Origin of the sequence: Pseudomonas sp. GXZC, from assembly GCF_026967615.1 — a bacterium.
GTDB classification, from domain to species: Bacteria; Pseudomonadota; Gammaproteobacteria; order Pseudomonadales; family Pseudomonadaceae; genus Aquipseudomonas; species Aquipseudomonas azotoformans_A.
This window is the reverse complement of sequence record NZ_CP114115.1, coordinates 6871382-6929052: the sequence shown is the minus strand read 5'-3', so window position 1 is coordinate 6929052 and position 57671 is coordinate 6871382. Positions and strand designations below refer to the sequence as shown.

The window sequence follows — 57671 nt, the reverse complement described above, 5'->3', positions numbered from 1 at the left end:
CAGGTGTGTCGCGGTGCCCATTGTCTCGTATGCTTGTTGATAGTGCGCATCCCGTTCAGCTTTGGCTTTTTTAAGCTCCTCCAGCCTTTTCCCCCCGGCATGCCCACTTTCGCCGACCGGCGTCCACACTCCGTCCTTGTTGACGATGCGGTGCGCAGGACGTGTCTTGTTGTGCGGGTGAACGATATAGAACTCTGTGTCGCCTGCGAGGCCGTGGCGCGTTTCGACCCCATACCATTGGCCGCGGGAACGGACATAACTCTGCTGATTCTTGCCATCGTAGACGCCGTTGGCCCGGCGGCTGAATTCCGCGCTCTGTTCATACGGAACGTGCGCGATGTAGCCGTCGAGGTCCGGGATACGTTGCAGCCCCTCTTCGCCAAACGGGATGTACCGGGGCCCGAACGCTTGGTTGGTCAGCGGATCAATCAGGCGGTACTCCGGCAACAGGTCGGTGCCGACGCTGCGCATAGGCACGTGGTCGATGCCTGCCACGGTAAACAGACTGTCCTGCGTCTCAAGGGGTTTCCAGGTTTGCGGGTCGACCGGCTGTAGCGTTCGGCCAGAGGGCATGAACAATGGTTTGACGAGGGTCCTCCTGAACAACGCCAGGCCTGCGTCCACCTGGCGTGCGGCTGCAACGCTGAGCCGCAGCGCACTCAAGCCGCCGATCTTGAGCAAGGACGGTACGGCTTCCAGCGGGTTGAGTTCTTTGAGGGAGGCGAGCAAAAACGTTTTGGTGAGGGTCGCGAACCTCGGCAGCGCCGCCTGAAAACTGATCCTCCCGGCTTGTGCAACCAGGCGCGCCGAACCGCCAACGTATTTACCGATGGGGGCGGCGAAGGAGAGCACGTCGGTGAAGAGCGACAACGCGCCGCTTTCCACGCGTTGTGGGTCGCCTGAGGCGATGTCCTCTATCCCGCCCCAGAAAGGCACCAGCATCTTGGCGTAGAAGCTGAAGTCGTTAATGGTTTCGTGTGCTACCTCAAGCGCTGAGGTGTTGCGTTCGGCGGCCGCTTTGAGCTGGGATTCGTCTGTGTGAAACAGCGCATCGGCAACGATGGCTGCCAGTTGTCGACTGCGCGACGAGGTCAATGTTTGTGCGGCCCGCAGGTACTCCGAAGAGGCTGGCGCAGTGGCGGGCAACACTTGACCGATGGGCTCGGCAATCAACAGGCTGGACACGGTTTCGCGCGGGCGCTGGCCCTGTTGATACGCGGCCCAGTCGAACGGCAGGGGCGTTGCGCGGCGAAAGGCGGCCTTGCCTGGGCGGCTTGAGCCGCCGGTGGATTCCACGACAACCTTGCCGTTGACCGTTAGCGTTTGAATATCTGGACGCGCACGGATCACTGCCGCGCGCGGGAACACCTCATAGAAAGTGGTGCGGTGCTTTTCGCGGGCCTGGATGACAAAGCCGTGACGTCCCCTGGCTGCTCCGATGTTTTGCGCAGTTTCCCGCTCAACCGTCACGTGCGTCAGTTCCTGGCGCAGGGCGTACAGCGTGACCTCGCCGTTTTCGATCGCGCTGCGGTCAGGCAGTGGCAGGTTGGGCAGCAACGCTCGGATAAAGGTTTGGTAAGCCGATTTGGCGCCGCTCAGGTAATCACTGAATCCCCGCTCGAACGCTTCGTCTGAGGTGAAGCGCCAGCGGCCAGGGGGCGCTTGGGAAATGGTTGCCGTGGCCTGGGTTATCTCCTGCTCGTGCTGCTCCAACGCCTCTACGGCCAATTGGGCTTGTTCAGGTGTGTATTCATTGCTTGCGCTAGGCAGTACGCCGTTGGCTTTGGCCCACTCCAGCGTGGGCTCCAGCCGGGCCAGCGCGATCACCAGTGTTTGCTCGGGCGTGGCGCTCTCGCTTGTTGTGGCCAGTAACCCGAGCAGTTGTGGGAAGGTCATGTGTTGAGCTGAGCCGGGTGTAATGGCGTGTGCAAGCGCTACGGCTGCCTTGAAATTCACCCAGGCGATGGAACTGGCGTAATGCAGGTCGTCAGGAATGTCCCTTACCCAAACCTCCGAGGCGGAAGCCTGTTGCAGCAGGCGCTTGGCCAATTGGATACCGCCAGGAGTGAGCTGGCAGTTGTGGCTCAGGGACTGCTCAAGTTGTCGATGAATGTAGCTGTAGTTGTAGCCCCAGTGCAGGGGGGTGGCTATTTCTTCTCCGGCGACGGTCGTGCGAGCTTTGCCTTTTGGGCGTTCAAAACTCAGCCAAAGCGTGCGCCAGACCAGGTTGCGCAGCACTTTCTCCGGTGGGTTCTCACTCTCGGCGGTGTACCAGTCCAATGCTCTGACCAATTGGTTGGCGAACTCAAGGCATTGGCGCGTCTTGAACCACTGCTCGAGCACGACTGTGGGGGTCTTCAGCGCCTGGGCTTCGCGTTGGGGTGTCAGAAAGTGCAGCGTCAACTGCTTGAATATCGAACCGTTGCCAGTGATGAGTTGCTGGTTGATCCGTCGTTGCAGGTTGGCATCGTCTTGTTCATCCATGAGCTGATCAAAAGGCAGTTCGCCTGCACCCAGGTCCAGCGACAGAGAGGCGGCGTGTTCCTGAAGTCGCTCAATCATCTGTTGCAGCGAATTATCCGCTGCGATGGGAGCTGCATAGAACTTGAGTGCAAGATCAAGCCGAACGGTGCCGTCTGCGCGAATGCCGTCACCGACGTCCCGTCGCGCCGCTATCAAGACGTTGACATCGTTGCGCCAATAGATCGGCACCGTGCTCAGGGGCAGCAGCACGCCCTGAACGGTAAAGCGGGTCAGCGGCGAGTCCGCCAGCGCTGGCTGGTTATTGACGAGCTTTTCCAATACCCGCAGGGGCGACAAATCGATCTCGGCTGGGCTGGACCGTTGGCGCATCCAGTCTGCGAAGTCGCTGTCATCCTTGAGTTTGTTCAAGACCTCCACAGCCCGCGCGCATGCCTTGAACAGCGGTGATTGGCGATGAGGCGTAAAGAACGCATCTGCCAGTGGTTGCTGCGTAGCCCCCGCCTGGAGGCTGTTCAACTGGGCCAGCAGGCCAGGGAAGTCAATCAGTCGGTCGGCCTGTGTTTGCATCAACTGCTGCTGGGCCGTAACCGCCGCCCCCCTTTGTTGTGCGCGGGTGATCAAGAGCGGCCGGGCATGCTGCGTGATGGATCGGCTGAAATCCAGCAGTGCAAACAGGCTGGCCGCCTGGTCGATTTTTTTCACCACGCCCTCCGGGGCGTCGCGATGAACGGCCCAGTGGTACTCGATATCCTGACGTTGCTTGCTGAGCAACAGGCCAACTTGATGCTGGAAAAAATGCTCAACGCCAGTGACCGGCACCAGATTGACCCGCGCATCTTTGTTGGCCCGTGGCGCCAGGCTTGTAAACGCCGGATGGTGGCGATGAGCAAGGCTGACCAGCAGCTGTTCACGCCCAGGCTCTGTTTTAAACAACCGGGTGATATGTGTCTTCAGCGCCGTGGGGCTGGTGAACCCGATCAGGCCTTGCCTCGGCAGGTAGAGCACCGTGGGGTTGGAGGTTCGGCGTTCATCCAGTGGCCAGGTGCACAGGGCGAACGCACCGACCAGCGCCAGTTCATCGGGTCCTGTGGTGTCTTGAAGGTTGAGGTGAAAGAGGTTCAGGGTGCCGGACAGGGCGGCTGTGCCCAGTTGCCGGACCAACGCGACGCTGGCGGGGTCAAGGGACGCCGTTTCGAATCTCAATGACGCCTCGCACTGGATCAGAAGCGCGAGGGCTTGAGCGAGACAGGTACTACGGGGTTGTTGGATTGCGCTGTGATTGGAACGCCAAAACTGGTTGAGGTCATTGAGGTAGTACTCAATCCCCAGCAACTGATTCATCAGGGTTCTGATTGCTATCTGGCCCGCGTCACCCAGTCGCACAAATGCGCCGTTTTTATAGAGATAGAAGTCACTGCGCTGGTGGTAATACGTCGGAATCCGACATTGATGGAGCGCGTCCTGCACCAGGGTCTGCAGCGTCCTGTCGTTCGCGCTGGGCGAATCAATCAGGGAGTCCTCAGGATTTTTCAGGTAGAGGTGTTCGGTGGGGTGCTTATCAAGGGATTTGGCGAGCGCCTCCAGGACGAGCTGATTGGCGCAAAAGGTCAGTGAAGGTTGGGCGCGGAGGATCTCTGTTACTGCGTCGTTCCACTTGACCATGAGTTGGGCGACGTGAGCGGGAGGCTGTTGCGTTACTTCCAGAAGAGAAGGAGTCATCGAAGGGGCCTTTGTTAGATGCGTTTTTTGCACCATAACGAGGCTGCTTAGACTTGAGGCTCTACATAAATGATGCAGCGATCCGTCGCACCAAAGGGCAGTGCGCCGGACCTGCATCCATCAACGGGGTGCCTGCGAGGAGGATTACAACGGGGCTGCAGTGATACTGACCGCCAGCGTGTGGCTTTGCCCCGGTGCCAGCACCACCACATCATCCAGCACATTCGCCGTCTCGATGCACAGCATGCCTGGCCAGCCATCATCGGCCATGTCGTCGAACGCCTTGGCGCGTTCGGTCCAGGGGTTCCAGATCACCGTCGACTTCGAGCCCTCGGCAGTGAGCTGAATACGGCGCTGCCAGTCTTTGTCGACGATGTTCAACTGCGACGGTGTGTCGAGGTAGATGCGATCAGTTTCGGCGGTGAAGTGCAGCAGGCCTGATTGCGTCTTCTCGGTCCAATTGTCTGCGGTATCGATATAGGCATGCCCGTCCAGCCCTTCGACCTGCACGTTGCGCACATCGCTGACGGCGAAGTAGGTGTGCAGCGCCTGGCTGAGGGTTACGGTGTCGGTGCCACGGTTATGGCTGGTGAGGTGGATGTGCAACTGGTCGTCCAGCAACAGGCTCAGTTTGAGGTCGACCTGATGGGGCCAGCCAGGAAAGCCGCCTGCCGGGACGGGTAGCACCAGATCCAGCCGCAACGCTTCACCTTCAAGCTTGCTCGCGGCCAACGTCCACAGCGCTGTACGCACGAAACCATGGGCGCCGGCGGGCTGCTCGCTCTGGCGCATCGCCTTGACGCTCTGAGGGTTGCGGTCGAATACACCAAACCACGGCCAGCACACCGGCACGCCGGTACGAATGCCCTTGCCCTTCTTGAACACCGCTTCAGGATTCGGCCAGATCAGCGGCTGCTCGCCGGCGCGCTGATAACTGAAGATATGCGCGCCCTGCTGGGCCACCATCAGTTCGGCACCGTTGTGGCGGATGCGCCAGCAGTCCAGCTCGTCGATTTTCACGGTTTCAACGTGGGGCGTTGGCATAACAAAGCACTCTTGGTGGCAGGCAATGGGGCAATTGACCGTCAAATCCCGGCGAGGTTTAACGTGCGCGCGAAGGAACCGAGCGCGTGCGACCGCTGCCGTCGATGGCGACGAATACAAAAACCGCCTCGGTCACCTTGCGCCATTCGCTGGACAGCGGGTCGTCGCTCCACACTTCGACCATCATCTGGATCGAGCTGCGGCCGATCTCCAGGGCCTGGGTATAAAAGGAGAGCTGCGCGCCCACCGCGACCGGTACCAGGAACGCCATGCGATCAATGGCCACGGTTGCCACACGCCCGCCTGCAACCTTGCTGGCCATGGCGGTGCCGGCCAGGTCCATCTGTGCGACCAGCCAGCCGCCAAAGATGTCGCCAAAACCGTTGGTTTCACGCGGGAGCGCGGTGATTTGCAGGGCGAGATCGCCTTGCGGGATAGGATCTTCTTGTTCGAGTTCGATCATGCCGAGGGCCTCTGACCCGTAACGCTTAGTGGATAGCCGTCTTCGAAAAAACGTTTCAGCACCAACATACACCGCGTGATGCGTTTCTCGTAAGGCGTACTAAAGGGAAACTCTGCCAAATCGGCTGGATGGCACCCAACGGCGTTTTGGCACAGCAGCCCCTCAAGACTGCGGTTCTGGCGCTTGCAGGGGCCGAGTATATCGAGACCCTGGCGCCACGACGACCTCTGGGCGTTCATTTGGTCGGCATTTAGCGGCTGTATCGCGGCTTTTTCCGGCAACTGTGCTTCTGTGCGCAGTTAAAGGGGAATATTTAGCGTCTTTGAACTGTTATTCGCTCAACGCTGTGCTTTTTCTAGCGATTTGCTATCTTGCCAAGCCTGCCGCAAGTCCCGGGCTTGCCGTCCCGACTACTATAAGAGAAGCCTTGCCATGTCCTCCGTGCCCGCAAGCAGTGCGCAACCTTCGCGCCCGCTGACCCGCAACGACTACAAAACCCTGTCGCTGTCTGCCTTGGGCGGGGCGCTGGAGTTTTATGATTTCATCATTTTCGTGTTTTTCGCCACCGTGGTCGGAAAACTCTTCTTCCCCGTGGACATGCCCGAATGGCTGCGCATGATGCAGACCTTCGGCATCTTCGCCGCCGGCTACCTGGCACGTCCCCTGGGCGGCATCATCATGGCGCACTTCGGCGACCTGCTGGGCCGCAAGAAAATGTTCACCCTGAGCATCTTCATGATGGCCGTGCCGACCCTGATCATGGGCCTGCTGCCGACCTACGCGCAGATCGGCCTGTGGGCACCGGTGCTGTTGCTGCTGATGCGCATCATCCAGGGCGCTGCGATTGGTGGTGAAGTGCCCGGCGCCTGGGTGTTCGTCTCCGAACACGTACCCCCGCGCCATATCGGCTACGCCTGCGGCACCCTGACCAGCGGCCTGACTGCCGGTATCTTGCTGGGTTCGCTGGTGGCCACCGCGATCAATACGCTTTATAGCCCGGAGCAGGTCTCGGATTTCGCCTGGCGCATCCCGTTCCTGCTCGGCGGCGTGTTCGGCCTGCTGTCGGTGTACCTGCGCCGCTGGCTGCATGAAACACCGATCTTTGCCGAAATGCAGCAGCGCAAGACCCTGGCCGCCGAGCTGCCATTGCGCGCGGTCCTGCGTGATCACCGTGGCGCCATCGTGTTGTCGATGCTGCTGACCTGGCTGCTGTCGGCTGGCGTCGTGGTGGTCATCCTGATGACCCCGACCGTGCTGCAGACCGTCTACCACTTCAGCCCGACCGTCGCGTTGCAGGCCAACAGCCTGGCCATTGTCACCCTGAGCCTGGGTTGCATCGCCTCCGGTGCATTAGCCGACCGCTTCGGCGCCGGCCGCGTGCTGGTCACCGGTTGTGCACTGCTGCTGGCAACGTCCTGGACGCTGTATCACAGCCTTATGGCCCACCCGGATTGGTTGTTCCCGCTGTACGCACTGACCGGCCTGTTCGTGGGCACCATCGGCGTCGTTCCCTACGTGATGGTCAAGGCTTTTCCGCCTGTGGTGCGCTTCAGTGGCCTGTCGTTCTCCTACAACGTGGCCTACGCCGTGTTCGGCGGGCTGACGCCGCTGGCGGTGTCGCTGCTGATGAAGGAAAGCCCGATGGGTCCGGCTTACTACGTTGCCGCCCTGTGCTTGATGGGGATAGTGGTGGGTGGGTATCTGTGGAAGCGTTCGCGCTGATTCCTTGACATGATCGCTCCCGCGCCCTGCGTGGGAGCGATGGCAACTCCTCGCTGCGCCCCTTCTTCTTGCCAATAGTGGCCTTTCATCTAACTGTCACATTCCGGACATAGAGTGTTCACACGGCCTCCCGATACTTGGCCCCGATCCAACTATCCCTATCTGCTAGGAGCAAGGCATGAAACTGAAACGTTTGATGGCGGCAATGACTTTTGTCGCTGCTGGCGTTGCGACCGCCAACGCGGTGGCCGCTGGTGTTGATCCGGCAATCCCGGCGTACGTGAAGACCACTGGTGTGTCGGGCAACTTGTCCAGCGTCGGTTCCGATACCCTGGCTAACCTGATGACCCTGTGGGCCGAGGGTTACAAAAAGGAATACCCGAACGTCAACATCCAGATTCAAGCTGCCGGTTCTGCTACTGCGCCACCTGCGCTGACTGAAGGCACCTCCAACCTGGGCCCGATGAGCCGCAAGATGAAGGACACCGAGCTGGCGGCCTTCGAGCAGAAGTACGGCTACAAGCCAACCGCCATCCCGGTTGCCGTGGATGCCCTGGCCGTGTTCGTGCACAAGGACAACCCGATCCAGCACCTGACCATGGAACAAGTCGACGCGATCTTCTCCTCGACTCGCCTGTGCGGTGGCAAAGCCGACGTGAAAACCTGGGGTGACCTGGGTGTGACCGGCGACCTGGCCAACAAGCCGGTTCAGCTGTTCGGTCGTAACTCGGTATCCGGCACCTACGGCTACTTCAAAGAAGAAGCCCTGTGCAAAGGCGACTACAAGCCAAACGTGAACGAACAACCGGGCTCGGCGTCGGTCGTGCAGTCGATCAGCTCCTCGCTGAATGGCATCGGTTACTCGGGCATCGGCTACAAGACCGCCAGCGTGAAAACCGTGGCCCTGGCCAAGAAAGGCAGCACTGACTTCATCGAAGACAGTGAAGAAAACGCCCTGAACGGCAAATACCCGCTGTCGCGTTTCCTCTACGTGTACGTCAACAAAGCCCCGAACAAGCCTCTGGCCCCGCTGGAAGCTGAGTTCGTGAAGCTGGTTCTGTCCAAACAGGGCCAGGAAGTTGTGGTGAAAGACGGCTACATCCCACTGCCAGCCAAAGTCGCTGCCAAGGCCCTGGCTGACCTGGGTCTGAAAGAAGGCAACTGATTGCCTCTGCGGGGCCGGAGTACCGGCCCCGCATCCGAATTTTCTAGTCCGCTGCCAGCCTTGCTTCGCGGCGGATTTGTTGCGTCACTGCACTGTCATCTTTCTGTCATACAGGATCGCTAGGGTGTGCGCATGAATGATCTGGCCAATTCCACCATGACGACGACTTCTCCCCCCAAGCGCATTGACTTCAATACGCCTGAGCTGCAACGCAAGCGCCGCATTCGCGCGCTCAAGGATCGCCTGACCCGTTGGTATGTGCTGGTCGGCGGCCTCGCCGTCCTCGGCGCCATCACCCTGATTTTCTTCTTTCTTGCCTATGTCGTCGCGCCACTGTTCCAAGGTGCCTCATTGACCAAGGAAGACGCCCTGACTCCGGCCTGGATCCAGGACGCGGGCAAGCCGCTGATGATCTCCCTCGAAGAACAGAACCAAGTCGCCATGCGGGTCTCCGACAAGGGCCAGGCACTGTTCTTTAATGTGGAAACCGGCGCTGAACTCAAGCGTGTCGACCTGCCACTGCCTGCCGGCACCAGCGTTGCTTCTATCGGTGAAGACCAGCCCGGTAGCCCGCTGGTGATCCTTGGTCTGTCCAATGGCCAGTCCATGGTGTTCCGCCACACCTATAAGGTGTCCTACCCGGACGGCAAGAAAACCATTACGCCTGCGATCGAATACCCCTACGGTGAAACGCCGATCGTGCTGGATGACGCCGGTCGCCCGCTGGAGCATGTCGCCCTTAACGCCACCGATTCCACCTTGGTGGTTGCAGGTTCCGCCGGTTCGCATTTGAACGTGCTGTCCCTGAGCCGCGAAGAAAACATGATGACCGGCGAAGTCACCAGCGAGCAGAAGCGCATCGAACTGCCGCAGATGACCGAGCCGGTGAAGGCGATCTTCATCGACCCACGCCAGCAATGGTTGTACGTGATCAACGGCCGCGCCCTGGCCGATGTGTTCAGCCTGCGCGACAAGAGCCTCAACGGGCGCTACAAATTGCTCGAAGACGGCACGGCCGAAATCACCGCCAGCACGCAACTGGTGGGCGGTATTTCGCTGATCGTCGGTAACTCCAAAGGCGGCCTGGCCCAGTGGTTCATGGCCCGCGACCCGGATGGCGAGCAGCGCTTCAAGCAGATCCGCACCTTCCAGATGGGAACCACGCCTATCGTAGAAATTTCTGCCGAAGAACGTCGCAAAGGCTTCACCGCCCTCGATGCTTCCGGCAAGTTCGGCGTGTTCCACAGCACCGCGCACCGCACCCTGTTGGTCGACCCTGTAGTCGATGGCCAAGGCGTGTACGGCATGTCGCCACGGGCCAACCGCGTGATCGTGGAAGCCGGCGGCAAGCTGCAACCGCTGATGCTCGACAATCCGCACCCGGAAGTGTCGTGGAGCGCACTGTGGAGCAAGGTTTGGTACGAGAACTACGACGAGCCTAAATACGTCTGGCAATCGACCGCCGCCAACACCGATTTCGAACCCAAGATGAGCCTGGCCCCGCTGACCTTCGGCACCCTGAAGGCTGCGTTCTACGCCATGCTGCTGGCTGCACCTCTGGCCGTTGCCGCCGCGATCTACACTGCGTACTTCATGGCCCCGAGCCTGCGTCGCAAGGTCAAGCCGGTGATCGAACTGATGGAAGCCATGCCGACGGTGATCCTCGGCTTCTTCGCCGGCCTGTTCCTGGCGCCGTATGTGGAAGGGCATCTACCGGGCATCTTCAGCCTGTTGATGCTGTTGCCGATTGGCATCCTGGTCGCTGGTTTCATCTTCAGCCGTTTGCCTGAATCCCTGCGTCTGCGCGTTCCCGATGGCTGGGAAAGCGCGATCCTGATCCCGGTGATCCTGTTCGTGGGCTGGCTCTCGCTGTACATGAGCCCGTACCTGGAAACCTGGTTCTTCGGCGGTGACATGCGCATGTGGATCTCCCACGACCTGGGCATCACCTACGACCAGCGCAACGCTCTGGTAGTGGGTTTGGCCATGGGCTTCGCGGTGATCCCGAACATCTACTCCATCGCCGAAGACGCCGTGTTCAGCGTGCCGCGCGGCCTGACCCTGGGCTCGCTGGCCTTGGGCGCCACACCGTGGCAGACCATGACACGTGTGGTCATCCTGACCGCCAGCCCGGGTATCTTCTCGGCGCTGATGATCGGCATGGGCCGTGCTGTCGGCGAGACCATGATCGTGTTGATGGCCACCGGTAACACCCCGGTGATGGAGATGAACCTGTTCGAGGGCTTGCGCACCTTGGCGGCCAACGTGGCGGTGGAAATGCCCGAGTCGGAAGTGGGCGGCAGTCACTGCCGCGTGCTGTTCCTCTCGGCACTGGTACTGCTGCTGTTCACCTTCATCATGAACACCCTCGCGGAGCTGATCCGTCAGCGTCTGCGCAAGAAATACTCGTCGCTTTAAGAAAGGTAGAAGTCTGTGAAACAGAACTCCCTGAATGGATGGTTCAAGAGCGGCGCCCCCGGCGTCTGGATCAGCGGTGGCGCGGTGTCCATCGCGGTCATCATGACCATTGGTTTGCTGGCGGTGATCGCCGTGCGTGGCCTGGGCCACTTCTGGCCGGCCGACCTGATCCAGGCCAACTACAACGTGCCGGGCCAGGAAAACCACATCGTCATCGGCGAAGTGGTGCAGAAGGAAGAAGTCCCCCGCGAGCGCCTGAAAAGCGCGGGCCTGCCGGTGCCGGACCAAGGCCCGGAGTTCATGACCCGCGAGCTGATCAAGGTCGGCAACCGTGACCTGAACGGCAACGACTTCACCTGGATCGTCGGCGAGTGGCTCAAGGACCAGACCACGCCGGCGAACCTGATGACCATTGAGCGCCGTGAGTGGGGCAACTTCTACGGCACCTTGGTCAACGTCAAGCAAGACGGCAAGGTCATCGCCGAAGGCGAGGCCGCATGGCCGGAGCTGCAAGCCCGTGTGGATCGCGTCAACAAGCTGGCCGCCCAGCTCAAGACCCTGGAGAAATCCGACATCGGCGCGATCAACGCCGGTCTCGAACGTATCCGCCTGCACGGCCGCAAACTGGAGCTGGAAGGTAAGCTCGACGCTGCCGCCCAGGCCGACATGGATGCTGACCGCGCAGAACTGAATGCCCGCTACCAGGACATCGAAGCCCGCCTGGCCGACCTGCACGCCCAGTTCAACCGCGACGCGCTGACCGCCCGCGACGGCAACGGCAAGGAAGTGGAAATCGGCATCGGCAAAGTGGTGCACGCCTATCAGCCGAACGCCATGGGCACGATCACCAAGATCGGCTTCTACTTCAGCAAGGTCTGGGAATTCCTCAGCGATGATCCACGGGAAGCCAACACCGAAGGCGGGATTTTCCCGGCCATCTTCGGCACCGTGATGATGACCCTGATCATGGCGATGATCGTGACCCCGTTCGGCGTGCTGGCGGCGGTGTACCTGCGTGAATACGCCAAGCAGAACACCCTGACCCGCGTCATCCGTATCGCCGTGAACAACCTGGCCGGGGTACCGGCCATCGTCTACGGCGTGTTCGGCCTGGGCTTCTTCGTGTATGTATTGGGTGGTTCGGTTGACCGCCTGTTCTTCGCCGAAGCCCTGCCGGCGCCGACCTTCGGCACGCCGGGCCTGTTGTGGGCCTCGCTGACCCTGGCGCTGCTGGCGGTGCCGGTGGTGATCGTGGCCACCGAAGAGGGCCTGGCGCGGATTCCTCGCACCGTACGCGAAGGCTCCCTGGCACTGGGCGCGACCAAGGCGGAAACGCTGTGGAAGATCGTGCTGCCGATGGCCAGCCCGGCGATGATGACCGGCATGATCCTCGCCGTGGCCCGCGCCGCGGGCGAAGTGGCGCCGCTGATGCTGGTCGGTGTGGTGAAACTGGCGCCGTCGCTGCCGCTGGATGGCAACTACCCGTACCTGCACCTGGACCAGAAGATCATGCACCTGGGCTTCCATATCTATGACGTCGGCTTCCAGAGCCCTAACGTCGAAGCCGCACGGCCTCTGGTGTACGCCACGGCGTTGCTGCTGGTGCTGGTGATCGCCACGCTCAACTTGTCGGCGGTGTGGATCCGCAACCACCTGCGCGAAAAATACAAAGCGTTGGATAGCTGATCTGAATATTGCTTGCCGCAGGCCCGATGCCTGCGGTTCAACACAACGAATTGGTAGCACAGGGAGCATCCCATGCAACAAGACACCCACACCCACGGCATCAACATGTCTGCCCTGGGTCGCGACAAGCAGAGCCTGAGCCTGGCCCAGGAAACCGTGGCCATCGAAGTGCCGGGCCTGAGCCTGTACTACGGTGAAAAGCAGGCGCTGTTCGACGTCAGCATGAACATCCCCAAGCAGCGCGTGACCGCCTTCATCGGCCCGTCGGGCTGCGGCAAGTCCACGCTGCTGCGCACGTTCAACCGCATGAACGACCTGGTGGACGGCTGCCGCGTAGACGGTGCCATCAACCTCTACGGCACCAACATCTACCGCAAGGGCGAAGACGTGGCCGAGCTGCGTCGCCGCGTGGGCATGGTGTTCCAGAAGCCCAACCCGTTCCCCAAGACCATCTACGAAAACGTGGTCTACGGCCTGCGCATCCAGGGCATCAACAAGAAGCGCATCCTCGACGAAGCCGTCGAGTGGGCCTTGAAAGGCGCGGCACTGTGGGACGAAGTCAAAGACCGTCTGCACGACTCGGCCCTCGGCCTGTCCGGCGGTCAGCAACAGCGTCTGGTCATTGCCCGCACCATCGCGGTTGAGCCGGAAGTGCTGCTGCTCGACGAACCTTGCTCGGCACTTGACCCGATCTCCACGCTGAAAGTCGAAGAGCTGATCTACGAGCTGAAATCCAAGTTCACCATCGTCATCGTGACCCACAACATGCAACAGGCGGCGCGGGTTTCCGACTACACCGCGTTCATGTACATGGGCAAACTGGTGGAGTTCGGCGATACCGATACCCTGTTCACCAATCCGGCGAAGAAGCAGACCGAAGACTACATCACCGGTCGCTACGGCTAGGATGCCGGGATTTTCCTCGCACTGACGCTGCGGTTCTCCGCACCTTACCGGACGCTCCAAGGACGCCAACATGATTAGCAAAGAAGGCCTTACCCATCACATCTCCGCGCAGTTCAACGCCGAGCTTGAGGAAGTGCGCAGCCACCTCCTGGCGATGGGCGGGCTGGTGGAGAAGCAAGTCAACGACGCCGTCACCGCGCTGATCGAGGCCGACTCGGGCCTGGCCCAGCAAGTGCGTGAGATCGACGACCAGATCAACCAGATGGAACGCAACATCGACGAAGAATGCCTGCGCATTCTGGCCCGTCGCCAGCCGGCGGCGTCCGACCTGCGTTTGATCATCAGCATCTCCAAGTCGGTGATCGACCTGGAGCGCATCGGCGACGAAGCCACCAAGATCGCCCGCCGCGCCATCCAACTGTGCGAAGAAGGCGAAGCGCCGCGCGGTTACGTGGAAGTGCGCCACATCGGCGACCAGGTGCGCAACATGGTGCGCGATGCCCTCGACGCCTTTGCTCGCTTCGATGCTGAGCTGGCACTGTCGGTGGCCCAGTACGACAAGATCATCGACCGCGAATACAAGACCGCGCTGCGTGAACTCGCGACCTACATGATGGAAGACCCCCGCTCTATCTCGCGGGTCTTGAGCATTATCTGGGTGCTGCGTTCCCTGGAGCGTATCGGCGACCACGCGCGCAATATCTCGGAATTGGTGATTTACCTGGTGCGCGGCACCGACGTACGGCACATGGGCCTCAAGCGCATGAAGGCCGAAGTTGAAGGTTCGGCTGATCTTATCCCTAATGTTCCGGGCCAAACTGACGATAAGTAAGGTTGCCCGAGAAATTAACGCCCGGCCTTTGGTCGGGCGTTTTTGTTTGTGGCCACTGAATTTTTTGCACGTTGAGCGAGATAAATTCCCAACGTGACTACCGAGTTTTGGCAAAATGCCATCAGTCAGGCGTCTTGCGTGCCGAAGTTTTAATTAGGATGAAGGGTCGATGAGTAAAGTCAGTGTATTGGTGGTGGATGACGCCTCGTTTATCCGCGACCTGGTGAAGAAGTGCCTGCGCAACTACTTCCCCGGGATCAAGCTTGAAGACGCGGTGAACGGCAAAAAGGCCCAGGCCATCCTGATGCGCGAGAGCTTCGACCTGGTGCTGTGCGACTGGGAAATGCCGGAGATGTCCGGCCTTGAATTGTTGACCTGGTGCCGTGAGCAGCCTCACCTCAAGGCAATGCCGTTCGTGATGGTGACCAGCCGTGGCGACAAGGAAAACGTGGTCCAGGCCATCCAGGCCGGAGTTTCGGGTTACGTCAGCAAGCCCTTCACCAACGAGCAGTTGTTGAACAAGGTCAAGCAGGCCCTGCACAAAATCGGGCGCCTCGACGCCTTGGTCGCCAGTGCTCCGACCAAAATGAACTCGGCCTTCGGTAACGATTCCCTGAGCGCACTGACCGGCGGTAAGCCCGAAGCGGCACGTGCTGCGCCGGTTGCTGCTGCTGCGCCTGCGCCGAGCAAAGGCTTGCTCAACAGCCCGCCGGTACAAGCCCCTTCAGCAGCGCCGGCCGGCGGTCGTGGCCAGGGCCAGCTGCGCCTGTCCAGCGGCAACCAGCAATGCGTGATCAAGGCGCTGAGCATCAAGGAAGCGCTGCTGGTGGTACGTCGTGGCGAAGTCCTGCCTCAGGTGCTGGAAAGCGCCGTGCTCGACCTGGAGCAGGGCGACAACGCCGAAGTGGCCCGTCTCAACGGCTACCTGCACGCCATCGTCGCCTTTGAGCCCAAGCCTGACAGCGATTGGCTGCAACTGACCTTCCGGTTTATCGACCAGGACGCGCAGAAGCTCGACTACATCTCCCGCCTGATCGCACGTGGCACGGCGCAGAAGCACTTTGTGCCGGGTGCGTAATCTCCTGAATACCGGGAATCGACCGACTGTCTGATTCCCGGTCCCGGTCTTGATTTATATCTGTTCCGATATAGTCTCTCGGTAACGCTTCAGCGTTATCGAGCCTTCGCTATGCCTTGAAACAAACCTCTACGACCCTTTGCCCAATCGTCGATTACGCTTTTTCTTTCCAGGAAAGGAGAAGCCAATGCCAAGGCACAAGGATGTGGTGTTTCTAGGAAGTTCGCTCAAGGACCTCAAAGCGTTTCCTCTCGACGCCCGCAGGGCGGCAGGCTTTCAGTTGGATCTCTTGCAGCAGGGCGAGCAGCCCTTTGATTGCAAGCTGATGAGAACTATTGGGAGAGGCGTCAGTGAGATTCGGATTACTGAGGAGTCAGGAGCCTTTCGAGTGTTTTATGTGGTCAACCGGCCAGAGGCCATTTATGTGCTGCACGCGCTGCGCAAGACCACACAAAAGACCGAAGGACGTGATATTGAGCTGGCTCGCGCCAGATTGCAGGAGTTAGGTTGAGCCCATGACCAATCAAAAAGTTTACGGCGAACGTTTCAGCTGTGTTTGGGACGCTCTGGAAGATACACCCCAGCAAGCCGCCAATATGCGGCTGCGGTCAAAATTGCTCTTGGAGCTGTGCCAGACCATTCGCAGCTGGGAGCTTTCTCAAAAAGACGCGGCACACAGATTGGGCATCAGTCAGCCCCGACTTAACGACGTCCTCACCGGCAAGATCGACAAGCTCTCTCTGGATGCCTTGGTCAATCTGTCGGCCGCTGCCCAAATGAACGTGGATATTTGTTTCAACGGGCTGCCAGCCTGAAGTTGTCATCAAACCCCGCTAACCTGCCGCTCAGTCATCCCGGCAGGTTCACGCCATGCTCATGCGCTTATTGCTGTGCGGTGGGCTGGCAACGGTCGCTCTATCGACCCAGGCCATGACCCTCTACAAATCCACCGATGCCAACGGCGTGGTGTTTTTCAGTGACCGGCATACCCCGGGCGCCCAGGCGTTTGTGATCCAGGAGCGCAGGGTTGAACGCGTGAAGCCGCCGATGCTGGTCGTGCCCAAACCGAGTGATCAACAGCAGGCCTACCGCTACCCTTTGCCCTGGCGTGGCGGCCCGTTTCGCCTGAGCCAAGGCCCCAACGGCAGCTTCAGCCATACCGACGCCAAGAGCCGCTACGCCATGGACATCGCCATGCCCGAAGGCACGCCGATCATTGCGGCGCGCAGCGGAAGGGTGGTGAAGACCGAGAATGAGCAGGTCGGGCGTGGGAATGATGCGTCGGGGAATTTTGTGCGAGTGCGTCATGACGACGGCAGTGAGGCGGTGTACCTGCACCTCAAGCAAGGTTCGGTCAGCGTTCGGGCAGGTCAACGTGTGGCGGTGGGAAGCCCGCTGGCCCTGTCGGGCAATACCGGCAACAGCAGCGGGCCGCACTTGCATTTCGTGGTGCAGCGCGCCACCGAGGCGGGGCTGGTGTCGATCCCGTATGAGTTCAACCAGCCCGTGGGTGCATTGCCCAACTTTGCGTTGGGCAATTGAGGGTCAATCGAGCAGCAGCACCTTGGCCAGCACGATTTTCGGCCCTTTCATCTTCTTGATGATGATGCGCAAGCCTTCCACCTCCAGCACTTCTTCCTCTTCCGGCACGCGCTTGAGGGTGTCGTAGATCAGACCGGCCAGGGTTTCGGCTTCGATGTGATCCAGGTCCACGCCCAGCAGGCGCTCGACCTTGAACAGCGGCGTGTCGCCACGCACCAGCAGCTTGCCCGGCTGATAGGCCAGGATGCCGCGTTCGGCCTTGCGGTGTTCGTCCTGGATATCGCCCACCAGCACTTCCAGCACGTCTTCCATGGTCAGGTAGCCGATGATCTTGCCGTCGGCCTCTTCCACCAGGGCGAAGTGCGCGCCGCCTTTGCGGAACTGCTCCAGCAGCTGCGACAGCGGCATGTGCCGCGACACACGCTCCAGCGGGCGGGTCAGCTCGGCCAGGTTGAACGACTCAGGGATGTGATCCAGGGCCGCCAGTTCCAGCAGCAGGTCCTTGATGTGCAGCAGGCCCACGAATTCGTTGCGCACCGCGTCATACACCGGGTAGCGGCTGAATTTGTGGCGGCGGAACAGCGCGAGGATTTCCTTGAGCGGGGCGTTGAAGTCCAGGGTCACCAGGTCTTCCCGGGAGTTGGCCCAGTCCACCACTTCCAGTTCGCCCATTTCCACGGCGGAGGCCAGCACGCGCATGCCTTGGTCGCTCGGGTCCTGGCCACGGCTGGAGTGCAGGATCAGCTTGAGTTCTTCACGGCTGTAATGGTGTTCGTGGTGCGGGCCAGGCTCGCCTTGGCCGGCGATACGCAGGATGGCGTTGGCGCTGGCGTTGAGCAGGTAGATCGCCGGGTACATGGCCCAGTAGAACAGGTACAGCGGCACCGCCGTCCACAACGACAGCAGCTCGGGTTTGCGAATCGCCCAGGACTTGGGCGCCAGCTCACCGACCACGATGTGCAGGTAGGAAATCACGAAGAAGGCGGCAAAGAACGACACGCCCTTGATCACTTCCGGCGACTCGACGCCCACGGCGCCCAGCAACGGTTCGAGGATGTGCGCGAAGGCCGGCTCACCGACCCAACCCAGTCCCAGCGAGGCGAGGGTGATACCCAGCTGGCAGGCCGACAGGTAGGCGTCGAGCTGGCTGTGCACGGTGCGCAGGATCTGCCCGCGCCAGCCGTTCTTGTGGGCGATGGCCTCGACCCGAGTGGCGCGCAATTTGACCATGGCAAATTCCGCCGCAACGAAGAAACCGTTGAGCAGTACCAGGATCAGTGCAAAAAGAATCATGCCGAAGTCGGCGAAGAGTGTAGCGAGGGTGATACCAGGGGAAGGGTCCATGATGGGGTTTTGCAGGTTCCGTGTGTTCAATAAGGGGTGGCAGGTGGGCCTGAAAGGCAGGCGCAAGTCGGCCAATGTAGCGGCTGACGGGGCGCTTGCCTAGTGCCCACTGCCGGGCGGGCCGTCAGGTGTCCTGATCAATTGCCTTTGATCGGGTCATCTGTGCTGGCGGGAAATGGCAGGTAAACGTACTGCCATGGCCCAATACGCTGCTGATCTCCAGGCGCGCGCGGTGACGCAGCAGCACATGCTTGACGATCGCCAGGCCAAGCCCGGTGCCGCCGGTATTGGAGTTGCGGCTGGAGTCGACACGGTAGAAGCGCTCGGTCAGGCGCGGTAGGTGCTTGGCGTCGATGCCGATGCCGGAGTCTTGCACGCTCAGGTGCGCGCCCTGTTCGTCGGCCCACCAGCGGATGCGGATATTGCCTTTGTCCTGGGTGTACTTCACGGCGTTGAACACCAGGTTGGAAAACGCGCTGCGCAATTCGCCTTCGCTGCCTTTGAGCAGCACGGCCGGGTCGGCTTCCAGGGTGATCTGTTGCCCGCGTTGGCCGGACAGGGCCTGGGCGTCGTTCTTGATGGTCTGCAGCAGGCTTTGCACGGCGACGGGATGGTTGTCCGAGGGGTAATCGGTCGCCTCCAGCTTGGCCAGCAACAGCAGGTCGTTGAGCAGTGTCTGCATACGTGAGCCTTGCTGCTGCATCTGCTGCAGGGCACGGCTCCAGCGCGGATTGATCTCGTCGACGTTGTCCAGCAGCGTCTCCAGATAGCCGCAGATTACCGTCAGCGGTGTGCGCAACTCGTGTGAGACGTTGGCGACGAAGTCTTTGCGCATCTGTTCCAGCTGGTGGATGCGGGTGACGTCGCGCACCAGCATCAGGTGTTCATTGTTGCCGTAGCGCGTCAGGTACAGCTGGATACGCACGCGGTCATTGGTGGGCGAGGGGATTTCCAGGGCTTCTTCGTAGTTCTCCTGTTCGAAGTACTCCTTGAAGCGCGGATGGCGCACTAGGTTGGTCACCGGCTGGCCGCTGTCCTGGGGCGTCTTGAGGCCCAGCAGGGTCTCGGCGGCGCGGTTCCACCATTCCAGGTTACCGTCGCTGTCGAGCATGATCACCGCATCTTTCAACGCGGCAGTGGATTCCTGCACCCGGTCAATCACCGCTTGCAGGCGTCCGCGCACCCGTTGGTCGCGGCGTTGCAGGTGGTAGATGCTGTCGAACACTTCGCCCCACAGGCCGTAGCCATCGGGTGGTGCTTCGTCGGGTTTGTGCTGGCGCAGCCATTCATGCAGGCGCAGCAGTTGCTTGAGGGTCCAACCCAGGTACAAGGCAATGCCGGCTGCCAGGCTCCAGCCGTAGTAACCGCTGATCAAACCCACCAACAGGCAGCCGGTGATCAGCAAAAGCATGTGGCGGATCAGGGTGCCATGCCAGTTTTGGTTCACTTGAACATGCGTCCTTGTCAGCTGTTAAGTCAGGCTCAGCCCTTGGTGGAAAATCGATAACCGGTGCCGCGCACGGTTTGTACCAGATTCTCGTAGGCATCGCCCAAGGCTTTGCGCAGGCGACGGATATGCACGTCCACGGTGCGCTCTTCCACATACACGTTGCCGCCCCACACTTGGTCCAGCAATTGGCCGCGGGTGTAGGCGCGTTCCTGATGGGTCATGAAGAATTGCAGCAGGCGATATTCGGTCGGGCCCATCTCGGCTGGCTTGCCGTCGATGGTCACGCGGTGGCTGATCGGGTCCAGCAGCAGGCCGCCGACTTCGATGGGCGCTTCGCCATCGGTCGGGCCGGCACGGCGCAGCACGGCTTTCAGACGCGCTACCAACTCGCGTGGGGAAAACGGCTTGGTGATGTAGTCATCGGCGCCAACTTCCAGGCCCTGGATCTTGTTGTCCTCTTCGCCTTTGGCGGTGAGCATGATGATCGGGATGTCCCCGGTCAGCTCGTCACGCTTGAGACGGCGGGCCAACTCGATACCGGAGGTGCCGGGCAGCATCCAGTCCAGCAGGATCAGGTCCGGCTTGCGGTCGACGATAATGGCATGGGCCTGCTGGGAGTTCTCGGCCTCCAGGCAGTCGTAGCCGGCCATTTCCAACGCAACGGCGATCATCTCGCGGATGGGCGCTTCGTCGTCAACAATCAGAATGCTCCTGCCAACCATGCTCAAAAATCCTCTTGTCATTTAACTGTCTTGCGCCGCATTAGATAACGGAATTATTGCAGTCGTGTGACAGTAATTTAGTCGCTCAGGCAATTCCCGCCTCTCTGGACTACGCTTTGGGTCCGAATCCTGACAACCACAAAAGGAAGGTTCCGATGACTTACAGCACGATTTCCTGGAAAGCCCTGCTGGTAACGGCGGCGTTGACGCTGCCGACCCTGGCATTCGCGGCGGAACCCGCGATGACGAAAGACGGGATGTTGGTCGACCACAAGGGCATGACGCTATACACCTTTGCCAAGGACGCCGATGGCAAGTCCATGTGCAACGACAAGTGCGCCACCAACTGGCCTCCGCTGATGGCTGAGTCCACCGATAAACCCATGGGGAAATGGACCGTCATCACCCGTGACGATCAGAAAAGCCAATGGGCTTACAGCGGGAAGCCGCTCTATACCTTCATCATGGACAAGAAGGCGGGCGACATGACCGGTGAGGGCAAAATGGACGGGGCCTGGAAAGTCGCCAAACCTTGATGCATACCCCTAACGGTGAGGGGCCTGGCCCCTCATCGAAACGCGTAATCCGCCACAATCCCGACAAATATCGCCAACCCTGCCCAGTGGTTGTGCAAAAACGCCTTGAAGCACTTCATCCGATCCTTGTCCCGCGTGTACCAGAACTCCCAGGCAAAACAGCCCGCCGCCGCCAGCAACCCCAGATGAAACCAGCCGCCCAGCTCAAACCGTGCCCCGGCCAACAACAGGCAGCCCAGTGATAGCCCCTGCAAGGTCAGAATGATCACGCGATCAGCTTCACCAAACAGGATGGCCGTAGATTTCACACCGATTTTCAAATCGTCATCGCGATCGGTCATCGCGTAATAGGTGTCGTAGCCCACCGTCCACAGCAGGTTGGCGATATACAGCAGCCACGCGGTGGCGGGCAGGCTGCCGGTCTCGGCAGTGAACGCCATCGGCATGCCCCAGGAAAACGCCGCCCCCAGCACCACCTGCGGGTAGTAGGTGTAGCGCTTCATGAACGGGTAGCTCGCCGCCAGGGCCAGGCCGCCGAGGGACAGCAGGATGGTGGTGGCGTTGGTCAGCAGCACCAGCAGGAAACTGATGCCCATCAGCACCGCGAAAAACACCAGTGCCTCTTTCGAACTGATCTTGCCGCTCACCAGCGGGCGCTGCTCGGTGCGCTTCACATGGCCGTCGACCTTGCGGTCGGCCCAGTCATTGATCACGCAGCCACCGGCGCGGGTCAGCACCACACCCAGCACAAAAATCACGATATTGAGCAGGGACGGCGAGCCCTTGCCGGCGATCCACAGCGCCCACAGCGTTGGCCACAGCAGCAGGTAGATGCCGATGGGCTTGTCCATGCGGGTCAGTTGGATGAAATCCCAGGCCCTCGGGTTCAAGTGGTTCAGGGATTTGAGCAGACGTTGATACATCAGCAGTTCTCCGGATGGGCGTGCAGCGCGTGCCAGAAGCTGGGCAGAAAGACCTCCGCGACCAACACGCTCAGCGGTCCGCGATCAAAACGTGAACGGCGCGCCCATAGTCCGTCGACCTGATCCGCTGCAGGCAGCCATTCTATTGGGTAATGGCACACCTCGATGGCCTGGCGCGTGAAGGCCTGGTCGCAGAACAGCAATTCGCCCAGTGAGCGGCTGCCCAACTCATCCATATGCAAGCCGTCGCCCTGCAAGGCGCTGCGTGCCGCCACACTGCGCGCGAACACCCAAGGCTGGCCATGCCCGCGCAAATACACCTCGCGCACCCAGCCGATACTGGCCGGTGGCAATGTCAGGGCGGCGCATTCATCGTCTCGCAATGGCTGCCAGCCCTCGAACAGCGGCGTCACGCTGAAACCGTCGTTGGACAGCCACGTCAGCCGCCGTGTCAGTGAGTCTTCGTTGAACAGCCAATTGAGCGTCAAGGGCGCGGGCGCAGGGTGCAGAAGGCTCTGGATCAGCCATTGGCAAGCATCGGGAGGGTCGATTGAGTGCGGCACGGTGAGTCAGTATTGGCAGCAAAAGAGGCGGCGAGCTTACCATGACGCCTCTGGTTTTTGCCGGACCGAACCGGCTGTTTGCGTCGATCGTGCTTGCATCTGCCGGCCCCGATCAGTACAAAACGCCCTGAGCCGCACGGCAACGCGGGTCTATCGACCGTCGGCCAAGATGCCTGACCCTGAGGAAGCAAGTGATGAAGAAGTGGCAATGTGTAGTCTGTGGCCTGATCTATGACGAGAAAGACGGCTGGCCGGATGACGGAATTCTGCCTGGCACCCGTTGGGAAGACGTCCCGGAAGACTGGCTGTGCCCGGACTGCGGCGTGGGCAAAATGGATTTCGAAATGATCGAAATCGGCTGATTTTTGGTTTTCAGATAAGTACTACAAGGAGAAAGGAATGAACGCACCTGTCGTGATCATCGGCACAGGATTGGCCGGTTACAACGTGGCCCGAGAGTTTCGCAAGCTCGACAGCGAGACCCCGTTGTTGCTGATCACCGCCGATGACGGGCGTTCCTACTCCAAGCCCATGCTCTCCACCGGTTTTGGCAAGAACAAGGAAGCCGATGGCCTGAGCATGGCTGAACCTGGCGCCATGGCCGAGCAACTCAAGGCCGAAGTGCGCACCCACACTCGCGTCAGCGGCATCGACCCGGGCCACAAACGCTTGTGGATCGGTGAGGAAGCGGTGGCTTACCGCGACCTGATCCTGGCCTGGGGCGCCGAAACCGTGCGTGTACCGGTGGAAGGTGATGCGGCTGAGCTGATTTTCCCCATCAACGACCTCGAAGATTACGCACGCTTCCGTACCGCCGCTGCCGGCAAGCGCCGTGTGCTGTTGCTCGGCGCGGGCTTGATCGGCTGTGAGTTCGCCAACGACCTGATCCTCGGCGGTTATGAAATCGACCTGGTGGCACCTTGCGAGCAAGTCATGCCGACCCTGCTGCACCCGGCCGCGGCCGCAGCGGTACAGGCCGGACTGCAAAGCCTCGGCGCGCGCTTCCATCTTGGCCCAGTACTCAATCGCCTGCAGCGCACCGCGGACGGCCTGGAAGCCCATCTGTCGGACGGTGAAGTCATCGCCTGCGACCTGGTGGTCTCGGCCATCGGCCTGCGCCCGCGTGTGGACCTGGCCGCCGCCGCCGGCCTGCAGACCAATCGCGGAATCATGGTGGACCGTCATCTCAAGACCTCCCACGCCAACATCTATGCCCTGGGCGATTGCGCCGAGGTCGACGGCCTGAACCTGCTGTACGTGATGCCGCTGATGAGCTGCGCCCGCGCGCTGGCCCAGACCCTGGCGGGCAACGCCACGGCGGTCAGCTACGGCCCGATGCCGGTGACCGTCAAGACGCCGGTCTGCCCGCTGGTGGTCTCGCCACCGCCACGGGGCACCGAAGGCGTGTGGAGCGTTGAAGGCGAGGGCGCCGACATCAAGGCCTTGTGCCGCGACGCCAGCGGCCGTCTGCTGGGCTACGCCCTGACCGGCAGCGCCGTGATGGAAAAACTCGCCCTCAATAAAGAACTTCCGCCGTTGCTGGCGTAAATACCGGTCGTTCTGTCGGAATAACCGCGTTTTTCACCCTAGAAAGGTCGCCGCAAGACTGGCGGAGCGTGCGAGGGCATGCCATCCTCACTCCCGTCTGCCGCAGAGTAGAGCCTGCGGCGCTTTGGGCGCTGCTCCAGAAGAGAGCAGCACGGACATAACAACAAAAAACCGTCAAAGAGGCTTCACTTATGCGTAAACCAGAACTCGCAGCCGCCATCGCTGAAAAAGCGGATCTCACCAAAGAACAGGCCAACCGCGTCCTCAACGCCGTTCTCGAAGAAATCACCGGCGCCCTGCACCGCAAGGACAGCGTCACCCTGGTTGGCTTCGGCACCTTCCTGCAACGCCATCGCGGCGCCCGCACCGGCAAAAACCCACAGACCGGCGAACCGGTGAAAATCAAGGCCAGCAACACTGTTGCGTTCAAACCGGGCAAATCGCTGAAAGACACTGTTAACGCGTAAGGGCGTTACCGTCTCGAAGGGGGCGGGGTGGTAGGAAAAATGGGCACGCCGACGGGGTTGGGTGCCCATTTTTTGTGGGGGCCTTGCTGGTTAATCACACACCAGCGAGTGATCCGGGAGATGACTCAGTTTGAACTTCTTTAATTCTTGTGCAACGGAGTTCTGAAGATGCTCCGGGTCCATCAGCATTTTGACTTCACGCTCCCAGCCCGCTGCTCCGCCTACACGTTGAGTCACACCTTCAGGCCACCCTTGAAGAATGGATTTGTAATGCTCGATGCGCTCGTGGGCTATTGCATGCTTCTTGCACCAGGCCAATAGCACGATGTTGTCGGTCATGGCCTGTACTGGAAAGTTGTCTCCACCGGCTACAGTAGTTTGATAAATGGAGTCCAGTGTGGCGCATGACAGTGTATCGAGGAATGCAGTAGGGCATTGCGATCGAAAACGGTCAACAAGTTCTCCGAACTTAGTTGAGTGGCGCAACGGGCTTATCGAATCTTCAACACCCTTGCTGTTTAATAGAGATATCGGCGCAACCAGCGAGACCACCGGGAAGGACGCCATCAATGAGTGGGTGTGGAATACCGGGACATAGTGCTCCTCACCATAAACAGGCTTAAGGTAAATGCCGGTCAACAGGGGGCCGTTACGCTTTAATAAGTGAAGGGGTTTATATAACTCATAACTCCCCATCACTTCTTTCCAGTCTTGGGTAATTGCCTTTTTTTCAGTGGCCGTCATTTTTTTCATAAGGTGTCTCAGGGGTGTATCGCCGTCTGTGAAGGTGGTTTTATCGGGAGGTTATTATTATTGTTGGTCTGTTGTCGACTGCTAATCGGCCCGTTCGGGTCTTTCGTGAACTTGTAATCCAATACTTCCCCGGTGTTCTTGTTGTAAACATCTGGTCGGGCGCTGCCGGCGGTTCCTTTCGGGACCTCGACGCCTTTCAAGTAGGATTTCTCCACCGCCAAGTGAGTCTTTTGACCCGTCATGCGCTGATAGCGGTTTAGCAATTTGTCGGCATAAGTATGCTTTTTACTGCCTTGGACCGGGCCAGTACCTGCAGCACCATGTTTATTTTTAACGCCCCATTTTTCCGCCTTGCTGGCAATTTTCTTGACGAAATCCTTATCCGACAGACTGGCGGCTGTCGGTTTTTTGCTTGTGCATGACAATCCCAGTGGATCTATCCAGGTGATAGGGTTAGGGCCGTACGCGTATAAATTGAGCCCACCCATCAACCCGATAGGATCTGGTGTTGTGAAGCGGCCGATATCCGGGTCATAAAAACGGAAGGTATTGAAGTGAAGCCCGGTTTCTCTATCCAGATACTGGCCTTGGAATCTGAGGTTTTGCTCCTCGATGTAAGAGGGTTCACGGGTTTCCCGTAGGGTGTTTCCCCAGACTCGATAGCTGGCCTGCCACAGTGTTTGGCCGTCGGCTTCAGTGAGCTCTAAAGGGAGGCCATTGAAATCGTTATGGTAGTACCGGATTTTTTGCTGAGCGCCTACGCCGTCTACCTTGGCCAATGGCTCATAGCCGTCTTCTTCATACAGATAGAGGCTGGTCTGGTTGTTTCGGTGTTCTTGCAGGAGCCGTAAGCCATCCCAACTGAAGTGTGTCGTACCGAGTAAGTACCCGTCGCTGCTCGTCTCGCTTTTCTCAATCCGTCGACCCAGCGGGTCGTAGGTCATACGGACCACATTGCCGTTCGGGTTCCGTACTTCGATCAGACGATGCTCAGCGTCATAACGCATGTGCTGTACACCACGATGACCGCTTCGCTTTTCGACCATTCGGCCAAAGCCGTCATAGCGATAACGTTTGTCCTGATAAGTCAGCAGACGGTTATGCACAACCCGTCCACTACCGGATGGCGGCCCATCCAACAAGTTGGCGGCGGCGTCATAGGAAAAGGTTTCGTGCTGCCCCATTCCGCTGTCTTGGCTGGCAATAATCCGGGCGGTGGCATCGTAGTGCAGCAACTGGCGAGCGTGGTTGGCAGGGTGCCGGTCCAATTTAGCGATCAGATTGTCTGCCGTGTCGTATTCGAACTGCTTTTGTAACGATGTCGCTTCCAGCGCTCCCGGGCTGGTCTTGCGGCGTTGTCGTGCACGCAGGCGTCCTGAGCGATCGTAGTTGCTTTGGGTACTGATCTGGCCCTGGGTGCGCAGTACTTCGCGGTGCAGCCGGTCACGCTCGAAATCGCAGATGACTTGGCCATCAAGGTTGATTTGATGCAGGTGACCGCTGCCGTAATAAAGACGATTGATCCAGCGCCCGTCGGGCAGTTTGCTTTGGATCAGGTTCCCCAATTCATCGTAGCGATGTTGCAGTGAGCCCGCTGGGCTCTGTTCTTCCAGCATCTGCCCGAGCGCGTCATACGAGAACCCGAGTGTCTGCGACAGGCCGCGAGTGTCCATGAAGTGGACGCCAGTCAGTTGGTCCAACGTATCGTAGGTGTATTGGGTGTGACCATCGTCGGTTGTCTTGGCGCTCAACCGCCCCATTGCATCGCGTTTGAGGCGATGAACAATGGGTTTGGCAGCTATTTCCGGTACTAGCCCGATCCCGCTGCCGTAAGGTGAGGGAACGCTTTCAAACTGGATGACATTATCCAGGCAGTCGTGTTCATAGCGTTTGGAACTGCCATCCAGGTCCCGTTGCTCGGTCAGGCGATCGCCTGCATCCCATGAGAACCGATAGCTCTCGCCATTCTCGTTGGTCAGAGACAGAAGGCGGCCATAATCATCGTATCCAAACTGCACGTTACGATCGTGGGCATCAGTGCGTTGACGTACCTGGCCACGTCGGGTGTATTGGTAAAAGGTGCTGTGGCCGGCGGGATCCGTGTACCCGACCAGTTGTCCGCTGGCATCGCGCCGATAGTGTTCTTCGCGCCCGTCCGGCAGTTGGACTCCAATCAGCCTGCCCTGCGTGTCGTGCTTGAATTCAGTCCGCTCTCCCAGTGCGTCAGAGATGGCCTGCAAATGTCCGCGTGCGTCATAAATGAACCGGGTGGGCGAGCCTGAGCAATCGACGTGTTCTACCAGTTGCCCTGCCTGGTTCCAGCGGAGCTTTTTATGTTTGCCGCTGGCATCGATGATTTCAACAGGCTGACCGTGAGTGTCGTACTGATAGCGCGTGATGTTGCCCAGAGGGTCGGTCTCACGGATACAGTTGCCCCGCGGGTCATACAGGAATTTCCAACTGTTGCCGGCGGCGTCGGTCTCGACGAGGGGCAAGGCCCAATGATCAAGCCAAAGGGTTGTGTCGCGGCGACCCAGAGGGTCCATTTCGCTGATTAGATTGCCGGATTCGTCGTAACAGTATTCATAGCGTCCGCCTTGCGGGTCTGTTGCGCTGAGCAGTTGGCGTTCGTCGTTCCATTCAAAGAGCCAGGTTTGCCCCAGATTATCGGTGTACTGGGTCACCTGATATTGCGTGTTCCAAACGCGCGTGCTTACCCGCTGTAAGCCGTCAGTGATACGTGTCGTTCCTGCGTTCAGGTCATAGTCGAAGTGATAGCGATCGCCTTCATTGCTCCAATGACCCGTAACGCGCCACTCGACGCCTTCAATCAAGGCCCATTCATAGAAGCAGCGCAGCCCGGTAGGCAGTTGATGCTCCACCATGCGACGCCCGGCGTCGTATGCGAAGCGCCGTTGGACCTGATCCGTAGTGTCACGTACTTCTGCCAGGTCGCCGGCGTGGTCGTAGCCATAGCTGACCAGGACTTCCCGTCGATGATCGGGGTACAGCCGCTCAATCCGATGGACACGGCCTTGCTCGCGAATCAACTCGACTCGAACCAAATCAAACGTGTCGCGCAGCGCCATCAGTTGACCTGCTGCGTCATAGTCCAGATAGATGCGATTGTCGTTGCGGTCACCCAATTGACTCAGGCGCAGCGACGAAGCGTCGCCGGGGGAGGCGTCAAATAGCCGATACAGGCCGTTGTCGCTTTCAATCAATAACTGCCCGTTACGGTGGCGTCGAATGCTCAAACCTTCGCCTGGGCTGAACATTGCACTACCCAACGCCACTGAACCCAGATTGATACGACGGCCCTGCTCGTCGGTGTAGATCAGTTCTTCCCCGCCATCCGGGTGAGACAGTATCTGCACAGCGACTTCATAAGGCACGCTCCAGCCTGCACCGAACAGCCCATCGCGGCGAAGGTCGCGGCTGTTGTAAAAGCGCTGCCAGTCAATCGGCAACAATCCAGGTAAGGAAAAATCCAGGTCGAAATCGCTGCCCAGCACTTTGGCGCCTGTTGCCGCATGCACGGGGTTGGGTGACCCCATTGCAGCGTTTGCCATCGCTCCCATGGCTTGGCTCACCGCGTATGACCCCACGCCACTGAGCAACATGCACGGCAAATTACTCAGCGTTTTTCCCTTCGCGCCCTTGAGCATCATCAGGGCTTCAATCGCCAGCCCCACACCAGGCGTCTTACCGCTGCGAATCTCCTGCACCACTACCGTACCGCCACCAATCGTGACATTTGGCGAAATCAGGCCTGAAGAAACCACCGTCGCATCGCACATACTGCGGTCGCCGCTGCGTACGGCGGGTTGGCCGTTGATGGTGACTTTATCGGAGCCCTCGGCAAGGAGCTGCGGGGGCATTGGCGGGTGGCGGGCGCAGAGGACCAGGTCGGTGGGCAACGGCACGACACCGGGTGCTGGAGAGGCAACGGTAGGGCGCCACAGTTGTGAGAAAAATCCCTCGGCCATGTCGAGGAAGCCGGGCTCTGGCGCCGTTTCGACATCAGGTTCGGGCGCGTCGGGTTCAAACTCGGTCCCGGCGGGCGCGACATGGGAAGGAATTGCACCCGCGGCCCGCGCAGCCGGAATGCTATTGACGAAGGTGTCGGTCGAACCCACCGCAATCGTGGCTTCTACAACGGGGGGAAACAGCGCATTGGCGAAACTCTCACACATTTTGCTGAGGCCCTTGTCGGCCCCCGTCTTGCTCATGGCCATGCCGACGACAATGCCGACCACGGCGCCGAGGATGCAGCCACCAATGCCGGCCGTCGCGACCGTCACACCAATCGCGGCCGCCACCGCAGCAGTCGCCAGTGCCGTGATCGCCACGTTGGCCGCCACCTCCAGCACGCCGCCAAGGATGTCCGCCATCATCGAGGTGTGCGAGAGCGCATCGCCCATCCGGGCGGCCCATAACGCGTCAGACATGCAGGCCGCTCATCAAGAAATAGCGTCGAACGACAGCGAGTTTTTGATCAACGCCCAGTGCGCCGCCTCGGCGTCCCCTAGCTTGTCTGCCTTCACATAACTCAACGCGAGCATCTTGCGCGTACCCGGCAGCACCAGCGCCAACTGGTACTGGAACACCTTGTCATTGCCCTTGTTGAACTGGCTGCGCAGCTCGATGCCTGCCACTTCTTGAGCCGCGCCCAGGCGCACGTCCACGCCCGGCTGATAACGCAGGTCCTGCACCTGTTTTTCCAGGCGCTGGAGTTGGTCATTGAAGTTGCTGTGCAGGGTTTCACCCTCGGCGAGCAGGCTGCGGCTGACGATCAGGGAGGTGCCCAATTCAGGAAACTTGAGGATATTGATCGTTGCGTCCTGCAGCTCACTGGCGGGTAGTTGAAACTGGAATTCGTTGATCCGGTACGTCATGGCAAACAGGTCTCGTCAGGAGCTTTTGGGCGCGGGGAACGCGGCTTTGATATTGGCGTCGATGGCGGCTTTCTGGCCCTGGCCGTCCGGTGTTGCGCCGGGGCCGCCGCCGTTGTTCAGGTGCAGCACGCCGCCGGTGTTGAACTCGGCATCACCGCTGGCATAGAAGCTGATTTGCACGCCCGTGAGGTTGATCTGCCCGCTGGCGTTCAACTCCAGGATGCTTTCGCCGCAGACCAGGCGCAGGTTTTCACCGACTTCGATGACATAGCTCTGGCTGATGCTGTCGGTCTTCCTCTGGCCTACCGAAAGGATGTCTTCCTGCTTGACGATGCGCAGACGGTTGTTGCCGATGGTCACCGTCTCGTTATGGCCAATGCTCTTGTTGCGGTCATGTCCCACCGAATGGCTCTCATCCACCTCGACCACGATGTCCTGATTGCGCTCGGCATGGATGTACAACTGCTCCAACCCCTTCTTGTCCTCCATGCGGATTTCATTGAAGTTGGCCGGTGTGCCGCCCTTGCTCGAACGGCTTTTCATGCCGCTCTGGGTCGCGTTTTCCGGCAGGTCGTAAGGCACGGTCTGTTCGGCGTTGTAGACCCGCCCGGTGATGATCGGCCGGTCGGGGTCACCCTCAAGAAAGCTCACGATCACTTCCTGGCCGATCCGTGGAATCTGCATCGAGCCCCAGTTTTTGCCGGCCCAGGATTGCGACACGCGAATCCAGCACGAGCTGTTCTCGTTGGATTGGTCGTGACGGTCCCAGTAGAAGTGCACCTTCACGCGGCCGTACTGATCGGTCCAGATTTCCTCGCCTTTGGGGCCGACCACCAGTGCGGTCTGCGGGCCTTTGACGATGGGCCGGTGGGTGTTGGCCAGCGGGCGGAAGCTCTGCTGGGCGTCGATGCAGGTGAGGCTGCTTTCGAACTGTGCCGAGCCCGAACCGCCGCCGCTTTCAAGGCTTTCCTGAACGATGTAGTAGCGGCAGCCGACGATCAGGTATTCACGGTTCTGGTCCTGACGACTGAAGCCGGTCAGGCTGAACAAATGCCCCGAGCCCAGGCCGCGAGCATTGCCGCTGAACTCGATCTGTTCATGCAGGGTTTGCAGCGCTTCGATGCGGGTGCGCGCGTAGTGCTCGCCGTCTTCGCTTTGCACGTAGGTGCCGGGGTAGTCGTACAGCGGGTAGTCGCCGGCGGTGTGCGGGCGCGGCATGGCTGAGCGCACGTCGATGCTGGCGCTGGGGCGCTGGAAATCGTAGTCGTTGAGCTCCAGCGAACCCGGCTGCACTTCGTGCGCCAGGTGCCAGTTGTGCATATGGTCGCGTTCGCGCTGCTGCTCGTCCTTGGGGTAGTACGGGATCGACGCATAGCCCGGCACCGTGGTGTGGGCGCCGTAGGCGTCGGCCAACACCAGCACATGGCGGTCCTGCTCATGGCGGAAGAAGTAGTAGATGCCTTCCTGCTCCATCAAGCGGCTGACGAAATCAAAGCTGGTCTCGCGGTACTGCACGCAGTATTCCCACTCGCGGTAGGGCCGGCTCAGGGCGTCTTCGAAGTCGGAAAAACCCAGGTCGCGGAACACCTGCTTGATGATCTGCGGGATGCTCAGGTTCTGGAAAATCCGGCAGTCCGACGTGCGGCTGAGCAACCAAAACCACGGGCGCAGCGTCACCTGATAACTGGCGAACTGGCCCTGGTCGATATTCTGGCTGCACCGCGCGACGATGCCGTGGAAGTGCCGCTCGCTACCGTCCGCCAGTTGCAGGCCCACGCTCATGGGTTTGCCGAGCAACTGGTTGAGATCGATGTTGGCGTCCAGCGACGTCAGTTGCAGCTCGTAATTGAACAGCCTGCCCAGCTCCTCGCCGCCGCCCATTTCATTGAGCAGCAGCACATCCGGCCCGAGGGGGCTGGTGATTTTGGCCAGGCGTGAGGCTTGGTTGAATAGCATCGTTTAGGCCGCGTCGCTGAAGTCGTAGTGCAATTCATTATCCCGGCTGCTGATGCGCACACCCGCCAGCGGCTTGCCTTCGAGCATGCGCGTGAGGAACTCACGGCTCATGTCCGGCAGTAGGCTGTTGGTCAGAATGGTGTCGATCATGCGCCCGCCACTTTCGGTCTCGGTGCACCGCGAGACGATCAGGTCGACCACCGCGTCGTCGTAATCGAACGCCACCTTGTGGGTGGTCTCTACACGCTTCTTGATGCGGCCCAGTTGCAGACGGGTGATTGCCTTGAGCATCTCGTCGCTCAGCGGGTAGTAAGGGATGGTCACCAGACGGCCGAGCAGGGCTGGCGGGAAGATTTCCAGCAGCGGCTGGCGCAGGGCCTTGGCGATTTCTTCCGGCTCCGGCACGTTCGCCGGGTCTTTGCACACGTGGGAAATCAGCTCGGTACCGGCGTTGGTGGTCAGCAGGATCAGGGTGTTCTTGAAGTCGATCACCCGGCCTTCGCCGTCCTCCATCACGCCCTTGTCGAACACCTGGAAGAAGATCTCATGCACGTCCGGGTGGGCTTTTTCCACCTCGTCCAGCAGCACCACACTGTAGGGCTTGCGCCGCACGGCTTCGGTCAGCACGCCGCCTTCGCCGTAGCCGATATAACCCGGTGGCGCGCCCTTGAGGGTCGACACTGTGTGGGCTTCCTGGAATTCGCTCATGTTGATGGTAATGACGTTCTGCTCACCGCCGTACATGGCTTCGGCCAGGGCCAGGGCGGTTTCGGTCTTGCCCACCCCGGAGGTGCCGGCCAGCATGAACACGCCAATCGGCTTGCTCGGGTTGTCGAGGGCGGCGCGGGAGGTCTGGATGCGCTTGGCGATCATCTGCAGGGCATGGTCCTGGCCGATGATGCGTTTTTTCAGGTGCTGGTCGAGGTTGAGCACCGTCTCCAGTTCATTGCGCGCCATGCGGCCCACCGGGATGCCGGTCCAATCAGCGACCACCGAGGCCACGGCCTGGTAATCCACGGTCGGCAGGATCAGCGGGGTTTCGCCCTGCAGGGCGCTCAGGCGTTGTTGCAGGTCGACCAGTTGAGCGCGCAATTCATCGTTGCCACTGTCCACCACACCGGCTTTTTCGCGCAAGGTTGCACGGGTGGCGAGCAGCTCGTCCACCAGGGCTTTCTCTTCGGCCCAGCGGCTTTCCAAGGTCGCCAGACGCTCACGCTCAGCGCTCAACAGCGCCTCGGTGTTGGTCTGACGCGCACCAATCGCAATGCCGATGGCATGCTCACGGGCGATGATTTGCAACTCGGTTTCCAGCGCCTCGATGCGACGGCGGCTGTCGTCCACCTCCGCCGGCACCGCGTGCAGGCTGATGGCGACGCGGGCGCAGGCGGTGTCCAGCAGGCTCACGGATTTGTCCGGCAACTGGCGCGCCGGGATGTAGCGGTGGGACAGCTTCACCGAAGCTTCCAGGGCTTCGTCGAGGATCTGCACCTGGTGGTGTTTTTCCATAGTCGACGCCACGCCACGCATCATCAGCAGCGCCTTGTCTTCCGACGGCTCGGCCACCTGTACCACCTGGAAGCGACGGGTCAGGGCCGGGTCTTTCTCGATGTGTTTCTTGTATTCGGCCCAGGTGGTCGCGGCCACGGTGCGCAGGGTGCCGCGAGCCAATGCAGGCTTGAGCAGGTTGGCTGCATCGCCAGTCCCGGCGGCGCCACCTGCACCGACCAGCGTATGCGCTTCGTCGATAAACAGGATGATCGGCTTGGGCGACGCCTGCACGTCTTCGATGACCTGGCGCAGGCGCTGTTCGAACTCGCCTTTCATGCTCGCGCCAGCTTGCAGCAGGCCGACGTCGAGGCTGCGCAGTTCCACGTCTTTCAGGGCTGGCGGCACGTCACCGGCAACGATGCGCAGGGCGAAACCTTCGACCACGGCGGTCTTGCCCACCCCGGCTTCACCGGTGAGGATCGGGTTGTTCTGGCGGCGACGCATGAGGATGTCGACCAGTTGGCGGATCTCTTCGTCACGGCCAACAATCGGGTCGAGTTTGCCGCTGCGCGCCTGTTCGGTCAGGTCAACGGTGAAGCGCTTGAGCGCTTCCTGCTTGCCCATTGCGCTCGGCGCCATGGCACCGCTGGCTTCACCGGGCACGGCACCGGCATTAAAACCATCGCTGGCGCTCAAGGCGTTTTCCGGCGAATCACCCACGTATTCGTCAAAGCGTTCGCTCAGGGCTTCCGCCTTGATCTTGTCGAACTCGGCAGACAAGCCCAACAGCGCATGGCGCAGGCTTGGCGTCTTCAGGATGCCCAACACCAGGTAGCCAGTGCGCACCTGGCTTTCACCAAACATCAGGCTGCCGTAGACCCAACCGCGCTCAACGGCCTCTTCCACATGGGAGGACAGGTCGGTGATCGAGGTCGAGCCGCGCGGCAAACGGTCCAACGCTTCGGTCAGGTCACGAGCCAGGCGCGCCGGCTCCACGTTGAACTGACGGATGATGCGGTGCAGGTCCGAGTCCTGCAGTTGCAGCAACTGATGAAACCAGTGGGCCAGTTCCACATACGGGTTGCCCCGCAGTTTGCAGAACACGGTGGCGGCTTCGATGGCCTTGTAGGCCACGCTGTTGAGTTTGCCGAACAGTGCGGCGCGACTGATTTCACCCATGCTCTGGATTCCTTGAGGTGGTGGCGTGATCGGCGTAATGCCGGGCCAGGATTAGGTCGTTGGCGTCATGCTCGGGCTTGCCGAGCCAGGTGTTGAAGCCCAGGCGGAACTGACCATTGAGTTGCAGCGCCGGCACTTCGGGTTGTTGCAAAACCAGGTTGAGGTCCCAGTCCAGTTCATGGCCCAGGTACTCGGCCACCCATGCCACCAACTCGTTGAACGGCGGGTGGCCGGGCAGCATGCCCATGTAGTCATCCAGCGTGAGCGGGCCCAGGCGGATGCGGAATTTGTGCTGGCGGTCCCACACGAAACTGCCCAGGCAAAAGTCCACGCCCAGGCGGTTGGCGCTCACGCTGACGCGGCTGCGCTCAGGCAACTCCAGCCATTGGCCGACGTATTCTTCAATCTCCACCGGCAGGCCAAAGTACTCGCTGAGAATGGCTTTCAGGCCGTCTGGATAGCGGGTTTGCGCCGACAGGTGGCCGCTGTAATGCAGCTTCGCAGTGTCCGGGATGAGCCCCTGATTCAGCAGGCTCGGCATGCCCCGTCCACTCAACGCAGCGAGGCGCGCGGACCAGTAATCATCATCCGGTCGGTCGTGGCTGACCGTCGGTCGCGCCTCGGCCCAGGCCCGGTAAAACAGGCTGAGCAGGCGATGGTGGAACACATCCAGGAACTGTTTGCTGGTGCTGTCGGCGTTGTTGCGCTGACGCTCGCGCACGTATTCGGTGATGTGCAGCGGCAGCGGGCCGTTGGGGCCGCCAAGGCCAAAGAAGAATTGCTCCAGCCGTGCCGGCTTGCCGTCGCCACCGGGATCGACCGAGGCCAGGGTGGCCGGCGCAAAGGTGCAATCGGCCTGTTGCCCCAGGCGCAGCGGGTCATCCGCCAGGCGCAGGGAATGGCCCAGGCGCGGTAGCTCCGGCGATTCGCACTCGATACGCCGCAGCGCCTGGAAGAAATCGTATTCCCAGGGCTCCTGATGCATCGCATCCAGTGTGTTCACAGGGTCGGACGCCGTCCGGGCTTGGCTTTCCATCGCATGATCTCGCCGCGTTCGGTGGTACGGATCACCGTCTCGGTAAAACTGTTGATCGACACGTAGCGTGCCAGGAAGCGCTCCAGCACCGCACCGAGCAGGAACACGCCGGTGCCGCGAAACGCGTTTTCATCGAATTCCAAGGTGATTTCCAGGCCACGGCCAAACACGATCGGGCCGGGCATCGGCAAGCGTCGGGTCACGGCTTTGCTGCTCACCTCGCGCAGGCCTTCGATCTGCAATTGCAGGGCGGCGTCGTTGCTGTCGCCGTACAGGCGCAGCAGTTCGCGCAAGGCTGCCGCGCCCTGGCCCTGTTCGCTCAGGGACAGGTAGTTGAGCGAGAGCTGGCTGATCAAGCGCCAGGCCTTGGCGTCATGGGCATGGCTGGCGCGCGGGCGGCTCGGGCCTGCCACGCAACGCACGGATAACACCGGGGCGCTGTCGGCGAGCGTGAAGTCGGTCTTGCCGTTGCCGATGCTCATGAACAGGGGCAAATCGCGGTTGGTGCACAGCGCCGTCACGCCGAGTTGGCGCAGGTCATGGCCGTAGGGCGCTTGGCGGCTGTCCACCAGGCTGACAAAGGTCTCGCTGCCCACATAGGTGGAGCGTGGGCCGTTGCGGCGCTGGTCGCTGGACAGCACGCGGGGCTCGCGGCGCACCGTGTAATACGCCTGGTCGCGGCCGTAGCGCGACGGATCACGCACCGCATAGAACGGCAAAAACGGTTGCTCCGGCCCTGTGCCGTGGCCGGTGATGCCGCTCAACGAGTGAATCTCGAAATCCATCGGCCGTGTGCGGTCGGCGATCACATGGTGTTCGTTGACCCGGTCGGACAAGTGGATACGGTCGACGCGCTTGGGGAACAGGTTGATTGCCGGCGTGCAGAACGGCAGGAACTGCGCCGCGCCGACGCTGCCTTCCAGGCTTGGCTCATGACGGTCGAACAACACGATCAGCTCCAGCTCCTGGCCGTCGCAGCGTTTGACCGCACGGCTCAGTTCAGCGAACTCGACGAACAGGTAACGGTGGGGCAGGGCGAAGTATTCCTGCAACAGGCGATAGCCCTGGAACACGCGTGCGACCACCGGCATGGCGGCGTCGGCATCGTCAAAGCCACGGGAGCGCAGTGCATCCTGCGGCAGGCGCTCGACCCAATCGCCACCCGGCTTGCGTGCAAACACCGCGCAGGCGTTGCCCAGCAGTTGCTCGTAGAGGCGGAACGGTTGCTCGTCGGCACCGCTGAGGTAGAGCGGCAGGTTATCCAGGTCGAGGCTGTTGAAGGGCAATTCGGCGCCGGTGCGCAGGGTCAGGCGCAGACCGGCCTTGGCCTTCGGCTCACTGGCGGCCAGGCGCCCCAACACGGCGGCAGGGTTGCCGAAGTATTCGGCGTTGCTCACCTGCAACGGCCACAGCGTCACCGGGTGCGCGGTGCGGTACTCGCAGCAGGTCTGGGTTTCGCGGCCCAGCGCGGCCCGCAAAACGGTGTCGCGGGGCAGCGGGAAACCACTGGCCAACGAGCCTTCGTCCGGGTCGGTCTGCAATTGCACCACGGTCATCGATGGCGTGGGCGCCAGGTAATGCGGGTAGGCAATTTCCAGCAGGTTGTGGGTGAAGGTCGGGTACTCGGCGTCGAGCTTGAGCTGCACGCGGGCCGTGAGGTAGGCAAAGCCCTCGAGCAAACGTTCGACGTACGGGTCGGCGCAGTCCATACCGGACAGGGTCAGCCGACTGGCGATCTTCGGGTATTCCTTGGCGAACTCGGCGGCGCTTTCGCGCACGTGGTGCAGTTCTTGGTTGTACAGCTCCAGCAGGCGCGGGTTCATGGGCGTCTCCGCTGGTCAGCGTTCACTACACGCACGTGGCCGGACTCCAGGTCGAGGTCGGTTTGCAGCAGCAGGCGCAACGGCACCGGCTGTGCCCACAGGTCGCCTTCGATCTCGAAACTCAGCGCGTTATGGTTCATCTCGCCATGGCCGACGCGGGCTTTGACGCGCAGGGTGTGGCGCAGAATGCGCGGTTCAAAGGTGGCGATAGCCTGGTAGATCAAGGCCTCCAGGGCTTTGATATCCACACTGGAAACACTGTTGCCCGCCAGCGCCGGCAAGCCGTAGTTGACCACCGACGTACCGGCCGGGGTGTGCAACGTGGCATCGGCGTCGAGCAACGACGTGGTGTTGAGCAGCCACGCCAGGTCGCGCAGCACCGAGGCTTTCAATTGGGTCAGGGACAGCACGCGTTTGTCGGCGCTTTCCTTGGGATTGGTTGGATCGTCGTCGGTCAGCCGGTCCAGCAGGGACGGTTGCAGACGGTCGCGGGAAGCGATTTCAGTGACCACCAAAGCGGCTCCACGGACGGGGTGTGAGAGGGACAAGTGGGCTGTGGCCGTGGCGCGAAGCCACGGCCTCAAGGGCTATCAGCGCTTGGTGTTGGAACGGATGTTCCAGCCAAACTTGATCGCGCCGCCGTCTTTGGTGCCGTCGGCTTTCTGCGGCTGGTAGTCAACCATCACTTGGGCGAAGTTCAGGGTGACGTTCTCGGTCAGGCGGTCATCGGTGCCCGAACCGCCGGTGCTCAGGGAAGTCACCAGCACTTCTTCCAGGTTGATCACCATGTACTCGACCTGGCTTTCGCCGCCGGCCTTGCGCACGGTCAGCTTGACCTTGTCGATGTGCTTGCCGCTGGCGCAGTGCATCATCAGGTTCGGCGACGCTTTGTCGACGTATTTGGTCAGCGACAGGTCCTGGATATTCACCTTGCCCGCGCCGCCGCCACCGCCCACGTGCATGTTGCCGGACTGGGCCATGCCCCAGCTCCAGTTCAGCACGTCGATTTCGTCCTTGTGGGCCTTGTCCATGGACTCGCCCTTGATGTCGCCGATCTTGATGAAAATATCAACAGCCATGTTTTCTCCCTGTGTGGTCTCAGCCACGATATTTGGTGTTGAGTGCTCCCTGTCCGGGCGCACTCAGATCAGGATGCTTACGCGCTTTTCGCCGAAGGCAGCTTCGATACCAGGCGCAGCGACACCGTCAGCCCTTCAAGCTGGTAGTGCGGGCGCAGGTAGAACTTGGAGTTGTAGTAACCCGGGTTGCCTTCGACTTCTTCCACGATCACTTCGGCAGCCGCCAATGGGTGCTGGGCCTTGGTGGTTTCGGTGGAGTGCGCAGGGTCACCGTCCACGTAGTTGAGGATCCAGTCCTGCAACCAGCGCTGCATTTCGTCCTTCTCTTTGAAGGAACCGATCTTGTCGCGCACGATGCACTTCAAGTAATGGGCGAAACGGCAGGTGGCGAACAGGTACGGCAGGCGCGCGGCCAGGTTGGCGTTGGCGGTGGCGTCCGGGTCATCGTATTCGGCCGGTTTCTGCAGCGACTGGGCGCCAATGAACGCAGCGAAGTCAGTGTTTTTCTTGTGCAACAGCGGCATGAAACCGTTCTTCGCCAGCTCCGCTTCACGGCGGTCGCTGATGGCGATTTCGGTCGGGCATTTCATGTCCACGCCACCGTCATCGGTAGGGAACGTGTGCGCCGGCAGGTTTTCCACTTCACCGCCAGACTCGATGCCACGGATGCGCGAGCACCAGCCGTAGTGTTTGAACGAACGGTTGATGTTCACCGCCATCGCGTACGCGGCGTTGGCCCAGGTGTACTTGGAGCTGTCGGCACCGTCGGTGTTTTCTTCGAAGGCGAAGGCTTCCACCGGGTCGGTCTTGGCGCCGTACGGCAGGCGCGCCAGGAAGCGCGGCATGGTCAGGCCGATGTAGCGCGAGTCTTCCGATTCACGCAGGGAACGCCAGCCGGCGTATTCCGGGGTGGTGAAGATCTTGGTCAGGTCGCGCGGGTTCGACAGTTCTTGCCACGAGCCCATGCCCATCACAGTCGGCGAAGCCGCAGCGATGAACGGGGAGTGCATGGCGGCGCAGACTTTCGACAGCTCGCCCAGCAGTTCCACGTCCGGTGGCGACTGGTCGAAGTAGTAGTCGCCCACCAGGCAGCCGTAAGGTTCGCCGCCGAACTGGCCGTATTCTTCTTCGTACATCTTCTTGAAGATCGGGCTCTGGTCCCACGCGGTGCCCTTGAATTTCTTCAAGGTCTTGTGCAAGTCCGGCTTGGAGATGTTGAGCACGCGGATCTTCAGCTGCTCATCGCTCTCGGTGTTGTTGACCAAGTAGTGCAGGCCACGCCAGGCGCTTTCCAGCTGCTGGAAATCCTGGTGATGGATGATCTGGTTGACCTGGGCGGTCAGCTTGGCGTCGATGGCGGCGATGATCGATTCGATCGACTTGATCGCGTCATTGGACACCAGGTCGGTCTGCGCCAGAGCCTGTTCGGCCAAGGTGCGCACGGCGGTTTCCACGGCTTCGCGGGCACGCTCGGTCTTGGGTTTGAACTCTTGCAGCAGCAGGTTGGCGAACTCGCTGGCTTCTTCGGTGGCACCCAGGATCTGGCTGCCTTCGCGGGCGGTATTGTCGGTCATGATTACTGATCCCCTGCAGGCTTCGGCGCGCTGGCAAGTGCCTGGAGCAGTGCCGGGTCCTTGATCGCCTTCATGATGATTTCTTCAGCGCCGGTCTTGCCGTCCATGTAGGTCAGCAGGTTGGCCAGCTGGGTGCGGGCTTCGAGCAGTTGGTTCAGCGAGTCGACCTTGCGGGCCACGGCGGCCGGGCTGAAGTCGTCCATGCTTTCGAAGGTGATGTCCAGGCTCAGGTTGCCTTCGCCGGTCAGCTCGTTCGGTACGTGAAACGCCACGCGCGGCTGCATGGCCTTGAGGCGCGAGTCGAAATTGTCGACGTCCACTTCAAGGAACTTGCGGTCGGCCACCGGCGCCAGAGGCTCGGCGGGCTTGCCGGCGAGGTCGGCCATCACGCCCATCACGAAGGGCAGCTGGACCTTTTTCTCGGCGCCGTAAAGCTCGACGTCGTACTCGATCTGCACTCGAGGCGCGCGGTTGCGCGCGATGAATTTCTGAGAACTTTGCTTCGCCACGTTGCTGCTCCTGGTCGCTTGAGCGACGGTGTTGTTACTGCACTGTCGGGCGGCTTACTCGCCGTCCGGGCCGCGCAGGTTTTCAAATTGGGACATGCCGTCGGGAATCAGATTGCGCACGATGGCCGCGAAGTCGGCGTGCACCAGATGCTTGGCCCGGTTCAACAGCACCGGCAGCGGGCTCGAAGGCTCGTACCGGGTGTAGTACGCAAGGATCTTGTCGAGGCTGCGCAGCACGTCGTCGCGGCTGGCGATATCGCCCACCGGGCGCGGTGCTGCGGGCGCAGCGGCGAAGTCGGCCGAGGGGGCATTGTCGTCACTGACGGCCTCGGGTTCGCTGCTGCTGTCGGTGCCGGGCACCGCTTGATTGAGGATCTGCAACGCTTGTTTGAGCGGTTGCTTCAAGGCACTGAGGTCCACGCCCTGGGCGGAACCGACCTGATCGTTGACCTGCCGTTCGATGGCTTCACACGCCGCACGCGCAGCAATCAGCGCGTCGCGGGTGGCTTGCAGGTGCTCGGGGTCGCTGTCGAGGAACGCGGCGTTGAGCTGCTGGGCGCCGAGTTGCTCGTCGGGGAAGCTCAACAGGCCGCTGGCGTTGAGCGCCGCGCGCAGACTCACGGGGCCGAAGGTGCGCGAACGCGTGAGGATGCTTTCGCGCAGCAAGCGAATATTGGTGTCGCAGGTCAGGCCGGTGAGGGCGTTGATGCGCACAGTGGGGTCGTTGTCGTCGTCGGCATCCAGGCGCGGGTGCAGGTCGGCCCAGTAATCGCGCAGCAACGCGTCGATCAGCGTCAGTGCTTCGGCAAGGCCAGCGACGCCTTGGAGGGCGAGGGCGCTTTGCAGCAGGAAATGGGTGATGCGCAGGTCTTTGCTGCGCGCGAGCAAGTCGAGGCTTTGCTGCTGGATGCTGCGCCATTCCGGCGGTTCAGCGGGCAGGATGGAGTCGCCCATGCTGCGCTCGGGTTGGCCCTTGGCATCACGCTCCAATTGCAGAAATTGCGCGTCATATTCCATGTCTTCGCCACACGGCGAAGTCGCGGAAACGGCGGTGAGCAGCAACGGCACATCCACTGAATTTGATCTCCCTATCAGCCCGTTAGATGGCGGGCAATTCATGCATTAGTTACGCGAGGAACTTTGCATGTTTTCTTGGTCATATAAGCGAGATGCCACTAATGTGCCATCACTGGTATTCAAGAAGTTGTGCATTTTTGGTGTAGTACTTACGCCTTGTCAAGGTAAGCTATTCGCCCTCTGTGACAGATGTGCGGTGCTTAACAACCTGCGCGACTGGTGGGTCGAACGACGCACCGGGACAGGATTTTTGTCATAGAACCCAGTTAAGATCAGCGATCATGCTGGCATTGGCAGGTTTTAGACGGTCGATTGCTCGACCTGATGGCGATATCCCGGGAGGCGCTGTCCTGGGAATCGACCGCGCGCGAAGTATCAGCAAGGAGGCAAGATGTCGCTGTGTTTGACTATCACTAGTTATCACAAGATTACCCCTGGGCAGTGCTCCGAAAAGTCCATCAATCAGGGCTCGATGGCTATTGGCCGCAGTTCCGATAATGACTGGGTATTACCTGACCCAGAGCGCCTGGTCTCCTCGCAACATTGCGTTATTCAATACAAAGATGGCCGTTATTATCTAACGGATAACAGTACAAACGGAGTGGAGTTGGTTAACGCCGGTATTCGTTTGCGTAGAGGTAATAGCGAGCTGCTGCAAGATGGCGAGTTGATCCGCATCGGCGATTACGAGATCCAGGCGCGTATCGACTTCAACGTGCAGGCCGTCGACAGCCAGCCGTTTGCCGGCGACTCACCGAACAGCTTTGAAGCGCTGATGGGCGCCGTGGCGAGCAAGCCTGCGCCGGTGCCGGTGATCGCCCCGCAGTTCCAGGGCGCTTCGTCGATGGACACGCTGCCGGACCTGTTCGACTTCCTCAGCCCCACCGCCGTGCCGCCGCCGACTGTGCCGGACCACGTGCCGTCCGAGCAGCATGACTTCCGGCCACCGAGGCCGGTTGCGGTCGAGAAACCCGTGGTTTCAGGCTCGGTGATTCCCGAAGATTGGGACCTGTTTGGCGACACGCCCGCGCCCATCGCGCCACCGCCCGCACCGGTCATTGCGCCGCCACCTGCGGTCGAGCCTGTGACAGACACTCAGCAACCCGACCTGCTGCAAGCCTTCCTGCGCGGCGCCGGCCTCGATCAGTTGCGCCTGGACAAAGCCCAGGCCGAGGCCCAGATGGAAAATATTGGCCGCAGTTATCGCCTGATGGTCGAAGGCCTGATCGACGTGTTGCGTGCCCGCGCCAGCCTCAAAGGCGAGTTCCGCATGCAGCAGACCATGATCCAGCCCGCCGAAAACAATCCGTTGAAATTCGCCCCGAATGCCGACGAAGCGCTACTGCTGCTCCTGCGCCACGGCAACCAGGCGTTTATGGCGCCGGATGCCGCCGTGCGTGACAGTTTCAACGATCTACGCGCCCACCAACTGGCGGTGATGGCCGGTGTGGAAGCGGCGATCAAACACCTGCTCACGCGCTTTGAACCGGCGCAACTGGAAGAGCGCATGGGCAAGCCCGGCGGGCTCTCGAGTATTTTCAATGGCTCACGCCAAGCCCAGTACTGGCAGCAATTCACCGAGCTCTACAGCAATATTTCCCGCGAGGCCCAGGAAGATTTCCAGGACCTGTTCGGCCGTGAATTCAGCCGGGCCTACGAAGAACACAGCGCACGACAGCGTCGGTAAACCCGCGCCGCAACACATGGATTAACGGATAGCTAAGTACGTCATTGAGGACGCAGGATGATTCCCAGGTTTTTACTCGTAGCCGCCACCTTGCTGCTGCTGACGGCGTGTGCCAAAGACGCCGCCAAACCCGAAACCAGCGCTGAGGCCGAAGCAGAGACGGCCGCCGTCGAGCTGCACTTTCATGCGATCAACGGGCTCAACCCCGGTGCCAACGGCCAGGCCGCGCCGGTGCGTGTGCGCATCTTCGAGCTGAAAAACGCCGCCACCTTCGCCCGTTCCGATTACTTCGCCCTGGCCGACCGCGCCCAATCGACCCTTGGCCTGGACCTGCTGGACCAGGACGAAGTGATGGTGCAGCCCGGCGAGCAACTGAGCCTCCAGCGCGACCTCGACCCGTCCACACGCCAGATCGGCTTGCTGGTGGGCTATCGCGAGCTGGACCGCGCGCAATGGCGCACGGTGATCAACGTGCCCGCGCGCCAATACACCGAATACCAGATCAGCCTCGATGTGCGTGCCGTGCGCGCCGACGTCGTGGTCACCCCATCCAGCCCTGCCCAATAAGAAGCAATCGGAGCCCCCATGTCCTGGAACAATCGCGTGGTCTGGTCGGAAGGCATGTTCATCGGAACGCAGCACTTCCAGCAGCATGACCGTTACCTGGAAAACCTGATCGATGCCCGCAGCCGCCCGTTGTCTGCCGGGGCCTGGGGCTTTTCCGAGCTGCTGATCGACCAGGGCCTGTTGGCCCAGGGCAAGCTAGCGATTGTCTCGGCGCGTGGCCTGTTGCCCGACGGTACGCCGTTCAACATTCCCCAGGACGACCTGGCGCCGAGCCCGCTGAACATCGATGACAACCTGCGCGACGGTCTGGTGTACCTGGCGCTGCCGCTCAAGCGTGCCGGCGCCCGCGATACCGTGGAGGAAGGCGAAGCCCTGGAAGCGGCGCGTTATGTGAGCCAGGTTCGCGAGGTGCGTGACGACAACGCCCCCTTCGAAAACCGTGCCCCGGTGGCCGTCGGCGCCCGCGCCCTGCGCCTGCTGACCGCCCAGGACGGCATCAGCGATTACGCCGCTATTGGCCTGGTGCGCATCAAGGAAAAACGCGCCGACCGCGCGCTGGTCATCGACGACACCTACATCCCGCCCGTGCTGGACGTGGCGGCGAGCAAACCGCTGACGGCATTTCGCAGCGAGCTGCTTGGCCTGCTGCATCAGCGCGGCGAAGCCCTGGCGGGGCGTGTGGTCGCTTCGGGCGCCGGTGGCGCGTCGGAGATTGCCGATTTCATGCTGCTGCAACTGGTCAACCGCGCCCAACCGCTGATCCAGCATTTGAGCCAGTTGAGTCCACTGCACCCGGAGCGCTTCTTCAGTGAATTGGTCAGCCTGGCCGGTGAGTTCTCGACCTTCTCCACCTCAGGCCGCCGTCCCCAGGAATACCCGCAGTACCAGCACGACGACCTGGCCCTGAGCTTTGCCCCGGTGATGGCCGCCCTGCGTGAAGCGCTGTCGATGTTGATCGACAGCAAGGCCACGCCGATCCCGATTGTCGAGAAAGCCTACGGCGTCCACGTGGCGATGCTGGCCGACAAGACCCTGCTCGACAACGCCAGCTTCATCCTGGTGGTGCGTGCCGATGTTCCCGGCGAAACCCTGCGCGCGCGCTTCGGCCAGCAGAGCAAAGTCGGTTCGGTGGAGCACATCCGCGACCTGGTCAACCTGCAACTGCCGGGCATCACCCTGTTGCCTCTGCCCGTGGCGCCGCGCCAATTGCCGTACCACGCAGGTTCCACCTACTACGAGCTGGATCGCGGCAGCGAGGCCTGGCAACAGCTGGGTAACTCCGGTGGTTTTGCCTTCCACATCGCCGGGCAGTTCCCGGGCTTGAACCTGGCCTTCTGGGCGATCCGAGGATAATCCGCGATGCATCCCAATGATGATGACCGCACCCAGTTCATGCCGCGTCCGGGGGGCCGGGCGCCGGAACCTGCGCGTGCCGAACCTTCGCCGCTGGCCATGCCAGCCGCGCCGATGCTCACCGGCAAGAGCCAGGGCCTCAACCCGCTGGAAAGCGCCGCCGGCCCGTTGTTGGCCCTGCTGACGCGCCTGCGCAACACCATCGCCCACCCAGCGCCGGCCAGCCTGCGCGCGCAGTTGCTGGCCTATCTGCGCCAGTTTGAAGAGCGCGCCGAAGCGGCCGGCATCGCCCGCAACGAAGTGCTGCTGGCCCGTTACGCGCTGTGTACCGCGCTGGATGAAGCGGTGTTGAGCACGCCTTGGGGCAGCACCAGTGATTGGGGCAAGCAGAGCCTGTTGATCACCGTGCACAACGAAGCCTGGGGCGGCGAAAAGGTCTTTCAGTTGCTCGACCACTGCCTGCAAAGTCCACGGGAACGCCTGTACCTGCTGGAGCTGTTGTACCTGTGCATGTGCCTGGGTTTCGAAGGCCGCTATCGCGTGATGAATGACGGTCGCAGCCAGTTGGAAACCCTGCGCGAGCGCACGGCCGCCGCCATTCGCAGCGCCCGTGGCGAACACGAACGTGAACTGTCGCCACACTGGCGCGGCGTGACCGTGGCGCGGGATCGCCTGGCGCAATTCATGCCGCCGTGGATCGCCGTGGCCATCGGCCTGGCGTTGCTGCTGGCGCTGCTGTTTGGTTTGCGCATGAAGCTGGCGTCGGATGCCGAGCCGGTGTTCAAGAACATTCACGCGTTGGGCGAAATTCCGGTGCAGGCCATCGACCGCCCGGTGGCACAACCCAAAGTCATCGAGCGTCCACGCCTGGCGGGCTTCCTGGTGGAAGACATCAAGGCCGGGCGCGTTGCCGTGGAAGATGCGGTCGACCGTTCGGTGGTGACCATCCGTGGCGACGAGCTGTTCGCGTCCGCCAGCTCCAGCATCGTCGATGACTACCAACCGCTGATGCTGCGCATCGCCGACGCCATCCGCAAAGTCAAAGGCCAGGTGCGCGTGACCGGGCACAGTGACAACCGCCCGATTGCCACGCTGCGTTTCCCGTCCAACTGGGCGCTGTCCGAGGCGCGGGCCAAGTCGGTGCTGGACATCCTCGCGGCCAAGACCGGCCAGGCGGAGCGCTTCAGCGCAGAAGGGCGCAGCGACACCGAGCCGGTGGCGACCAACGCCACCGCAGAAGGCCGCGCCCGCAATCGTCGGGTTGAAATCACCGTATTGGCGGAGGGCGTCGAGTGAAGGCGTTTTTCAGTTTCATGATTCGCTGGGTGATCCCCGTGCTGGGCCTGATCGCCCTGAGCCTGATCATCTGGTTTGTCGGGCCGTTGCTCGACATGCTGGTGCCGGAAGGTCGCCGCTGGGCGCTGATTATCCTGGTGTTCGCGGTGTGGATCGCCTACCGCGTGTTCCGCATCATCCAGGCGCGGCGTCAGGCTGCCGAAGTGATGCGCAGCCTGGCCGCCGAAACCCCGGCAGACCCGAACAGCGTCGCCACCGCCGAAGAGCTCACCACCCTGCGCCAGCGCATGGACGAGGCCCTGGCGCTGCTGAAAAAGGCCAAGCTGGGTGGTGACGAACGTCGCAACCTCTACGAGCTGCCGTGGTACGTGATCATCGGCCCGCCGGGCTCGGGCAAGACCACGGCGCTGGTCAACTCCGGCCTGCATTTCCCGTTGGCCGCGCAGTTGGGCGCGGGTGCCGTGCGGGGTGTTGGCGGTACGCGCAACTGCGATTGGTGGTTTACCGATCAAGCCGTGTTGCTCGACACCGCCGGCCGCTACACCACTCAGGACAGCAACTCCACGGTGGATAAAGCCGCCTGGCTGGGCTTCCTCGATCTGCTGAAAAAGCAGCGCTCGCGCCGGCCTATCGACGGTGCCTTCATCGCCATCAGCCTGTCGGACCTGTTGCTCGGCACCGACGCCGAGCGCGCCGCCCATGCCGCCGCCATCCGCCTGCGTATCCAGGAGCTGTACACCCAGTTGGGCGTGCGTTTCCCGATCTACCTGATGCTGACCAAGCTCGACCTGGTGCCAGGCTTCATGGAGTTCTTCGACAACCTGAGCAAGGAAGAGCGCGCCCAGGTGTGGGGCATGACCTTTGCCCTGGACGACGGCAAAAACAGCGACAGCCCGTTGGCGCACCTGCAAAGCGAATTCGCCGGGCTGGAACAGCGCCTCAACGAACGTCTGGTCGAACGCCTGCAACAGGAGCGCGACCCGGCGCGGCGCGACCTGATCTACGGCTTCCCGCAGCAGTTCGGCGCATTGAAGGATTGCCTGCAAAGCTTCCTCGAAGGTGTGTTCAAGCCCAATGCCTTTGAAGAGCGCGTGCTGCTGCGCGGTGTGTATTTCACCAGCGGCACCCAGGAAGGCAGCCCGATCGACCGCCTGATCGGCGCGATGGCCCAGAGCATGAACCTGGATCGCCAGCACCTGGCGCGCCAGAGCGGCACGGGCCGCAGTTACTTCATCGAAAAACTCTTCACCGCCGTGGCGTTTGCCGAGCGCGGCTTGGTTGGGGTGAACCCCAAGGTCGAGCGCCGACGCAAGTGGATTGCACGCGGCGTGCTGGCCGCCACCGTGGCGACTGTCGTGGTGGTCAGCGGTTTGTGGTGGGTGAGTTACCGCGCCAACCAGGCGTATATCGCCCAGGTCGATCAGAAGGTCGCGCCGCTGGGCCAGACCGTGCAGAACCTGAGCCCGGCGCAGCGTGACATCCTCGCGGTATTGCCATTGCTCAATGCGGTGAAGAACCTGGCCGGCGACTCGCCGAGCTGGTCAGAAGGCCTGGGTCTGTACCAGGGCGACATGCTTGAAGCCGAGTCCGCCAGCGTCTACCGCAAGCTGTTGATCGCCGTGTTCGCGCCACGCCTGGTGACGCGCATCGAAGAGCAACTGCACGGCGGCGGCAATTCCGACTTCCTCTACGAAGGCCTCAAGGCCTACCTGATGCTCGCCGATGCCGAGCATTACGACCCGGACTTCATCAAGGCCTGGATCGCCCTCGACTGGGACCGCAACCTGCCCCGCGACCTGCCGGCCGATCAGCGCCAGGCATTGGCCGGGCACTTGCAGTCGTTGTTCGAACGTCATCCGCCCAATGCGCGCCTGGATCCACGACTGATCGACGACCTGCGTCGTCAGCTGCAACTGCTGCCGGTGGCCCAGCGCGTGTATGACCGGGTCAAGCGCCAGAAACTGCCTGAAGGCATCCCGGACTTCCGCCTCAACGAAGCCGCCGGCCGTGATGCGGCGCTGGTGTTCAGCCGCAAAAGTGGCAAGCCGCTGGGCGAGCCGTTGAGTGGGTTCTTCACCGCCAAGGGTTATCGCCAAGCGTTTTTGCTGAGCAGCCTGAACCAGACCGGCACCCTGGCCGAAGAGCAATGGGTGCTGGGCCATGAACAGGCCGACCAGCAGAATGTGGTGAGCCTGGCCGCCGACGTACGCCGCCTGTATTTCCAGGATTACCAGCGCCAGTGGGACGCCTTGCTGGCGGATATCGACTTTGTGCCGATCACCAGCGTGGCCCAGGCGGCCGACGTATTGCGGGTGATATCCGGCCCTGCTTCCCCGCTGAAAAAACTGCTGGTGGCGGTGGCCAAGGAAACCGATCTGCAAGCCGAAGAGCGCCAATTGGCCGCTAAAGGCGTGCCGGTGGAAGGTGGCGTCGACAAACTCAAGGAGCGCCTGGGCAGCCTGCTTGGCCAGGAGCAACCGAGCGCCAATGCACCTGCTGCGGCGGATGATCCGGTGACCGCGCACTTTGCCGAACTCAACAGCATCGTCAGCAAGAATGAAGGCGAGCCAGAGGCCATCGATGGCCTGCTCACCGACATGAACGCGCTGTATGTGCAGGTCAGCGCCATGGTTGGCGCCAGCGGTGATGCCTTGCTCGGCGAGGCGAAGAACCAGGCGGCGGCTGCGGCCACGCGTGTCAGCCTGAATGCCGAGCGCCAGCCACCGTTGGTGCAGGGCATGGTCAAGTCGGTGGTCAATTCCACCACCAACAGCATGATGGGCGGGGTGCGCAATCAACTGAACGCGGCCTGGGCCAGCGAAGTCGTCAACGTGTATCGCCAGTCCCTGGCCGGCCGCTACCCGATGTCGCCGGGCAGTGCGCGGGACGCGACCCTGGATGACTTCGGCCAGTTCTTCGGTGTGGGCGGGGTGATGGACAACTACTTCCGCAAGTACCTGCAGCCTTACGTGGACACGTCCGCGCAGACCTGGCGCTGGCAGCCGGGCGCGGCGCAGAAGCTGGGGATTGCGCCGGGCGTGCTGCAAACCTTCCAACGCGCCGCGGCTATTCGTGACGCGTTCTTTAGAGCGGGAGGCACTCAGCCCATCGTGCGTTTCGAACTCAAACCGGTGTCGATGGACCCGACCATCACCCAGTTCCTGCTGGACCTGGACGGGCAGCAACTGAGCTACGACCACGGCCCAAGCCGCCCAGTGGCGATGCAATGGCCAAACCCCGGCAGCATTGGCGTGGTGCGTCTCTCCATTATGCCGCCCGCCGGCAGTGGCCGTTCCGGCGTGACCCTGGACGGGCCGTGGGCCTGGTTCCGCCTGCTGGAGCAATCGGACCTCACCGCCGGTAACTCGCCGGACCGTTTCAACCTGCGCTTGCGCGTGGACGGTGCGAGCATCGCCTACGAGTTGCGCGCCAACAGCGCGTTCAACCCGTTCAAGAGCCGCGTACTCAGTGGCTTCAGCCTGCCGGAGCGGCTATGACGACCTTGGGTTTCTACGGCAAGTTGGCCAGCCGTGGCGACTTCGTCAGCCGCGCGTTGCCCCAGAGTTTCATTGGCCCGTGGGACAGCTGGTTGGCGGCGGGTCTGCTTGCCAGTCAGAACAGCCTCGGCGGCGATTGGCTCAACACCTACCTGGTCAGCCCGTTGTGGCGCTTTGTGCTGGCGCCGGGCGTGTGCGGGCCGGACGCGGCGGCGGGAGTGGTGATGCCGAGCATCGACCGGGTCGGGCGTTACTTCCCTCTGGCGGTGGTGACCTTGCTCGACCACGACACCAATCCTGCGTCCCTGGTGGGCGGGCCGGACACCTGGTTCGAGCAGGCCGAAGCGTTGCTGCTCAGCACCCTGGATGCCGGTGCCACCTTCGAAAATTTCAATGACGGCCTCGACAGCCTGGGCTTTCCGGCGGGCGAGCCGCGCGCGGTGGGTGGCCGTTTCGCCGGCCTGCAACGGGTGGCCGCCACCGTGCCTCACGGGCGCATCAACGCCCTGGCCGAACAGGCCTGCGAAGGCGCGAGCCTGTGGTGGGGCCGTGGCTCGCAGACGATTTCCCCTGGTTTGTTGCGGTGTCAGGGCCTGCCTGCCGCCGGCGATTTTGCGCAGTTTTTGCTCGGACAAGAAGGTGTGGTGTAGATGGGGTCGACGTACAAATCCGCGAGCAAAAGCCACGTGGGCATGGTTCGCCAGGTCAACGAAGACGCCTGCCTGGACCTGCCGGAAAACCGCCTGTGGGTGGTGGCCGACGGCATGGGCGGGCACGCGGCGGGGGACTATGTGAGCAGCCTGATCGTCGACAGCCTGCGCAGCGTGCCGGTGGGACGTTCCCTGGATGAGTACACGGCGGCGCTGCGCAACGACCTGCTGCGCATCAACGCCGCCGTGCGCGAAGAAACTGCCCACCGTGGCGTGACCATGATGGGCAGCACCGTGGTGCTGTTGGCCGCCCGTGGCCTGCGTGGCGTTTGCCTATGGGCTGGCGACAGCCGCTTGTACCGCCTGCGCGACGGCGTGCTTGAAGGCATCTCCCGTGACCACAGCTACGTGCAAGACCTGCAAGACAGCGGTCTGCTCAGCGAAGCCGACGCCCGCACCCATCCACGCGCCAATATCGTCACCCGTGCGATTGGCGTGGAAGCGCACCTGGAACTGGCGGTGGTCGACCTGCTGATCGCCCCCGGTGACAGCTACCTGCTGTGCAGCGATGGCCTGAACAAGACCGTCGAAGACCATGAGATCCGCGAAGTCCTCGGCCACGACACGCCGGATGAAATCGTGCGCAGCCTGGTGCACCTGGGGCTCAACCGGGGTGCGCCGGACAACATCACCGCCATCGTCGTGAAGGTATCGGCATGAACATCGTCATTCCCGGTTATGACATCGAAGGCGAGATCGGCGAAGGCGCCATGGCCAGCGTGTACCTGGCGACCCAGCGCTCCCTGGAGCGCAAGGTGGCGTTGAAGGTGATGGCGGCGGCATTGGCGGCTGACCCGAGCTTCTGCGAACGCTTCCTGCGCGAGGGCAAGACCCTGGCGCGCTTGTCGCACCCGCACACGGTGACCATCCATGACATCGGCAATGTCGGTGAGCTGTATTACATGGCCATGGAATACCTGCCCAACGGCACGCTCAAGGAGCGCATCGCCGCCGGCATGACGCCGGAGCAGGGCGTGACGCTGATCCGCCAGATCGCCTCGGCGCTGGGCTATGCCCATGCCCAGGGCCTGGTGCACCGCGATGTGAAACCGGCGAACATTCTGTTCCGCGCCGACGGCACGGCGGTGCTGTCGGACTTCGGTATCGCCAAGTCGCTGGATGATCGCACCCAGTTCACCCAGGCCGGGTTTGCCGTAGGCACGCCGAGCTATATGAGCCCGGAGCAGGCGCGGGGCCAGGAGATTGATGGTCGCGCCGACCTGTATGCGCTGGGCGTGGTGCTGTACGAGATTCTCGTCGGCAAGCTGCCTTATACCGGCACCGATGCGCTCTCCACGGCGCTCGCGCACCTGACTGAACCATTGCCCGAATTGCCGGTGCACCACGGCCGGTATCAGGAGGTGCTGCGCAAGCTGTTGGCCAAGGATCCGGCGGAGCGCTTCGCGGATGCGGCGGCGTTGTTGCGGGCGTTGGATAACCTGCCGTCGGAATCGCCAGAGGCTACGTTGGTGCGGCCGTTGCCGATCCCGATGAATTTTGATCTGGCGGGTATCACTCCGGAATCCATCGAGATCCCCACCGAGAAACCCCAGCCGGTGCGCCAACCGGTGGTGCCGCCGACCCAGCACAGCGAGCAGCGCCGTGGGCCGGTGTTGGCACTGGCCGCGGTTGCGGTGGCGGTGGCGGTTGCGTTGGCGATTGGTGGTGCCAGTTATTGGTGGTTGAGCGGCAGCGATGAACCTGTGGCCAACCCCCCGGCTGCGGTGGTTGTGCCGCCGGTGGCGCCGCCTGTGGCAGAAGTGGAGGGCGGCCAGCGGCCATTGCTGATGGCGGGCAAGAAAACGCTGTTCCAGCGCGTCCTCAGCAAACCCGGCGCCAAGCTTTCAACCGACGCCGGCAGTGCGCCGGGCAAGGCCTTGCCGGCGTTTTCCGTGCTCTACGTCTACCAACGCAAGGACGTTGACGGCAGCCCGTGGGTGCGCGTCGGCGCCGCCACCGATGGCCGCAGTGATGGTTGGTTGCCTGCGTCCCAGGTCAGCGACTGGAAGCAGAGCCTGGTCTTGAAGTTCACCGAGCGTTCGGGTCGGGCGCCGGTGATGTTCCTGCGCCAATCCGCTGAAGTGGAAAAACTCCTGGCTGATCCGACCGCCGCCAAAGGCGTACTGGCCAAGGCGCAGAAAAACAGTGAAGACAACAGCCAGATCCTGGCCCTGGAACCGACCGCCAGTGCGGTGCCGCAAAACCAGTTCTACCTGCTGCCGATCTTCGACGCCAAAGAGAGCTTCGACGAAAACGGCCAGCCGGTGCAGTTGCTCAATGTGGCCTCCATCGACCCCGGCAGCAGCGCGGCCGCCAAGCCCTCGACGCCGGTGATCAAGTCCAATGCCGACGCCTTTCGCACGGCGGTTGTGCTGGTGGTCGATACCACCGTTTCCATGCAGCCCTATATCGACCAGATCCGCGACGTGGTGCACGAACTGCAAACCCGCATCGGCGAACGCGGCGAGTTGGACAGCGTGAGCTTCGGCATGGTGGGCTTTCGCAGCAGCATCAAGAAAACCCCTGGCCTGGAATACGTCGCCAAGACCCTGATCACCCTCGACCAGGGCCGCGACCCGCAACGTTTCCTCGACATGGCGCGGCAGGTCAAGGCGTCCACCGTGTCCAGCCATTCGTTCAACGAAGATGCGTTCGCCGGGGTGATGCAGGCGGTGGACGGCATGGATTGGTCGGGCTATGGCGGGCGCATCATCCTGCTGGTCACCGATGCCGGCGCGCTGCGCAAGAACGATCCGTTCGCCGCCACCCAGATGAACGAAGCCGAGGTGCGCCAGGCTGCGCTGGGCAAGCAGATCAAGATCTACGCCCTGCACCTGCGTACCGACGCCGGCAAGAAAACCCATGCTGGTGCCGAGAGCCAATATCGCATCCTCACCGCCGACGCCAACCCGCAGATCGGTGACCTGTACACGGCGGTGCCCGGTGGTGATGTGCGCAAACTCGGTGACCGTGTGGATGAGATCGGCACGGTGTTTGCCAACCTGGTGCATCAGGTGCGCAGCAACACGCCACAGCCGGTACCGTTGCTGAACAGCGCGCCGAGTCTGGCGGATAAGTCCGCTGCCGTCGGTTATGCCATGCACATGGATTTCCTCGGGCGTAAAACCGCGAGCCAGGCGCCACAACTGGTCAGCGCCTGGACCGCTGACCGCGACCTGACCAACCCGGCACTGCCGGCGTTCCAGGTGTGCGTGATGCTGACCAAGTTGCAGCTCAATGACCTGCAGCAGTCGCTGAAACTGATCGTCGATGCAGCGCGCAAGACCCAGACTTCACCCAAGGATTTCTTCCAGGAAATCGCCAGCGCCTCCGCCTATATGAGCCGCGACCCACAAGCCCTGCGCAAGGGCGGCAACCTGGCCGACGGCGGCATCTTGGGTGAATACCTGGAAGGCCTGCCGTACCGCAGCAAGTCGCTGAACATGACCCAAGACCTGTGGTTGTCGTTGAGCGTGGCCGAGCAGGAAGACTTCATCGACGAGTTGGACTCGAAGATCCGCCTCTACGAAACCTTCCACAATGACGTGGCCAACTGGGTCCGTTTCGGCGATGCCGAGCCGGGCGATGCGTTGTACCGCGTGCCGTTGTCGACCTTGCCGTAATGCTGAATTTGAACGCGGTGCACAAGAGCCGGGGTGTCGGCAGCCAGCGCTACAGCCTGGTGATTCCGGCGCTGACGCTGCGTGCGGGTGAGCAACTGGCGATTGTCGGGCCCAGCGGTTGCGGCAAGAGCACCTTGCTGGATCTGCTGGCGCTGGTATTGGCGCCGGATCAGGTCGGGCAGTTTGAATTTCATCAGCAGGACATTGCCGGGTTGTGGCGTGGTGATCAGCAATCCACGCTGGCTGCGCTGCGCAGCCAGCACCTGGGTTACGTGCTGCAAACCGGCGGCTTGCTGGGGTTTCTCGATGTGCGCGGCAATATCGCCTTGTCCCGGCAACTGCTGGGCTTGAAGGACGATGGCAGCGTGGCGCGTCTGGCCGAGCAATTGGAGATCAGCGACCAGTTGGCCAAGAAGCCGGCGGCGCTCTCGGTGGGTCAACGCCAGCGCGTCAGCTGTGCCCGCGCCTTGGCCCATGCGCCGCAACTGGTGCTGGCGGACGAGCCGACGGCGTCCCTCGACCCCTTGAATGCCGAGCGCGTGATGCAGGCGCTGCTGGCCCAGGCGCGCGAACACCGTGCCGCCTGTGTGATCGCCACCCATGACGAACCCCTGGCCCGCGCCAGCGGCTTGCAGGTGCGGCGCATCAGTTGCCGTCGCGACACCGACGGCGGCGTCACCGCGACCCTCGGGGAGGTGTGCTGATGCGCATGGGTCTGGTGGCGTCGCTGGCCTGGCAGGACTATCGCAACGATGCCTGGTTGTCGGCCTGTTCGGTGCTGGCGCTGGTCGCGGTCATTGCACCGTTGCTGGTGTTATTCGGCCTGAAATTTGGACTGGTTAGCAGTTTGACCGAACGTTTGCAGACCGACCCCGCCACCCGTGAAATTATTCCGTTGGGTGGCGGTCGATTCAGCAGCGCCTTTATCGAGCAACTCGGCCAGCGCAGCGATGTGGCGTTTGCACTGCCGCGCACGCGACAAATTGCGGCGACCGCGCAGGTGGGTGCCTTGGCCCTGGAAATGCTGCCGACCGCTTGGGGTGATCCCTTGCTGGCGGGTCTGCCGGTGCCCAAGGGCCTGGACCAGATCGTGCTGAGCCACACCGCCGCCGAGAAGCTGGCGGCGCGGCCGGGGGATTGGCTGGAAGCCAGTTTTGCGCGGCAAGTAGCAGGGCGCTTCGAGGCCCAGCGCACGCGCTTGCAGGTGCTGGCGGTATTGCCGCTGGAAGCTTTTGCCCGTGACGGATTGTTGGCCGATTTGAAATTGCTGGAAGCCGCAGAAGATTACCGTGATGGCCGCGCAGTACCGGCCTTGGGCTGGGAAGGTGAAGCGGTCGGTGTGAGTGAACAACGCGTGTACCCGGCATTTCGCCTGTATGCGCGCAACCTCACCGATGTGGAACCGCTGCGGGTGTTTTTCGCCGGGCAGAACCTGCTGGTATCGACCCAGGCGCAGACCATCGCGCAGGTGCAGTCGTTGAGCCGCAACCTGTCGATCGTGTTCTGGGTGATCTGCGGGTTGGCGTTGGCGGGAGGGTTTGCAGCGATCTTTGCTGGGGCGTTGGCCGCCGTGGCGCGCAAGCGTCGGGAATTGTCGGTGTTGCGCCTGTTGGGGTTTTCCACCGGTGGGCTGTTGCTGTTTGTGGTGGTGCAGGCGCTGTACAGCGCTGGCTTCGCCGCCGTGCTCAGTGCCAGTCTGTATGGCTTGGCCGAGGCGGCGTTGAATCAGTTATTCGTGCAGGTGCCGGGCGAACACGCCAGTCATCTGTTGGCGCGTCATTATGGCCTGGCCCTGGTTGCAATCATGGGCGTCAGCGCCATGGCGGCGGCCTGTGGTGGTTGGCGAGTGGCGCGGATCCAGGCTTCTGAAGGAATCAGAGATGTATAAGTTACTGGGCGCCTGTGTGGTGCTGACCTTGGCCTCCATGGCCTGGGCCGATGAGGCGAGTGACAAACTCGATAACCCCAAGCCACTGGAAGGCGACGTCAGCCTGCCGCTGCCGTGCGAAGGCAACATGGTGTTCCGCTACGCCTACGTGCTGGCCCAGGGCACCCTGGATGATCGCGAGATCAGCCTCGGCTACCCCTTTGCCGAAGGCGAGGCGGGCTATCAGCAGTCATTCATTTCCGGCTACCGCCGCGACTTCATCAATGGCCAGTTCACCCTCAAGGACCTGCCCAAAGACTGGAACAAAGTCATCGCGCCGTTGATGCCGAAGACCGACGCCAAGACCCCGCTCAAGCCCATGCTCTACTTCATCGGCAAGTACGAAGTGACGGCACGCCAGTACGCCCAGGTAATGTCCCAGGCGCAGTCTCTGGCCAGCGGTGAACCGGCGCCGGCGTGCGACGCGCCCACCGGCATGGCCGGGCGCTTGCCCAAGGTGAAGCTGTCGCGCTTTGAGGCCGAGCGCTTCTCGGCGGTGTACAGCGCCTGGTTGATGAAATACCACCGTGAGTTGCTGCCGGTCAGCGGACGCGGCTCTTCGGCGGACGACGGCGGCTTGGGTTTTGTGCGCCTGCCCACCGAAGTGGAGTGGGAGTTCGCCGCGCGCGGCGGTCATGCCGTCAGCCGCCAGGACCTGGAAGGTCGCCTGTTCCCGCGCCGCACTGAAGGCAGCGACAGCGACGGCCCGCTCGGCGATTACGCCGTGTTCAACCAGGTCGCCGGCGGCACCGGCCAGGCCGCGCGCCTGATGCCTATTGGCACCAAATTGCCCAACCCGATTGGTCTGTTCGACGTGATCGGCAACGCCGCAGAGATGGTCCAGGAATCCTTCCAACTGGTGCACGCCGGGCGTCGCCAGGGCACCTACGGCGGCTTTGTGGTCAAGGGTGGCAACTACCTGGAAGGCGAGGGCACGCTGTTCACCGGCATGCGCCGCGAGTACCCGCTGTTCGCCGCTGACGGCACCGAGCAAAGCAACGAGACCACCGGATTCCGCGTGGCGATT

Annotated in this window: 45 protein-coding genes (2 of these 45 running past the window's edge); 25 read left to right on the top strand and 20 right to left on the bottom strand. The window is 61.7% G+C overall.

Going from position 1 to position 57671, the window contains the following annotated elements; genetic code table 11:
* From OZ428_RS32790 to OZ428_RS32780, 3 genes are all read right to left on the bottom strand, one after another.
* Window positions 1-4203, bottom strand: partial view of a hypothetical protein gene (locus tag OZ428_RS32790; RefSeq protein ID WP_269132335.1) — the 5' portion only. The gene continues 1422 nt to the left of window position 1, outside the view; only the first 4203 of its 5625 coding nucleotides appear in the window; its start codon is at window positions 4201-4203; the stop codon falls past the left edge of the window.
* A 144-nt stretch (window positions 4204-4347) separates the two neighbouring features.
* Window positions 4348-5247, bottom strand: a complete 900-nt coding sequence (locus tag OZ428_RS32785) for a D-hexose-6-phosphate mutarotase (RefSeq protein ID WP_269132334.1) — start codon at window positions 5245-5247, stop codon at window positions 4348-4350.
* 58 nt (window positions 5248-5305) lie between these two features.
* Window positions 5306-5710 (bottom strand): acyl-CoA thioesterase, encoded by a 405-nt coding sequence (locus OZ428_RS32780; protein WP_003176975.1) that lies wholly within the window; start codon window positions 5708-5710, stop codon window positions 5306-5308.
* Between the two features lie 432 nt (window positions 5711-6142).
* Between OZ428_RS32780 and OZ428_RS32775 the strand changes: the two genes are divergently transcribed.
* The 10 genes from OZ428_RS32775 to OZ428_RS32730 all read left to right on the top strand — a co-directional run bounded on the left by OZ428_RS32775 (window position 6143) and on the right by OZ428_RS32730 (window position 17059).
* On the top strand, window positions 6143-7432 hold the full coding sequence (locus tag OZ428_RS32775) for an MFS transporter (RefSeq protein ID WP_269132333.1): 1290 nt from the start codon (window positions 6143-6145) through the stop codon (window positions 7430-7432).
* A gap of 178 nt (window positions 7433-7610) precedes the next feature.
* A complete protein-coding gene (locus OZ428_RS32770) occupies window positions 7611-8597 on the top strand; it encodes a phosphate ABC transporter substrate-binding protein PstS (RefSeq protein WP_016978637.1) in 987 nt (328 codons plus the stop codon).
* A 384-nt stretch (window positions 8598-8981) separates the two neighbouring features.
* Window positions 8982-11015, top strand: a complete 2034-nt coding sequence (locus tag OZ428_RS32765; RefSeq protein ID WP_269134246.1) for an ABC transporter permease subunit — start codon at window positions 8982-8984, stop codon at window positions 11013-11015.
* A 15-nt stretch (window positions 11016-11030) separates the two neighbouring features.
* Window positions 11031-12701, top strand: a complete 1671-nt coding sequence (pstA, locus tag OZ428_RS32760; RefSeq protein WP_071490822.1) for a phosphate ABC transporter permease PstA — start codon at window positions 11031-11033, stop codon at window positions 12699-12701.
* Between the two features lie 72 nt (window positions 12702-12773).
* The gene (gene pstB, locus OZ428_RS32755; RefSeq protein ID WP_025856391.1) at window positions 12774-13607 is read left to right on the top strand and encodes a phosphate ABC transporter ATP-binding protein PstB; all 834 of its coding nucleotides are present in this window, start codon (window positions 12774-12776) and stop codon (window positions 13605-13607) included.
* 70 nt (window positions 13608-13677) lie between these two features.
* Window positions 13678-14439, top strand: coding sequence for a phosphate signaling complex protein PhoU (gene phoU / locus OZ428_RS32750; RefSeq protein WP_016978634.1), 762 nt, complete (start codon window positions 13678-13680; stop codon window positions 14437-14439).
* 169 nt (window positions 14440-14608) lie between these two features.
* Window positions 14609-15517, top strand: coding sequence for a response regulator (locus tag OZ428_RS32745; RefSeq protein ID WP_133075592.1), 909 nt, complete (start codon window positions 14609-14611; stop codon window positions 15515-15517).
* Between the two features lie 187 nt (window positions 15518-15704).
* Window positions 15705-16028, top strand: coding sequence for a type II toxin-antitoxin system RelE/ParE family toxin (locus tag OZ428_RS32740; RefSeq protein WP_269132332.1), 324 nt, complete (start codon window positions 15705-15707; stop codon window positions 16026-16028).
* Between the two features lie 4 nt (window positions 16029-16032).
* Window positions 16033-16332: a helix-turn-helix domain-containing protein gene (locus OZ428_RS32735; protein WP_095014026.1), complete on the top strand. Its 300-nt coding sequence runs from the start codon at window positions 16033-16035 to the stop codon at window positions 16330-16332.
* 55 nt (window positions 16333-16387) lie between these two features.
* The gene (locus OZ428_RS32730; RefSeq protein ID WP_269132331.1) at window positions 16388-17059 is read left to right on the top strand and encodes a peptidoglycan DD-metalloendopeptidase family protein; all 672 of its coding nucleotides are present in this window, start codon (window positions 16388-16390) and stop codon (window positions 17057-17059) included.
* Window positions 17060-17062: 3 nt separating this feature from the next.
* Here the strand turns inward: OZ428_RS32730 and OZ428_RS32725 are convergent, their stop codons facing one another.
* The 3 genes from OZ428_RS32725 to phoB form a co-directional block, all read right to left on the bottom strand.
* Window positions 17063-18403 carry a hemolysin family protein gene (locus OZ428_RS32725; protein WP_010207573.1) on the bottom strand — a complete coding sequence of 447 codons (1341 nt, stop codon included), beginning with the start codon at window positions 18401-18403 and terminating at the stop codon, window positions 17063-17065.
* Between the two features lie 124 nt (window positions 18404-18527).
* A complete protein-coding gene (phoR, locus tag OZ428_RS32720; protein WP_237142560.1) occupies window positions 18528-19814 on the bottom strand; it encodes a phosphate regulon sensor histidine kinase PhoR in 1287 nt (428 codons plus the stop codon).
* Between the two features lie 71 nt (window positions 19815-19885).
* Complete coding sequence (phoB, locus tag OZ428_RS32715) at window positions 19886-20575, bottom strand: phosphate regulon transcriptional regulator PhoB (protein WP_003176964.1); 690 nt, start codon at window positions 20573-20575, stop codon at window positions 19886-19888.
* Window positions 20576-20730: 155 nt separating this feature from the next.
* Here phoB and OZ428_RS32710 point away from each other — a divergent pair, with 155 nt between their 5' ends.
* Window positions 20731-21111 (top strand): COG4315 family predicted lipoprotein, encoded by a 381-nt coding sequence (locus tag OZ428_RS32710; RefSeq protein ID WP_038845531.1) that lies wholly within the window; start codon window positions 20731-20733, stop codon window positions 21109-21111.
* Window positions 21112-21143: 32 nt separating this feature from the next.
* Here OZ428_RS32710 and ubiA read toward each other — a convergent pair whose 3' ends face one another.
* Window positions 21144-22034, bottom strand: a complete 891-nt coding sequence (ubiA, locus tag OZ428_RS32705) for a 4-hydroxybenzoate octaprenyltransferase (RefSeq protein WP_033897275.1) — start codon at window positions 22032-22034, stop codon at window positions 21144-21146.
* Complete coding sequence (locus OZ428_RS32700; RefSeq protein ID WP_133075589.1) at window positions 22034-22597, bottom strand: chorismate--pyruvate lyase family protein; 564 nt, start codon at window positions 22595-22597, stop codon at window positions 22034-22036. The genes ubiA and OZ428_RS32700 overlap by 1 nt, the downstream gene beginning before the upstream one ends.
* Before the next feature lie 194 nt (window positions 22598-22791).
* Between OZ428_RS32700 and OZ428_RS32695 the strand changes: the two genes are divergently transcribed.
* From OZ428_RS32695 to OZ428_RS32685, 3 genes are all read left to right on the top strand, one after another.
* On the top strand, window positions 22792-22959 hold the full coding sequence (locus OZ428_RS32695; RefSeq protein WP_015886569.1) for a rubredoxin: 168 nt from the start codon (window positions 22792-22794) through the stop codon (window positions 22957-22959).
* A gap of 37 nt (window positions 22960-22996) precedes the next feature.
* Window positions 22997-24145: an NAD(P)/FAD-dependent oxidoreductase gene (locus OZ428_RS32690; RefSeq protein WP_122729919.1), complete on the top strand. Its 1149-nt coding sequence runs from the start codon at window positions 22997-22999 to the stop codon at window positions 24143-24145.
* Between the two features lie 191 nt (window positions 24146-24336).
* Entirely contained in the window at window positions 24337-24612 is a 276-nt protein-coding gene (locus OZ428_RS32685; RefSeq protein WP_003176958.1) for an HU family DNA-binding protein, read from the top strand.
* Between the two features lie 90 nt (window positions 24613-24702).
* On the opposite strand, the gene OZ428_RS32680 is transcribed toward OZ428_RS32685, so the two are convergent.
* The 12 genes from OZ428_RS32680 to tssA form a co-directional block, all read right to left on the bottom strand.
* Entirely contained in the window at window positions 24703-25365 is a 663-nt protein-coding gene (locus OZ428_RS32680; RefSeq protein ID WP_133075588.1) for a hypothetical protein, read from the bottom strand.
* Window positions 25366-25373: 8 nt separating this feature from the next.
* Window positions 25374-29816, bottom strand: coding sequence for an RHS repeat-associated core domain-containing protein (locus OZ428_RS32675; RefSeq protein WP_269132329.1), 4443 nt, complete (start codon window positions 29814-29816; stop codon window positions 25374-25376).
* Between the two features lie 12 nt (window positions 29817-29828).
* Window positions 29829-30263, bottom strand: coding sequence for a DcrB-related protein (locus OZ428_RS32670; protein ID WP_061434633.1), 435 nt, complete (start codon window positions 30261-30263; stop codon window positions 29829-29831).
* Between the two features lie 15 nt (window positions 30264-30278).
* Window positions 30279-32219, bottom strand: a complete 1941-nt coding sequence (locus OZ428_RS32665; protein ID WP_269132328.1) for a type VI secretion system Vgr family protein — start codon at window positions 32217-32219, stop codon at window positions 30279-30281.
* 3 nt (window positions 32220-32222) lie between these two features.
* Entirely contained in the window at window positions 32223-34886 is a 2664-nt protein-coding gene (gene tssH, locus OZ428_RS32660) for a type VI secretion system ATPase TssH (protein WP_269132327.1), read from the bottom strand.
* Window positions 34879-35922, bottom strand: a complete 1044-nt coding sequence (tssG, locus tag OZ428_RS32655) for a type VI secretion system baseplate subunit TssG (protein ID WP_133075583.1) — start codon at window positions 35920-35922, stop codon at window positions 34879-34881. The genes tssH and tssG overlap by 8 nt, the downstream gene beginning before the upstream one ends.
* Window positions 35886-37745, bottom strand: coding sequence for a type VI secretion system baseplate subunit TssF (gene tssF, locus OZ428_RS32650; protein ID WP_269132326.1), 1860 nt, complete (start codon window positions 37743-37745; stop codon window positions 35886-35888). The genes tssG and tssF overlap by 37 nt, the downstream gene beginning before the upstream one ends.
* Window positions 37742-38257 (bottom strand): type VI secretion system baseplate subunit TssE, encoded by a 516-nt coding sequence (gene tssE, locus OZ428_RS32645; protein WP_005792513.1) that lies wholly within the window; start codon window positions 38255-38257, stop codon window positions 37742-37744. Before tssE ends, tssF begins: the two co-directional genes overlap by 4 nt.
* A 78-nt stretch (window positions 38258-38335) precedes the next feature.
* On the bottom strand, window positions 38336-38824 hold the full coding sequence (locus OZ428_RS32640; RefSeq protein ID WP_005792512.1) for an Hcp family type VI secretion system effector: 489 nt from the start codon (window positions 38822-38824) through the stop codon (window positions 38336-38338).
* Between the two features lie 77 nt (window positions 38825-38901).
* Window positions 38902-40398: a type VI secretion system contractile sheath large subunit gene (gene tssC / locus OZ428_RS32635; RefSeq protein WP_010207548.1), complete on the bottom strand. Its 1497-nt coding sequence runs from the start codon at window positions 40396-40398 to the stop codon at window positions 38902-38904.
* 2 nt (window positions 40399-40400) lie between these two features.
* A complete protein-coding gene (tssB, locus tag OZ428_RS32630; protein ID WP_010207547.1) occupies window positions 40401-40907 on the bottom strand; it encodes a type VI secretion system contractile sheath small subunit in 507 nt (168 codons plus the stop codon).
* A 54-nt stretch (window positions 40908-40961) separates the two neighbouring features.
* Complete coding sequence (gene tssA, locus OZ428_RS32625; protein ID WP_178951073.1) at window positions 40962-41981, bottom strand: type VI secretion system protein TssA; 1020 nt, start codon at window positions 41979-41981, stop codon at window positions 40962-40964.
* Window positions 41982-42375: 394 nt separating this feature from the next.
* Here tssA and tagH point away from each other — a divergent pair, with 394 nt between their 5' ends.
* The 11 genes in view from tagH to OZ428_RS32570 are tightly spaced (at most 57 nt apart) and all read left to right on the top strand, a layout consistent with a single transcriptional unit that may run on beyond the window.
* Window positions 42376-43671, top strand: coding sequence for a type VI secretion system-associated FHA domain protein TagH (gene tagH / locus OZ428_RS32620; RefSeq protein ID WP_269132325.1), 1296 nt, complete (start codon window positions 42376-42378; stop codon window positions 43669-43671).
* Window positions 43672-43728: 57 nt separating this feature from the next.
* The gene (gene tssJ / locus OZ428_RS32615) at window positions 43729-44238 is read left to right on the top strand and encodes a type VI secretion system lipoprotein TssJ (RefSeq protein ID WP_133075578.1); all 510 of its coding nucleotides are present in this window, start codon (window positions 43729-43731) and stop codon (window positions 44236-44238) included.
* Window positions 44239-44256: 18 nt separating this feature from the next.
* Window positions 44257-45591 (top strand): type VI secretion system baseplate subunit TssK, encoded by a 1335-nt coding sequence (tssK, locus tag OZ428_RS32610; protein ID WP_038843489.1) that lies wholly within the window; start codon window positions 44257-44259, stop codon window positions 45589-45591.
* 6 nt (window positions 45592-45597) lie between these two features.
* Entirely contained in the window at window positions 45598-46887 is a 1290-nt protein-coding gene (locus OZ428_RS32605) for a DotU family type VI secretion system protein (protein WP_133075577.1), read from the top strand.
* Entirely contained in the window at window positions 46884-50384 is a 3501-nt protein-coding gene (gene tssM / locus OZ428_RS32600; RefSeq protein WP_269132324.1) for a type VI secretion system membrane subunit TssM, read from the top strand. The genes OZ428_RS32605 and tssM overlap by 4 nt, the downstream gene beginning before the upstream one ends.
* Window positions 50381-51034 carry a type VI secretion system-associated protein TagF gene (gene tagF, locus OZ428_RS32595; RefSeq protein ID WP_133075575.1) on the top strand — a complete coding sequence of 218 codons (654 nt, stop codon included), beginning with the start codon at window positions 50381-50383 and terminating at the stop codon, window positions 51032-51034. The genes tssM and tagF overlap by 4 nt, the downstream gene beginning before the upstream one ends.
* Window positions 51035-51754 (top strand): PP2C family protein-serine/threonine phosphatase, encoded by a 720-nt coding sequence (locus OZ428_RS32590; protein ID WP_028618488.1) that lies wholly within the window; start codon window positions 51035-51037, stop codon window positions 51752-51754.
* Window positions 51751-54717 (top strand): serine/threonine-protein kinase, encoded by a 2967-nt coding sequence (locus tag OZ428_RS32585; protein WP_269132323.1) that lies wholly within the window; start codon window positions 51751-51753, stop codon window positions 54715-54717. The genes OZ428_RS32590 and OZ428_RS32585 overlap by 4 nt, the downstream gene beginning before the upstream one ends.
* Window positions 54717-55421: an ABC transporter ATP-binding protein gene (locus OZ428_RS32580; RefSeq protein WP_123474761.1), complete on the top strand. Its 705-nt coding sequence runs from the start codon at window positions 54717-54719 to the stop codon at window positions 55419-55421. Before OZ428_RS32585 ends, OZ428_RS32580 begins: the two co-directional genes overlap by 1 nt.
* Window positions 55421-56605 carry an ABC transporter permease gene (locus tag OZ428_RS32575; RefSeq protein WP_269132322.1) on the top strand — a complete coding sequence of 395 codons (1185 nt, stop codon included), beginning with the start codon at window positions 55421-55423 and terminating at the stop codon, window positions 56603-56605. Before OZ428_RS32580 ends, OZ428_RS32575 begins: the two co-directional genes overlap by 1 nt.
* Window positions 56598-57671 carry the 5' portion of a formylglycine-generating enzyme family protein gene (locus tag OZ428_RS32570; RefSeq protein ID WP_133075572.1) on the top strand. 636 nt of this gene lie beyond the right edge of the window, so 1074 of the gene's 1710 nt are visible here — the first part of the coding sequence; it begins with the start codon at window positions 56598-56600; its stop codon lies off the right edge, out of view. The genes OZ428_RS32575 and OZ428_RS32570 overlap by 8 nt, the downstream gene beginning before the upstream one ends.

Coding starts and splice junctions, on each gene's coding strand:
- OZ428_RS32785 (WP_269132334.1), bottom strand. CDS start 5,247: ATGCCAACGCCCCACGTTGAAACCGTGAAAATCGACGAGCTGGACTGC.
- OZ428_RS32780 (WP_003176975.1), bottom strand. CDS start 5,710: ATGATCGAACTCGAACAAGAAGATCCTATCCCGCAAGGCGATCTCGCC.
- OZ428_RS32775 (WP_269132333.1), top strand. CDS start 6,143: ATGTCCTCCGTGCCCGCAAGCAGTGCGCAACCTTCGCGCCCGCTGACC.
- OZ428_RS32770 (WP_016978637.1), top strand. CDS start 7,611: ATGAAACTGAAACGTTTGATGGCGGCAATGACTTTTGTCGCTGCTGGC.
- pstB (WP_025856391.1), top strand. CDS start 12,774: ATGCAACAAGACACCCACACCCACGGCATCAACATGTCTGCCCTGGGT.
- phoU (WP_016978634.1), top strand. CDS start 13,678: ATGATTAGCAAAGAAGGCCTTACCCATCACATCTCCGCGCAGTTCAAC.
- OZ428_RS32745 (WP_133075592.1), top strand. CDS start 14,609: ATGAGTAAAGTCAGTGTATTGGTGGTGGATGACGCCTCGTTTATCCGC.
- OZ428_RS32740 (WP_269132332.1), top strand. CDS start 15,705: ATGCCAAGGCACAAGGATGTGGTGTTTCTAGGAAGTTCGCTCAAGGAC.
- OZ428_RS32735 (WP_095014026.1), top strand. CDS start 16,033: ATGACCAATCAAAAAGTTTACGGCGAACGTTTCAGCTGTGTTTGGGAC.
- OZ428_RS32730 (WP_269132331.1), top strand. CDS start 16,388: ATGCTCATGCGCTTATTGCTGTGCGGTGGGCTGGCAACGGTCGCTCTA.
- OZ428_RS32725 (WP_010207573.1), bottom strand. CDS start 18,403: ATGGACCCTTCCCCTGGTATCACCCTCGCTACACTCTTCGCCGACTTC.
- phoR (WP_237142560.1), bottom strand. CDS start 19,814: ATGCTTTTGCTGATCACCGGCTGCCTGTTGGTGGGTTTGATCAGCGGT.
- phoB (WP_003176964.1), bottom strand. CDS start 20,575: ATGGTTGGCAGGAGCATTCTGATTGTTGACGACGAAGCGCCCATCCGC.
- OZ428_RS32710 (WP_038845531.1), top strand. CDS start 20,731: ATGACTTACAGCACGATTTCCTGGAAAGCCCTGCTGGTAACGGCGGCG.
- ubiA (WP_033897275.1), bottom strand. CDS start 22,034: ATGTATCAACGTCTGCTCAAATCCCTGAACCACTTGAACCCGAGGGCC.
- OZ428_RS32695 (WP_015886569.1), top strand. CDS start 22,792: ATGAAGAAGTGGCAATGTGTAGTCTGTGGCCTGATCTATGACGAGAAA.
- OZ428_RS32690 (WP_122729919.1), top strand. CDS start 22,997: ATGAACGCACCTGTCGTGATCATCGGCACAGGATTGGCCGGTTACAAC.
- OZ428_RS32685 (WP_003176958.1), top strand. CDS start 24,337: ATGCGTAAACCAGAACTCGCAGCCGCCATCGCTGAAAAAGCGGATCTC.
- OZ428_RS32680 (WP_133075588.1), bottom strand. CDS start 25,365: ATGAAAAAAATGACGGCCACTGAAAAAAAGGCAATTACCCAAGACTGG.
- OZ428_RS32675 (WP_269132329.1), bottom strand. CDS start 29,816: ATGTCTGACGCGTTATGGGCCGCCCGGATGGGCGATGCGCTCTCGCAC.
- OZ428_RS32670 (WP_061434633.1), bottom strand. CDS start 30,263: ATGACGTACCGGATCAACGAATTCCAGTTTCAACTACCCGCCAGTGAG.
- OZ428_RS32665 (WP_269132328.1), bottom strand. CDS start 32,219: ATGCTATTCAACCAAGCCTCACGCCTGGCCAAAATCACCAGCCCCCTC.
- tssH (WP_269132327.1), bottom strand. CDS start 34,886: ATGGGTGAAATCAGTCGCGCCGCACTGTTCGGCAAACTCAACAGCGTG.
- tssG (WP_133075583.1), bottom strand. CDS start 35,922: ATGGAAAGCCAAGCCCGGACGGCGTCCGACCCTGTGAACACACTGGAT.
- tssF (WP_269132326.1), bottom strand. CDS start 37,745: ATGAACCCGCGCCTGCTGGAGCTGTACAACCAAGAACTGCACCACGTG.
- OZ428_RS32640 (WP_005792512.1), bottom strand. CDS start 38,824: ATGGCTGTTGATATTTTCATCAAGATCGGCGACATCAAGGGCGAGTCC.
- tssC (WP_010207548.1), bottom strand. CDS start 40,398: ATGACCGACAATACCGCCCGCGAAGGCAGCCAGATCCTGGGTGCCACC.
- tagH (WP_269132325.1), top strand. CDS start 42,376: ATGTCGCTGTGTTTGACTATCACTAGTTATCACAAGATTACCCCTGGG.
- tssJ (WP_133075578.1), top strand. CDS start 43,729: ATGATTCCCAGGTTTTTACTCGTAGCCGCCACCTTGCTGCTGCTGACG.
- tssK (WP_038843489.1), top strand. CDS start 44,257: ATGTCCTGGAACAATCGCGTGGTCTGGTCGGAAGGCATGTTCATCGGA.
- OZ428_RS32605 (WP_133075577.1), top strand. CDS start 45,598: ATGCATCCCAATGATGATGACCGCACCCAGTTCATGCCGCGTCCGGGG.
- tagF (WP_133075575.1), top strand. CDS start 50,381: ATGACGACCTTGGGTTTCTACGGCAAGTTGGCCAGCCGTGGCGACTTC.
- OZ428_RS32590 (WP_028618488.1), top strand. CDS start 51,035: ATGGGGTCGACGTACAAATCCGCGAGCAAAAGCCACGTGGGCATGGTT.
- OZ428_RS32585 (WP_269132323.1), top strand. CDS start 51,751: ATGAACATCGTCATTCCCGGTTATGACATCGAAGGCGAGATCGGCGAA.
- OZ428_RS32580 (WP_123474761.1), top strand. CDS start 54,717: ATGCTGAATTTGAACGCGGTGCACAAGAGCCGGGGTGTCGGCAGCCAG.
- OZ428_RS32575 (WP_269132322.1), top strand. CDS start 55,421: ATGCGCATGGGTCTGGTGGCGTCGCTGGCCTGGCAGGACTATCGCAAC.